The sequence below is a fragment of the Acinetobacter sp. SK-43 genome (assembly GCF_015351505.1).
GTDB lineage: Bacteria > Pseudomonadota > Gammaproteobacteria > Pseudomonadales > Moraxellaceae > Acinetobacter > Acinetobacter junii.
Window position 1 is genome coordinate 1 of record NZ_JADKPY010000022.1, and the last position, 57,671, is coordinate 57,671.

The window sequence follows — 57,671 nt, forward strand, 5'->3', positions numbered from 1 at the left end:
ACCTCTTTGCGCTGATGGTAGTGTGGCGTTTGCCATGTGAGAGTAAGTCATCGCCAGCTTTTAAATTAATACACCCCCTCCGCTATTGCAGAGGGGGTGTTTTTTATTACTTAGAATTTTATTTCTAACAGTAATATAGCCTCATTACTCGAGAAAAAAGCTTGGCGGGTACTTCTGTGGCTTAATCAATTGTGAATCCAAGTCTTAACAAGGAGAGCATCATATAAGCGGTATAGAATCTTTCTAGGGCTATGCCAAAAAACGGCTCATCAAGTTTAATGGAATTGATAAAAAGATGTTTTATTTGCATCTTAAAGAAACAAAGTATCGCTTCAATCATCGTCATGGATTTAGAGACTGCAAATAAAACTGTGTAAACGCTTAAACTAAGCCCCAACTATTTATTCATGAAATTCAATTAGACATAAAATACCCTTTAATCCAGACATAGTCTGAGTTAAAGGGTTATTATAATTTAAATAAAAAGTTTCGAGTTAGAATTCAATACCACTTGGGGTGTTTAATTTAGTAGTGATAGTGCCATTGCTATTTAATGATTCTCCTTCATAAGTGGTATTGTTGAAAATATGTTTAAATTTCAAAATTGTTCCATTTAAAGATTTCTTAAAGGTAAAAATGTCATTGCCTTCAAAATAAACACTACCAGTGAAGCTTTGAGTATTTGCAGCTGGCTCTTCATTTTCTATTCGATTACCAGAAATTGCCGATACACTTGGAATATTTAGAATTTTTACGCCTGATGACTTAATTCGATAGGTTGCAAGAGCCGTGGCATCTCCAGGTATCGAGTTAATCTTAAACGAAACAGGTTCGATATCAGGTGTATTGGGATTGTCATTGATTAAAACATCGAAACTAGAGTTATTTTGTAATACAAAGAGATCACCATCTAGACTTGTAGGATCTTTATAAATGCTTAATGCACCATAAGTTTTTTCTTCGTCACCTTCGGTTGCTGGAGGAATAGTAACATTATATTGACCTTCTCCATTCATCGAAACAATACGTAATTGTTTCGATTGAGTTAACCCCCAAGTTTGTTGGTAAGGGTAACCAAACACTCCAGCTGTCCATACATCATTAAAAGCTTTATCTTGATTTTGGTTATTAAAGATTAAAAAAAATGTTTCACCAGTAAACTTTTTAATTTGATCAGGAGCGATTTTTAAGTTTTCTAGCTGATCTTTGCTAATTTTGAAATCCCAATCACTATATTTGTTTGGTGCAATTACATTAAGCGCAGCCTTAATTTTATCTTCGCCCTCTAAAGCGTAGCAAGATGTATTTTCATAAATTTGATTACCTTCGCCACCAAAGCAATTTGCGTAATAGGTAAAATAATTATTGACTGTTCCTGCAGCTTTAGTTTCATCAAAAAGCTTTTTAATATCGACAGTGAGTTGTAAGGGACCTTGTGCAAAGGTATCAAATGCATGGTCAATATAGCCTTTAGGTGTATTGGCATCCGTAGCATCATAATTACCAAATAAATATGAACCTTCTTTTTTAAGATTATCTAAAGCAGCCTTTGCTTGCTCTGATTCTGACACAGGAGGGGGAGTTTGGCCACCTGGTGGGTTGGTACTCTCTGTTTTTGAATAATAGCCATCATTGCCACCACATGCTGCCAATAAAGCAGTAAGCGTGATTGCTAGTGTTCCCTTAATTACTTTCATGAATTTCCCCAATTATTCGAAATAAAATGTAGTGTTGAATTTCTTTCAAGAGTTTATAATAGGAATCGACTTGTTGAAAATGAGATGTAGGTCACTTTAATTGAAAATATCTAATTCTCATTGTAAGTTGCTATTGAAATACTTGAGTCAATTCTCAATAATCCCTTGAATTTTAATAAACCCTAACGATTTTGTTAATGTACATTAAAAAACAAGGGGATTTAATTTTCAAGTTAAAAAGAACATTATCATTAAATTTTTAATAAATTAATTGAGCATCAAAACTTGATTTCTCGGTTGGTTAATTCAAAAAGATTTTCTAGCTGATCGTAAATCAAGGATGGATTCAATCATCCAGCAAATCCATTTGCTTGGCTAACTGATATAAATTATTAGAGCGATTACCAGTACGACAAAACATTAAAATGGGTTTAGGGAGTTCATTATAGTGATTGGCAAAGGTACGCACATCGAGTTCAGTTATTTGACCCGCAACCACAGGTTGGTAAACATAATCCAATCCTGCACTTCGCGCTGCTTCTTCAATTTGAGCACTGGTGGGTTGTTCAGAGCCACCCTCTAAATCTGGGCGATTATTAATAATCGATTTGAAGCCTTTTTCAACGACTTGCACTATATGCTCAGGACCAATTTGACCTGCAAAACCTACATTTTCTGACATCTTGTCACTCCAAAAATAAACAAAACATTTTATGCTCTATCATAGCATTAAGCTTGATCTTGAGTTTAAATGTCTATAGTAAATACATGATGATAAGCAAAAGATAACGCAATGGAGCGCGCATGCACACCTATACAGTTGAGCCGTTGTATGTTCCTAGTGGTGATGAAACGATTGCTGCTGATTTTTATCTACCGAAATCCAACATAAAACCAGCCGTTATTATTATGGCGCATGGTTTTGCTGGATTACGTCAGTTTAAATTAATTCAGTATGCGCAGCGTTTTGCACAAGCGGGTTATGCTGTTATTTTATTTGATTATCGTTATTGGGGGGGGAGTACTGGGAAACCTCGAGAGTTGATCTCTTTAAGTGCTCAATTAGATGATTGGAAAACCATAGTTCAGTATGCATCAAATTGTAAATATATTGATAGTAGACGTATTATCTTGTGGGGAACCTCATTAAGCGGCGGTTATGCTTTAAGTTTAGCGACAGACCTAAAAAACATTCAGGCAATCATGGTTCAAGTTCCGTATGTTGATGGTGCTGAAACAGCGAAACTTTATCCTTTGCAACGCTATCCTGAAGCATTAAAGCGATCAAGTCAGGATTATATGGGCTCAAAAATGGGGCTTGCACCCAAAACACTGCCTGTTGTTGATCAATACAAGCTTTGTTTTTTACCTACATCTGATAGCTACTTTGGATATCATTCAATAGTGAATCCTGATTATTATTGGAGTGGTGAAGTTCCAGCACGTGTATTTTTTAATTTAATGCGCTATCGCCCAATCCAATTTGTACGAAAAATTAATATTCCTGTTTTATTCATTGCTGCCAAAAATGACACTTTAATTCCAATTCAGTCTAGTCGTGAAGCAGCGACCAATATTGCGCCATTTGTCACGTATCATGAGTGGGATATTAAACATTTTGATATTTATCATGGTTCATGGTTTGAAAAAGCAGTCACAACCCAATTAGAATTTTTGCATCAACATATTGGAGTGATGTAAATGATTATAGTCTGTAGTTCATGTGGTGCAAAAAATCGTGTACCAGAAGAGAAATTAATTACGCATCCAAGTTGTGGTAAATGCCATCAGCCATTATTACCACAACAACCTATTGAATTGAATGAACAAAATTTCAGTAATTTTATTTCTAATACTGATTTACCTGTATTGATTGATTTGTGGGCAGAATGGTGTGGCCCATGCAAAATGATGGCTCCACATTTTGCTCAAGTTGCAACCCAAAATCCATATGTGATTTTTGCAAAGATTGATACAGAAGCAAATCCAAGATTGAGTGCAGCATTTAACGTACGTAGTATTCCAACCCTAGTGCTGATGAACAAAACAACTGAAATTGCTCGAGTGAGCGGAGCATTACGTGCACCTGAACTTCAGCAATGGCTAGAGCAACATTTGAAGTAACATCAAGAGATATTTGATATGATTGAGCGTTTGAACCATCCTGAAGGCACGCTTTCTTTGCAAACGATTGCAATGCCTGCTGATACTAACTGGAGTGGTGATGTTTTTGGTGGATGGATTGTATCTCAAATGGATTTGGCTGGTGCAATTCACGTCGAGCGCTTCAGTAAAGGTCGTTGTGCAACGATTGCAATTAATCAGATGACTTTTTTAGTCCCTGTGAAAGTCGGAAATGTGATTAGTTGCTATACAAAAATCTTGAAAGTTGGTAATACTTCGGTTCAAGTGCAAATTGAAGTATGGAACAGTCATGATGATTCGCGTGAACCAGTGCGAATTACTGAAGGGGTGTTTACCTTTGTTGCGGTCGATGTAAAGGGTAATAAACGTCAAATTTCAGAAGAAGTTAGACAGAAATTTACAGCAACGCTATCGGTTTAAGCGTATTTGCTTGATACGATTAGGGAGTTATCTCGTTAGGATTCAAGCATGGCTGAAGAGCTCATTTTGCAACAAGGCGATAAAGCCGAACAATATCAAAGTATTATCCCTCAGATTAAAGCAATTGTTGAGGGTGAACCTGACCTGATCGCTAATCTTGCAAATATTTGTGCTGCACTGAATCAGCAATTTGGTTGGTTATGGGTTGGTTTTTATTTGGTTAAGCAAAATGAATTGGTGTTAGGTCCATTTCAGGGACCAATTGCCTGTACTCGTATAGCGAAAGGTCGTGGTGTATGTGGTACAGCATGGCAACAACAAGTTATTATCGTTCCTGATGTTGAGTTGTTTCCAGGACATATTGCATGTAGCTCAGCGTCTAAATCAGAAATGGTATTGCCGATTATGCAAAATAAGGAATGTGTTGGTGTACTAGATATTGATAGTGATGAACTCAATCAGTTTGATGAAGTCGATGCTAAATATCTGCAGCAACTTATTTCTATTATTGAAACATCAATTTCTCATTCATAAAGGTATAACCCAAATTTATTTGGGTTATACCTTTATAGCTAGAACATGGTATTAATGTTTTTACTTTGCTCTGGGATGTTTTGAATCACATCCCAATGCTCGATAATTTTCCCATTTTCAACACGGAAAATATCAATAATCGCTCGTCCCCGATCTGTATCATTTTCAGTTGAATGAACATGTAGAACAACTAGGTTTTTTTCAGCAATCGCTTTTTTAATTACATTTTTTGCTGCTGGATTATTGCTAAATTTCTCCGTAAAGAAGTTTACAAAAGGTGCTTTGCCATCGGGAACATTCGGATTATGTTGAATATATTGGTCGCCAATATAGCGATCAGCATGTGCTTTAACTTGGTGTTTCAAAAAAACACCTTCATAAAAGTCCACGACAATTTTCTTATTTTGTTCTGATAGCTCATCGGAGAGAGTTTGGTTCGAGCTGTTAAGATGAGTCGTATTGGATGGAATAGAAGAACAAGCAGTAATGATAGTCGTCAAAAATATGATGGGAATAAAGTAAATTTTTTCATAATATCAAGCCCAAGAAACAAAACGGTATTTGTATCTTGGGCTGAGTAACAATCTAAAAGAAGTTTAGATCAGTTATTATTTTTTACGTTTGGGTAACCAAGCCCAAAGCATTTGGCATTGGATCGGTTCATTTGCTGAATCATCAATGACTGTAACAGGAATCAGTAGCTCGCCTTTTTCATTATTTGCAATGAACTTTTGTTGATCAGCCGATAATGTTGCAGTTGCAGTTAAACCGCCTTGTGCGACTTTTAAATAATCTACATGTAAAGATTTGATCAATAAAATGCGATCATCAGGTACATGTAAACCTGTTAAAAATCCAGTTGCTGTCTCAGCTAATAAAGCCATAGCTGCGGCGTGTACACCCTTAATATGATTTTGCATATTACGTTGGTTTTCAATGCGAACAGTCACATGATCTTTATCTACTTCTAAATAGCGTATGTTCGCTGTTCCTACCATCGGAACAACATGGCCAAATGCTTTGCTCCATAAGGTACTACGGATACCTTTAGGGAATTTAGAAGTGGTTTTAACTAACGTATAAAGACGGTTATCTTTTGCCATAGCGAGCCTATTGCTTAGTCTTTGAAATTATTAAATTGCAGTGGCAGACCAAATTGTTGTTCACGTAAAAAATTCATGACTTGTTGCAACGTATCACGTTTTTTATCAGTGACGCGGATTTTGTCTCCTTGGATAGAAGATTGCGCTTTGATACCACTTTCTTTAATGGCTTTATTAATTTTTTTTGCAGTATCTGAGTCAAGTCCATCTTTGAGTTTGATCACTTGTACTACATGTTTACCTGATGCAGTGGCTTTTTGTGGATCAAGCGCTTGTACATCAACCTTACGTTTATAGAAATGATTTTCAAGCATGGTATAGACTTGTTCACATTGGAAATCACTTTCAGTCGAGATTTTAATCTCTTTATTTTTCTCATTTAACTCGATCGAAACGTCTTGTCCGCGAAAGTCAAAACGTGTACCAATCTCTTTTTGCGTGTTTTGTACCGCATGATTGACTTCAAATAACTCTAATTCAGAAACAATATCAAAAGAAGGCATGGTTAGACCTTTACAAAGGGAAAGAATATTTGAGATGCTAAGGGTGTTTTCTTCATTTGCCAAGTGTTGTTTACATCAAAGGAGTGCGCAATGATCCGTAAACAAGAAATTACAACATTTGAGTTCCCAGAGGGCGCGATCATTTGGGATGTCCGAGATACCAAAGCGTATTCAGAGGCTCATGTCAAAGGGGCAGTAAATCGTCCTATTGCTGAATTAACTGCGGATAGTTTGACTCAAGTTGCAGCGGATCAGCCGATTTACATTTTATGTGGTGGTGGCAGTAAAGCACCGCGAGCAGCTGAGCTTTTAGAAGGTCTAGACAGTTCACGTGAATACGTCATTTTGATGGGAGGTACTCGTGCAGCACGTGATGCTGGCTTACCTCTTGTAGAAGGTGTATAAATGAAAAAAGTTTGCCAAAATACATTTGTGTTTTGGCAAACTCATAAAAATAAATCAAAGTTTCTATTTGAAAGATAAAAACTACATTTGCTTCGAATAATATGGTTTCCTCACTTTTACTTTTTTTTGGAAACGTAACGGATTCAATTTACTTAGTAAAGATTGTGGAGCGGGACAAAGCTCACCCAACACTAATGCAGCTAAAATCTCACTGCATAATGGTGCAAATAAAAATCCTTTAGAACCTAAACCTGCAAAAGTATAAATTTCAGTGTTTGATTCCATTTTCCCAACTAAAGGGAAATAGTCTGAACTCTGCGCCCGAATAGAAGCACGACCATGCCATATGTCGATGGATGGAAGTTGTTCAGCATATTGTGGGAAGACACTGTGGATAAGTTCGTAATTATGCACATGGTCTTCAGCAAGAACATCACTATCGTCACGGTTAGGATAGAAGGATGCACCTAAAATCAATTGAGAGTCATCTAACTGCATACAATAACCACCATAGCTATAAGCCTGATTCAAGGCCAAAGGCTGTACGGCGTTATCCACCCAACTGACTTGCCCTCGAATAGGCTTCAATACAGGATAATTTTCAAATAAGGTAGCACTTTGTTTTGCACAACACACGACGACGTGATCTGCTACCGAAATTAAGTCCTGATCTTGCCAAATTTCTGTTTGCGTTGATTTTGATTTAAGACGAGAAACTTTGGCTTTTTTTATGCTGATATTTGAATGTTTTAAAATCTCATCACGCAATACATGAGGAGAAACTGCGCCAGCTTGCTGCAATATCAAACTTGGATAGTGGGTTTCGAGTGTTTGATTAGGGGAAGAATGAGCTGTCCCGAAAACTGATTCAGGATATTGTTGTTCTAGTCCAAGTAGCTCATCGGCATTTTTTATTGCGATCTGTTCTACTTGGATTGCACGGAATGCTTTAAATCGTGAATAAAAGTTTAAAGCATGCTGCCAGCTTAGAGTCATTAAATGTTCATGGGCTTGATCAATTGGACACAGCTTAGGATTGAGTAACGCAAGAGGATTACCAGAAGCACCTGAAAGTGGTTCATTTTGCTCGTAAATCATTACTTGATGTCCACGCTGAGCAAATGCCCATGCGGTGGTCAAACCTGCTATTCCAGCACCGATAATGGCGATTTGTCGCTGCTTTAGTTGCGTTGTTTCAGGTAATGCTGCTGGAAGCTCTTGGAGTAGCTCAGCCTCTGGATTTTCCTGATCTGGGCAGTCTAGCCAAATGGCTTTTAACATTTCTCGTTTGTGACCAAAGCCTCTAGGTCGGCTGATTTGGATCCCGTGTTGTTTTAGTCCGCGTTTAAGAACACCTGCAACGCTGAAGGATGCAAAGGTCGTTCCGTACTCGGATAAGCGCACAATATGATTTAATACATTTTCTTGCCACATATCAGGGTTACATGAAGGCGCAAACCCATCGAGAAACCAAGCATTGACTGATTGTGTTTTTGGGATACTTGGGAAAATGTCCTGCGCATCACCGAGCCATAGATCGATGCTAAATCGCTCTTCGGGAAAACTCAGGCGATGACAACCTGCAATCGGTAATGGGTATTGTTGTACTAGTTTATCTGCAAGAGGTTTAAGCTCATCCCAAACACTAAGCGCACGTATGAGATCAGCTTTACTGAGAGGGAATTTTTCAACACTGATGACATGTAAATGACTGTGATTATCAGGGCGAACACTTTGCCAAAGTTGCCAAAGGGTAAGAATATTGAGTCCTGTACCAAAACCCGTTTCACCTACACAGAAATACTGAAAGTCACAGAGTTCTGATAACCGTGTACTAAGATCATTTCCATTTAAAAACACATGGCGTGTTTCGAGTAAACCGTTATCTTTAGAAAAATACACGTCGCCAAATTGTTTAGATATGGGAACTTCGATACCATCAACAAGTTCCCAATCTAATTCAGCTGTTTGAAGTTTTAATGTTTGTAACATGAAGATTGATATTTACCACTGACGACGACGTTTGGTGTAGACATAACTTGCGATAAAGAAACCTAAAATTACCCCGACAGCAATCGTCATAGCGCCATATAAAAACATCTGAGCACTGCGTTCACTTTGCAGAACTTGGACTTGTACAGTCAAGTTATCATTTTTTAATTGCAATTCTTGGTTTTGAGACAGAGCTTGCAGATTTGCATGTTCAAGTTGTTTCAAGCGTGTTGCTTGATCTTGAATCATGGCTTTGACTTTTGCATCTTGTTGTTGTTTGGCTTTTGCAATTTGTTCCGCAGTCAACGGCTTTGGAGCAGTAGCCGTTGTTGTATTCTTTGTGGAGCCACCTGTTGTTGCTGTTGCAGGTTTAGGTTGTACAGTTGCAGGTGTAGTAACGGGTGTTGTAGGCGCAGCCGCTGTTGGTGCTGGTGGCGTTGTTGGTTCAACAGCCCAAGTCGTTGAACTGAGTAAACATAAAGCGAAAAAGCTTCTCACTGAAACTTGCATGATTTACCCTTTTGGAAAAGCTTTGTTGAACAATTTCACTTCGATATCAGCATATATCCCTTCTTTTAAGAACGGTTCATCTTGGATCCATGCATCGAGAGCTTCACGACTATCAAATTCGACAATAATCGTGCTACCTAAGAATCCTGCTTGAGGATTGTTTGGGTCTTTAGGATGAGCGCCCGCTGCGATCAGACGACCTTCATCATCTAATTTTTGTAAGCGTTCTAAATGTTGAGGTCGAGTTGCTAAACGTTTTTCTAGAGTACCTTCACGATCAGTACAAGTCAGCACAAAATAGGGCATAGCTGTAGCTCAATAACTTTAAATTTAGTCTGTGGTTTTAAAATGCTTTCTTAAGCAAAACAGTATAACAGCAAGGTAACTGATAGAAACGATAATATCGCCAAATGCGGTGAATTCGCCCCAATATTTGCCTTGCATAAAGATAAAACCGAAGAAAAAATGTAGTGAGGCTAATAAGAAGAATTGCCCACACCAAGCCCAGTTTAAACGCATCCAACCTTGAGGACTTAACTCAAGTAACGAACCTAATAATTTTTGGATAATTGGCATCCGTTCTTTATTGAATAAAGGTGTGACTAAGAACCCGATACCTATTCCAATATTGATGATGACAGCTTTCATTTTAATGTAAGTTACATCACTGAAAATTAAAGTGATTCCTCCAAAAATAATGGACATCACCACAATAAACCATTGCATTTTTTCCAGTTTGAATTTTTGGAAAAAGAACAAACAGCCATAAACCACTAAGGTTGAAATAAGAAGCGCGCATGTTGCAACAAGAATATGATTTTGATCAGTATTTCCTGCGCTACCCACCAATTGGAGAAGGGGATGTTGACTATCCTTAGGATCGGTCGTTTTATAAAAGTAGAAGAAGATAATCAGCGGAAGGTAGTCGAGCAACGCTTTCATGTTACAGTACGATGTTGAAATAGGTCAGATAGCATAATACAAACCATGTTCGGTGTCGATTTACATACTCATACTCACATTTCTGATGGTACGTTCTCTCCTGAGCAACTGGTACAGGCTGCTGTCGATTTGAAAATCCATATGTTGGCTGTAACTGACCATGACACTATGGATGGTTTAAGCTCTGCACGAAAGTATGCTCAAGATCATGATATTCAGATTATTTCTGGTGTTGAAATATCGAGTCAGTGGTCAAGACCAAACACGAAAAAAAGCTATGGTGTGCATATCGTGGCGCTGAATATGCAAGATGAAACACCGATCCAAGCTATGCTTGAAAATCAGAAAAAAGTCCGTGCTGAACGAGCTAAGGTCATCTGTGACTTATTAGAGAAATGTATTGATTTTGATATTTATCCAGATGTAATTGCGAAGGTTGATGGGCAAGCAGATCGTGTGACCCGAACACATATCGCTAAAACATTGGTAGAGAAAAATATCGTTAGTCGTCCACAGCAGGCATTTGACCGTTTCCTAAAAGAAGGAAAAAAGGCTTTCGTGAAATTTGAAGGATTAGGCTTAAAAGATACCATCGATGTGATACATGCGAGTCAGGGTTTTGCTGTATTGGCTCACCCAACGCGCTATGATTTATCTGCGACGAATATCAGATATTTAATTGAATTATTTGCCGAGGCGGGAGGAGATGCAGTTGAATTACCTCCAAGTATAGAACCGGCTTCGACACGTCAAATGGTTGATCGAATGATTCAGCAGTTTGATTTAGCCGTTTCGATAGGCAGTGATTTTCATGGAGAAAATATGCCGTGGATTAAACTGGGTAATACACCACGAGTAAAAGAGGGGCAGATTGGAATTTGGGATCGTTTCCAATAATTCTAACTTACAATAAATTGTGATCATGTGCCTGTATGGGCGGTGGAGTAGGTCTGCCCAGCGTGCTTAACAGTTCAATTTCAATTGAACGCACCATCGCATCTAAAGGTAAGTCATTGCTTTGCGTTCCAAAAGGTTCTTCAATTTCTGTGCTCAGCGCATCGAGTCCCAAAAAGGTATAAGCCAAAATTCCGACTAAGAGTGGTGTGACTAAACCAAGTAAAGAACCTAAGCTAAATGGCAGCATAAAACAGAAAAAATAAACAGTTCTGTTCAATAAGACCGAATAAGCAAAAGGAATAGGGGTATTGGCAATACGATCACAACCCGTTTGCATCTCACTTAAAGCTGCGACATGACGGTTCATTTGTGTATAAATCACATCAGAAATTTCACCGTCTTTCAGCGCTTGCAGTAATTCCCATTGAATAAGGCTTAGTGTGTATTGCGGAGCATTATGTTGTTGGTAAAGCTGATTCAAAGCTTGCTGACTCAAACCGCTAGTTTCGGTGAGTTCGGTTGGGTTGGCTGTTTGGTGGCGTAATCGATCACGCAGTACATTCGCAAAAACAATCACATTTTGAATGATCCTTTCACGTCTGGCTTGTGCCAACACACGACAATCTCGATCAAAATGACGTGAAGTCGCAATTAGAACACCCCAAAGTTTACGAGCTTCCCACCAACGGTCATAACATGCCGTATTTTTGAAACCTAAGAAAATCGACAGTACAACGCCGATCAACGTAAAACCAACCAATGGAATTTCAGGAAAACGATATAGGTCAATATATTCAACTCCGCCAATAATTGCAGAGATCAACATGACAAAACCTAAAGAGGGTAAAATTTTGGGTAAAATCGTCCCGCGCCATGAGAATAAAACTTTAAAAATGCTAGGCTGGTCGCGGACAATCATGTTATTTGAATCATTAATTTTATCTGTTGATGTTCATGTTAGATGGGCGCTTTGTCAAGATCAGATTGCTTGATTTTAATAGGGTTGAGTAGTTGTTGTTCAGTAAAAGAAAAATAGCCATCAGGTGAAATAATAAAGTGATCAATCAAATGAATTTCAACCAATTTACAAGCTTGTTTGAGTTGTTGAGTAAAGTAGATGTCTTCATTTGAAGGTTGGGCTATTCCGTAGGGATGGTTGTGTGCAACGACGATTTGACAGGCTTGTTGTTGAATTGCGTAGCGTAGGGTCTGATTCAATGAAACGCTACATGAATGCTGCGAACCGTAAAATAGTTTTTTGAAATGAAGCTTCCTCAGTTCTGCATCTAAACACAGAACAGCAAACACTTCTTGTTTTTCACCTAGAAGTTCATAACGTAAATAATCCAAAACCAAAGAAGAATGATCTAAACATAGTCGTTGTTGATGAAAATAGTTATTCAAATAACGTCGTCCTAATTCTTTGACTGCCATGAGTTGCGCATATTTGGTTGACGCGATGCCATTAAATTGGGACAAGTCTTCTAATGAAGCATCAAAAATTGGGTTCAATCCTCCAAAATGCTGAATCAGGATACGAGAAAGTTCAACAGCTGAGTGTTGTTTTGAGCCAGAGCGGAGAAAAATCGCTAGTAGTTCAGCATCCGATAAACTTTGAGGTCCTTGCGAGAGTAAACGTTCTCTTGGTCGTTCTTGTTCGGGCCATGCTTTAATGGATTGTTTTATGGATTGATTCATTTTTATTCACATAATTTTTTTATGATGATAATTTTTCCAAGTGCATCACTTGGGTATGGCGATATTTAATGATATTGTGAGCGCCACTGCAACAGAAAGGTACACTGTTTGTGAGCTTCGATCTAAGTGTAATTCCACATAAAAACATTATATTAGCGGTTACGGGTGGTATTGCTGCCTATAAAAGTGCCATTTTAGTACGCCGTTTAAAAGATTTTGGTTTCGATGTCCGCGTGGTCATGACACATGGCGCACAAGCATTTATCACACCTTTAACATTTCAAGCCTTGTCAGGTAATCCTGTACATACTGAGCTACTCAACCCTGAAGCAGAAGCAGGTATGGGACACATCGAGTTGGCGCGATGGGCTGACTTGGTGTTAGTCGCTCCTGCAAGTTGTGACACGATTGCAAAATTTGCCAATGGTTTGGCAGATGATTTGCTCAGTACATTATATTTAGCGACGAAAGCCCCTGTCTGGGTTGCACCTGCTATGAACCAGCAAATGTGGGCAGCAAAAGCAACGCAACGCAATCTACAAACTCTGGTTGAAGATGGTGTGCATGTCATTATGCCTGATGCTGGTGAACAAGCTTGTGGAGATGTTGGTCTAGGTCGTATGCCTGAACCTGAGGATTTAGCCAAACAAGTAGCCGCTTATTTTCATAAAGCGCAACGTGCAATTGCTGAGAAATTTGGTTTACTCGCTGGCAAGCGTGTCACTATCACTGCGGGTCCAACGCGTGAAGCAATTGATCCTGTCCGTTATATTTCTAATCACAGCACAGGAAAAATGGGCTTTTCTTTGGCAGCAGCATGTTATGCGGCTGGTGCAAAAGTCACTTTAGTTGCAGGTCCTGTCAGTTTAGATACACCAAATGGTGTTGATAGAATTAATGTGAAATCTGCTATGCAAATGCTTGATGTTAGTATGAATCAGCTAAAAGAAGGTTGTGATATTTTTATTGCAACTGCCGCTGTTGCTGATTATCGAGTTGCTGAAGTTGCGGAACATAAAATTAAAAAGTCTGGAGATGAACTTGCAGTTTCATTGGTTAAGAATCCAGATATTGTAGCGACCATTGCACAGCAACAACAACGTCCATTTATGGTGGGCTTTGCTGCTGAGACGCAAAATGTTGAAGAATATGCTGCAGGTAAATTGGTTGCTAAAAAACTAGACATGATCGCATGTAATGATGTGTCTCGACCTGATATTGGTTTCGCTTCTGATGAAAATGCAATGACAGTATTTTTCGCTCGGTCATACCATATGGAAAAGCGTGAGTTAGAGAAAGCGTCAAAGCAAGAGATTTCGCAACAATTGGTAGAAGCAATACATGATGCTTTACTACAGAAGTCGTAAATAAAACCATTTTACTTTTAATTAAAATGCAACGAAATCGTTGCATTTTTTATGTATTCTAAACTTACGTCGTCATCTGACCTACATGCACAACTGTGTGCGATGTCAGTCTGTACGTGAACTCAATTATAGCCACAGTTTTGATAGGACATCCTGATGATTAAAAAAACTTTAGCCACTGCACTTATGTTGTCATGTTTTAGTTTGAGTAGCCCAGTTTTTGCTGGTGGTTTATCTGATGATATGAAAGTACTCGGTAAAAACTATAAAGCATTCAATCAGGCTGAAAATCCACAGGCGGCAACAGCTGCTTTAAATAATATGCGTGCAGCAGCAGTCCATTCAAAACAGTATAAGTTGGCCTCACATTCAGCTGAAAAAGTTCCGACTTCAACAGCGTTATTTGAGCAAATTATTGTGGAAATTGATAAAGCAAAAGTACTTGTTCAAGCAGGTAAGTTAGACGAAGCAAAAAAACAAGCGAAGAAAATTGCAGATTTACGTGATCAAGGTCATAAGCATTATATGCATTAATTTATTGGGATTTAGATCAATAACTCTAAGCATGTATTGTTAAGTCGAGCCAGTAGTTTAGTGATAAAACTGTACGTATTAAACGTGCAGTTTTTTTATGCGCATTCATTTATATTGAATGAGAACATAAACTGAGCATGATTCGGATTTTCATCAAATTTCTAAATTGATACAGTGAAACGATGAATGATGAGAGCTAATCCTATGTCCTCACAACAACATTATCAGCGAATTGCAGAAGCGATTGCTTATATACAGAACAATTTTCAAAGGCAGCCGCAGCTTGATGAAATAGCAGCACATATTCATCTTAGCCCGGCACATTTTCAGCGCTTGTTTACTGAGTGGGCGGGTACCAGTCCGAAGAAATTTTTACAATATATCAGTATTGAACATGCAAAGAAGGTTCTGAAGCAACAGCAGGGCAGCGTATTTGATGCAACATTTGCTACAGGATTATCGAGTACCAGTCGACTACATGATCTTTTTATTCAAATAGAAGGTATGACACCTGCTGAGTATAAATATGGTGGGCAGCATTTAACGATTCATTATCAGTTTTCTGAAACACCATTTGGTCAGGTGTTTATTGCATCCACTCAGAAAGGCATTTGTACACTTCGATTTGTAGAAAATACAGCTGAAGCATTAGCACATTTAAAAGAGCAATTTCCTCATGCAATGTATGTTGAACAAGTTGACGCTTTTCAAGAAGCTGCATTGAAGTTTTTTCGGCAGGATTGGGAACAACTCCCGATGATTAAATTACATCTCAAGGGCACACCCTTTCAATTAAAAGTTTGGCAGAGCTTACTCAAAATTCCAATGGGGCAACTTTCGACTTATGGACAACTTGCCCAGATGATCGATCATCCCAAAGCAGCTCGTGCTGTTGGAACAGCAATTGGTCATAACCCGATTGCATTTTTAATCCCTTGCCATCGCGTGATTCAGTCGACTGGCGCTATCGGTGGATATGAGTGGGGAACAGTTCGTAAAACAGCTATTATTGGTTGGGAGGGTTCGCAGACTCATGCAATTATTTGATATTGAAGCAGATCCAACAGTGAACTATTTACCCTACGAGGGGACTGTTCATTATTACGGTAAAGTTTTAAGTCGTTTAGAAGCAGATCACTATTTCGAAATGCTTATGAAGAATATTGCATGGGAAAACGATCAGGCGATTATTTTTGGTCGAAAAATTATAACTAAAAGAAAAGTCGCTTGGTATGGTGATCGAGGCTTCGAATATACGTATTCCAACATTAATAAATATGCTTTGCCTTGGACTATAGAACTGATTGAGTTAAAAGCCTTAGTCGAAAAATTAACAGGTGAAACATTCAATTCTTGCTTGCTCAATCTTTACCACTCTGGAGAAGAGGGAATGGCTTGGCACAGTGATGATGAAATCGATCTTATCAAAAATGGTGCAATTGCTTCTTTAAGCTTTGGAGCGGAACGTAAATTTGCGTTTAAACATAAACAAACCAAAGAAAAAGTTGATGTGTTTTTAGAACATGGCAGTTTATTAGTCATGAAAGATATGACACAGACATATTGGTTACATCGTTTACCGCCAACCAAAAAAATATTTACACCACGGATTAATCTTACCTTTAGAACGATTGTTGAGTAATAAAAAAAGGACTGATATTCAGTCCTTTTTTACAGCTATCGCAATAACGATTATGCTTGACCTTGAGCATCTGCATCCGCTTGTAAGCGTTGCATGTTTGCTTCAAATTCTGCATCAAAGTTAATTGGTGTAAGTAACAATTGTGGGAAGCTACCCTTAGTTACTAAATCATTTACCGATTCACGTAAGAACGGGAACAAGATATTTGGGCAGTAAGCACCTAAGATATATGGAAGACGGTCTTCTTCAACATTATCAACCAAGAAGATACCTGATTGAGTTACATCAACGATAAACGCCGTTTCATTTTCATTTGTTGCTTGAACTACAACTTTTAATGATACTTCGTAATGATTTGGGTCAATTTTTTCTGCAGCAGAAGATAAATTGATATTGAGTTCTGGTTGCCATTGTTTTGTAAATACTTGCGCGCCAGGAACCTCAAAAGAAATATCTTTAGTATAAATACGTTCTAATGCAAGTTGTGGTTGAACTTGTTCTTCGCTCATTGTTTTTCCTTAAAGTTAAGCTAATAATTGGTCGAGTTTACCTTCACGCTCTAAAGCATAAAGTTGATCAAAACCGCCAATGAATTGGTCTTTGATAAAAATTTGAGGCACTGTACGGTGGTTAGTACGTTGCATTAACTCAATACGAACTTCAGGTGCTTCATTTGAAAGATTAATTTCTTTAAAAGCAACGCCTTTACGCTCAAGTAATTGTTTTGCACGTACACAGTATGGGCAAGACAGCGTTGAGTAAATTGTGACGTTTGGAGTTGTCATCTTATTGCTCCTTAAGCTTTGGTTTTACTTTTAACTAAGGGTAAGCCTTGAGCTTTCCAGTTGCTGATACCACCATCTAGACGATAGCTATCTGCATGCGCAACTTTTTGCAATGCTGCACCCGCAACTTGACCTAAGTTACAGATAAATACCAATGGACGATCACTTGCTTTTAATTCATCTACATGACTTGTGATTTGGCTATATGGAATGTTACGGCTACCGCTGATGTGACCATCACGGAAATCTTTCGCATCACGAAGGTCAATCAGCATGGCATTTTTTGCTTTAACCAAAATACCGAGTGATTGCGGTGAAATTTTACGACCATTACGTTGTCCTTCTAAAACAAAGAACAACACGATCAATACGCCGAGCGCACCAAATAAGAAGGGGTGATTCCCCATAAACTCTAACCAGCGTTCCACAAGTCACCTAAAGTTAAAATCAAAATTGATCCTGAGTATAACGTATCTCTATGGTGATCAAAATCCTTAGTTCAAGGGGGAATGATCGAGAAAAGTTAACTTTTTTGTTGAGCTTCTTGAATTTCATCAATGAGGCGTAAATAACTTTCAAGACGGCGCTGTAAGATTTCACCTTGATCAACTGCTTGTTTCAATGCACAATTTTTCTCATGCGTATGGGTGCAATTACGGAATTGGCAGAGACCAAGATGTGATTCAATTTCAGGAAAACCTGTGCGAACTTTTTCTAAATTTAGATGCCATAGTCCGAACTCACGAATCCCAGGAGAATCAATCAATGCGCCGTTTGATCCAAATTTAATCAGGCGTGTTGAAGTCGTGGTGTGTTGACCAAGGGCTGAGTTTTCAGAGATTACATTGGTTTTCTGTGCTGCATTTGGGACGATGGTATTGATCAATGAGCTTTTACCAACACCTGATTGCCCAACAAAAGCCACAGTTTCCTTGTCCAAGCGTTGAGCAAGTTCAGTCAAATCACCTTGTGATTGGCAGATCATGGTTTCATAACCCAAGGTTTCATATTCACTGAGTAAATTTAGAATAGGATCATTTTCAGTGAGTAAGTCTGATTTGTTGAGTACCAATAATGCAGGAATATTGGCATCAGCACAGGCAACCAAATAACGATCAATCAATGTTGGTGCAGGTTCTGGCAATGGTGCAAATACAATCACAATCAGACTAATGTTTGCTGCCACAGGCTTAACCTTATGATATCGGTCAGGGCGAGTCAGTAGAGATTGTCTAGGATAGATCGCAGTAATGATTCCTAAACCTGTATTTGGATCTGCTTGCCATTTGACGCGATCACCAGTGACCAATAATTCGAGATTGGTACGAGTATGGCAACGCCAAACACTATCCAATTCAATTGGTTTCCAGAATGGTTCAGGCTCACCATCTTGAACTTCTGGTTTTTCTGGATGTTGATCAGGTACAGATAGTGCTTGTACTTCGAGTTGACGACCATAATGCTGAACAACTAGCCCATCCAAATCTTGTGATGTGTCAATGTCGTCTTGACGAGATTTGTGCTGTTTCTCAATACGACGTTGCTGTTGTTCGGTTAAGCGACGTTTACGAATTAAAGCCATTCATGTCCCAAAAAATCCATACATTTAAGACCGCAAAAATAGCATGAAGCCACTATAGAATTACAGCCAAGAAGTAATTAATTTGCTACTATTGATGTTTTTAAGCACTTTAGAATCACGATCTATGAGCAGCACCCCAGATACACGATTAATTTGGATCGACCTAGAAATGACAGGTCTGGATACTGATAACGATAAGATTATTGAAATCGCAACAATTATTACTGATGATAATCTTAATATTCTTGCTGAAGGTCCTGTTTTAGCGGTTCATCAATCAGATTTGATTCTAAACGCAATGGATGAATGGAATACCAAGCAACATGGTCAATCAGGTTTAATTGAACGTGTACGCCGTAGCAAATTGTCTGCGCAAGATGCAGAACAGCAAACACTTGAGTTCTTAAAAAAATGGGTGAATCCAAAATCATCACCAATGTGTGGTAACTCAATTTGCCAAGATCGCCGTTTCTTACACCGCCTGATGCCTGAACTTGAACAGTTCTTCCATTATCGTAATTTAGACGTATCTTCAGTCAAAGAGTTGGCGAAACGCTGGAGACCTGAAATTATGAGTGGCTTAAAGAAAAATGCTTCGCATTTGGCGATGGACGATATTCGTGACTCAATTGCTGAATTAAAATATTACCGTGAATATTTTTTTATTATGAATAAATAACTCATGGCTTATCTTTTATAAGGATGCCATTGAAATATAAAAGGAGCTTCGGCTCCTTTTTTTAATGAATGTAAAAAAATATTGGGCAGAATAAAGAAATCGCTTAAACTTGTGCTTTTATTGCTAACTATAAAAAGAGCGTATACATGCAAAGTAATAATCCAATTTTAACTCGTGTTGAAACCTATAGTGACTTGGCTGAACCCATGACCATTCAAGGAGCGATTCAAAAATCGGTTCTTTTGACTGTGATCGCAGCGGTTCTCGGAATGGCTCTATTTTTCTATTGTGCATTCACAGCAAATCTTTCGATTGCATATGCAGCGGCAATCGTCGGGGCAATTGGCAGTTTTGTTCTAGCTTTGATTACAACATTTAAATCCAATACAGCACCTGCTTTAGCAATTCCTTATGCTTTATTTGAAGGTGCATTTTTAGGTGGTATTTCTTTTATTTTCCAACTGAAATTTCCAGGTGTTCCGTTACAAGCTTTACTTGCAACATTTGTGACCACATTAGTTCTATTTGGTTTATATAAATTCCAAATCATTCGTGCAACTGAGAAATTCAAAGCAGTGGTGATCTCAGCATCTATTGCGATTGCTTTGGTATTTGTCGTTCAGATCATCATGAGTTTAGCATTTAGCTCAAGTATTCCTTATATCTTTGAAAGTAACTGGTTAGGTATCGGTTTTGCAGCTTTTGTTGCGGTAATTGCTTCACTGAACTTAATTTTAGATTTTGATTTAATTGAAAGTGCAGCAGCACAACGTGCTCCGAAAGCATTTGAATGGTTGTGTGCAATTGCACTGTTAGCAACTTTGGTATGGATGTATTACTCATTTATGCGTTTGTTGAGTCTGATCCAAGGTGATGACTAACGAATTATTATCTTAAAAAGAAAATCGCCTTCATCTGAGGGCGATTTTTTTTATGCAAGATTGTAAAAAAGGTGGATTATGCAATTCCGAAAAATCAGGAATGTTGGCATGATGTGGTGAAAATTTTTCGAGTGAGAATAAGATGTCACAAGGACTTTTAGCTGGTAAGCGTTTTTTAATTGCTGGTATTGCAAGTAAATTATCAATTGCTTTCGGTATTGCGACAGCATTACACCGTGAAGGCGCAGAGTTAGCATTTACTTATCCAAATGAAAAGCTAAAAAAACGTGTTGATGACTTTGCAGCACAGTTTGGTTCAACCCTCGTTTTCCCTTGTGATGTGGCGATTGATGCAGAAATTGACAATACTTTTGTCGAGTTGGCAAAACACTGGGATGGTTTAGACGGTGTTGTGCATTCGATTGGTTTTGCACCTGCACATACGCTAGATGGTGACTTTACCGACGTGACAGATCGTGAGGGTTTTAAAATTGCACATGACATTAGCGCGTATAGCTTTGTTGCGATGGCTCGTGCTGCAAAACCTTTATTACAAGCACGTCAAGGTTGTTTATTAACTTTGACTTATCAAGGTTCTGAGCGTGTGATGCCAAACTACAACGTGATGGGGATGGCTAAAGCATCTTTAGAAGCGGGTGTTCGTTATTTAGCACTAAGCTTGGGTAAAGAAGGGATTCGTGTGAATGCGATCTCTGCGGGTCCAATCCGTACATTGGCCGCGTCTGGTATTAAGTCTTTCCGTAAAATGTTAGATGCTAATGAAAAGATTGCTCCGCTACAACGTAATGTAACGATTGAAGAAGTGGGTAATGCTGCGTTGTTCCTTTGCTCGCCGTTGGCTTCTGGTATTACGGGTGAAATCTTATATGTTGATGGTGGTTTCAATACTGTCGGTATGAGCCAGTCAATGATGGATGATGAATAATAGATTTATCTAAATCATACGATAAAGCCGCTTTATAGCGGCTTTATTTTTTTAAGATGGAGATAAAGCTATATTAATCGCTGTGATTTATACTATCTATGCTGTAATCATTTTAAACCCTAAACATAATATGCTACATGTTATGAATCACTCGTGAAAAGTTAGTTTTTGTTGACAAAGCAGCTAAAATAGCTAATATTAATTATATAGCACCTGCGGTTAAGCTTGGTTTATTTGTTAACAACCTTGCCTCACCCGCAGGTTTTTTTTATATCAGAACTAAACAAAATAATTTTATGGACATAAAGGTTGCAGTACTAGTAGACGCGTCATTCTTTTTGAAACGCCTAAATTTTTTCAAACGCCGCTATTTCCCTTCCGAGCCTGAGTTGACGCCTAAACAAGTTGTACAAGTTTTAAATTGCTGTATCAAGAGACATCTCAATGACGGTAACTCAAGTATCTATCAACATTTGTATCGTGTATTTTACTACGACTCACCACCATTAAATATAAAAGTACATTATCCTCTTGTTAATTCAGGAGAAACGAATCCTCGAGTTTTAGATTTTTCTAAACAACCAGAAACAATTCATCGAAATGAAATTCTCACAGAAGTTAAAAAGCAGAGGAAATTTGCTCTGCGTTTAGGGACAATCAAACATGATAAGCAATGGAAGTTAACGGATGATGCTCTCAACAACCTTTTGAAAGGCATATGTAAATTTGAAGATCTCACAAATAATGACTTTTATTACAGCATGCGTCAAAAAGGTGTAGATATTAAACTTGGTGTAGATATAGCCAGTATTGCACAGGAAAGACTTGTAGATAAGATTGTTCTTTTTGCTGGAGATAGTGACTTTGTTCCAGCTGCAAAATTGGCTCGTATAAATGGTATAGACTTTGTGTTAGATCCGCTCCGAAACAATATCGATCCTAGTTTGCATGAACATATAGATGGTTTAGTTTCTTATGATCTAGTCTCTATATTAAAAGATATTTTAGGTAAATCCCCTAGTATAATACCTGAATGGTGGTCTGAAGGCACGAGACCAAAGAAAGCTAAGGGACAACGCCGTAACCAATAGTAAAGCTCTCAGCTCATTAGAAATGAGCCAAAAACTTTAAGCAAGTAAGCAAGTAAGCAAGTAAACAATAACAACTCGTGTGCTATTGTTTTGGTAGTTCTTTAACAGGACTCCCACCCATGGCTTGCATTAACGTCACATAGGCATTGTATTGATTCTGCTTGGTTTCCACTAAGCTGAGTCGTGCATTGCGTGTGGTCTCTTGAGCATCAAGTAAATTCTTTAAGGCGATTGCACCATTGCGATAACGCACTTCGGTAAGTCGCTCAGTTTTATTAGCTAACTCTATATTACGTTGCTGTAACTGTACTTGCTGATTCAGTTGAGTTCGATTCGATAATGCATTTTCTACATCAGCGAAAGCTTGGTATAGCGTTTGGCGATATTGAATAATCGCTTTTTCATATTCCAGATCACTAATCGCAATATCTTTCTTCATATCATTATATTGAAGAAAGGGTAGGCTTAAACTCGCACCTAAAGTGAGTGCAGGATTCTTCAAAAGTTGTGTCAGCGATGTACTCGAAGCACCTAAATTACCTGTGAGATTAATCGAAGGGTAGTAGCTGGCTTTGGTTGCATCCTTATTCGATAGTGTTTTACGTAGACGTAATTCTGAAGCTTGTAAATCTGGGCGACGCGACAAAATATCCGCAGGTAGCCCCACAGCGATATTCGGCAGAGCATTTCTTGGGAGCTGTTTCGGTTCTTGAATACTCAGTTGCTGTACAGGCATATGTAGCAATACTGCAATGGCTGTACGTGTTTCTACACGTTGTTGTTCAATCTGACTCAAACTGGCTTTTTGGCTTTGAACCGATTGTTCTGCTTGAGTTAAATCTAAACCTGAAACCGCACCTGCTTTGTATTGTGATTGCACCAATTCATAAATTTTCTGTGTAGAGGCTAAATTCTGTTGGATGGTGTTATATCGCTCATTTAAATAACCCAATTGCCAATATAGTTTGGCTGTGGTGGCAACTAAACTTTGCGCAGTTGCTTGTAAGTCCTGTGCGCTTGCAAGAGCTTCCCAACGACTCGCTTCTGTTTGATTGGCAAGTTTACCAAATAAATCTAACTCATAACTGACACCCACACTGGTTGATAAACCACGATCCGTGCCATTTCCGGAGCGTAGATCATAGTTATGACCTGTTGATACACTTGAACTGGTACGAATACCTTGTTGGTTTTCAGCTAAGCCAGCTTGTAAGCGAGCTTGCTTCAGTGTGATACCAGCAACAATAAGATCACTATTTTTGGCGAGAACTTGGTCAACCAACTGATTGAGCTGAGCGTCATTAAAGAGAGTCCACCATTGATCGCTAAGATTTACATTTTTGTTCTTTTGCACATCATATTGGAACTGTTGAGGAACCTGTACCGATGGCGAGTTGTATGGTGTTTTAACAACAGCAGAGCAGCCAGCTAAAGAACCTGTGAGTGCCAGTGCTAATCCTAATTTTTTAAAATGAAAAGACATACTCAAATTCCTTATTCTCTTGCTAGTGCTGCAACTGGATCGAGTTGCGCCGCATTTCGTGCCGGTAAGAAACCAAAAATGATACCAATCAGACTCGAACATACAAAGGCTGCAATAATGGATGTCGTTGAATAGCTCATCTCAATAATGCCTTTGGCAAAGTGTCCGATAATTTGTCCAATTCCAAGTGAAAGCAATACTCCTAGCACGCCCCCCAGTAAGCAGACCAAAATCGCTTCGATCAAGAACTGCTGCAAAATATCACTTTGTCGAGCACCCACCGCCATTCGGACACCAATTTCTTGGGTACGTTCGGTGACTGAAACCAACATAATATTCATGACCCCAATACCACCCACGACCAGTGAAATGACAGCAATTGCTGAAATTAAAAGAGTCATAGTCGCTGTGGTTTGCTCGATCGTTTCACGAATACTATCGGAGTTTTGGGTAAACACATCTTGAGCACCATGACGTTGTTCAAGTAAGGTCAGGATTGCATTTTCAGCAGCACTACTTGGGTATTCATCCTTGATTCGCACGATGATGCTGCGAACGTTCGATTGTCCAAGCATTCGGCTCATTACCGTTGAATACGGAAGATATACATTCAAGCTGTCGGAACTACCCATGAAACCTTGTTGCGCATCAATGACACCAATCACTCGACTCGGTACACTGCCCAATAAGATCACTTGACCGACTGGATTAGTACCATCAGAGAAAAAGGTTTTCTCAGTATTCGTATCAATGACCACATCCTGTGCGCGTTGGGTCACACTGCCTTTATCAAAAGGTTGTCCCGATTTAAAAGTCATACCGCGCACATAGAAGAAATCCGAACTTACACCATTGACGGTTGCAGAGGCTTCAGTTTCTTTAAAACGTAAGGTCACACTTGTATTAACAGAAGGACTGACTCCATCAACATAAGGTTGTTCTGAAAGTGCATCTGCGTCCGCAGGTACAAGTGTTTTGGTTTGTGAGGCTCGTGAGTTGTCACCAAATCCTCGTCCTTGATACACCGTAATGGTATTCGTACCGAGACTACTAATATTTTCAAGAATTTGCTTCTGAGACCCATTACCCAATGCAACCACTGAAACTACAGATGCAATTCCGATAATAATCCCGAGCATGGTCAAAAAGGTACGCATTCGATGGGCATTCATCGCTAGCAATGCCATACGGAACGCTTCACCTAAGCGATCAAAGAAAGATCGCCAAGCTGAAGTTTTCTTTTGCGGTGAGCGTTGTAGTGTCTGACGTTCTAAATCAGGATCATCATTTTCAGGTGTATTAGCACGATCTGAAATAATATTACCATCACTGATTTCAATAATACGGGTCGCGTTTTTTGCTACATTGAGATCATGTGTAACTAAGATGATGGTATGACCTTTAGCATTGAGTTCACGCAAAATACGCATGACTTCAATACCGCTATTCTTATCCAATGCTCCTGTTGGCTCATCGGCAAGAATCACGTCACCGCCGTTCATTAATGCACGTGCGATCGAAACGCGTTGCTGTTGACCACCTGAAAGTTGACTTGGACGATGATGTAGACGCTCCTCTAAGCCAAGTTCAGAGAGCAATTCAGCCGAACGTTCCTGACGAAGATGACTATCGACACCTGCATAAATTGCAGGGACTTCAACGTTACCAGATGCACTCAAATCACCGAGTAAGTGATAACGCTGGAAAATAAAACCAAAATATTCTCGGCGTAATTGGGCAAGTTCATCAGGTTCAAGTTGACGTGTTTCACGTCCGTTGACCAAATAACTACCTGAACTAGGTTTGTCCAAACACCCTAAAATATTCATGAGTGTGGATTTACCTGATCCAGATTGCCCAACGATGGCAACCAATTCACCCGCATAAATTTTTAAATCAATGCCTTTGAGGATTTGGACTGTACCTTCACCTGCAGGGAATTCCCGAGTCAGGTTGCTGACTTCAAGTAGCGGCTGTGACGAATGCGTTTGATTTTGAGTCATATTACATTCTCATTGCACGTTGGTTACTGCGTTTTGCTGCTTCATTTGAGTTGTCAGAAGCATCTGCAATCACAACTTGGTCACCTTGTTTGAGTCCTTTCAATACTTGCGCCGTTACACGGTTATTGAGACCGATCAACACTTGTTGTGGTTGAGCGCTACCATCAGCCTGTAAAACACGAACCATTCCTGTTGATGCTTTTCCTTGAGCAATTAGATTCTGTTCTTCAGCTGTTAACTCCAAACGTTTTGGACGCTGAACTTCTTTATTGGTATTACTCTCAGTTTTATCGACTGGGGTCTTGGCAGTATTTTTCGTATTAGATCGTTTTGCTTGAATCGCAGCTGCTGGGATTGTTAATGTATTTTTAGCTTCAGCCAACACAATATAGACTTGAGCAGTCATATCAATGCGCAGTTTGCCATCTTCATTAGGTACGTCAAAAAGCGCGTTGTAATAGACCGCAGAGCTTGATGAAGAAGAGTTCGTGCTCGTAGTTTCGGTATTGATTGAATCTGGAGCAGGTTCTACTTGACGCAAAGTCGCATAATGTTTTTTCTCGCTATTTCCTAAGGTGGTGAAATAAACGGTTTGACCTTTCTCAACTTTCATCACATCGGCTTCTGAAATCTGAGCTTTAATGGTCATCGTGTCGAGAGTTGCAAGTTTTACAATGGTTGGAGCCGTTTGATTCGCATTTACCGTTTGACCTTCTTCAGTCACGATTGCCACGATAGTTCCATTCATAGGTGCAACAATACGGGTATATCCGAGGTCTTCTTTCGCTGTTGCTAGAGTTAAGCGAGATTGTTCAATTTGAGCATTAATCGCAGCTATTTGTGCCTGAGCTGTTTTATAGTTTGCTAATGCTGTTTCAAGTTCTGCACGTGATGTTGCATCTTGGCTATACATCGCTTGTTGGCGTTTGTATTCAGCTTCAACTTTTGCCAAATTTGCTTGTTGAACGGCAAGCTGGGCTTGTTGATTTTTAATACTTGCTTCAGCCGTTTTTAAATCATTTTCTTGACGAATCGAATCAATCTGAGCAATCAACTGACCTTGTTTAACTTGATCACCCAATTGCACGTACATTTTTTTCACTTGACCTGAAACCTGTGCACCAACACTCACCATTTTGGTGGCTTCCAATACACCAGTGGCTAAAACGGAATCTTCAATATCACCACGCGAAACTTCAGCACTAATATATTGTGGAACTTCAGCTTTAGGTTTAAAGAACATCCAACCTAGTGCTGCTATGATCAATACACCGAGAGCGATGAATATTATTTTGCGAAGTTGAATTTTTTTAGAGCTTGTTTTTGGCATGGTCACGAGGTCAAAATGAAGAAAATAAACTTAGTATAAAAGTGAAATAAGGATAAAGCGTGGATATTTTTAATCTAGAATGAGAATTATTTACTATTTGGCTGTGATGCTATGTCGTGGAAATGTCATATATTATTTGAATACCATGTGCAGCACTCATGGCAAGAGCGATTCCACCTGTTTTGGGTAAAGCATAATCACGAGGATTAATACGAATCAGAGAGGGCGCAAATCGTTCACTGAAATAGCGTACTGTTGGAATAGCTGTACCTGCACCAATCTCTATAACAAGTGGTTGTTTATATTGATTTATAAAGGATTCTAAACGGTTCCGTTGCTGTGTTTGTCGCTGAGCGATCCACTCATAGTCATCAAACATTAAGATATTAGGACGTGCCAAACCGCCACAATGTTTGCAGTGAGGGAGGTCATCTAACCATTGGCAATTCACATGGTCGATTTCAGGCGAGATGTCATCTCCTGACCAAATTTCTGAAGTACAACTAGCTAAGCATTGCAAATGATGAATTGAACCATGACATTCATAAATCTGCTTTGGACTAAAGCCTGCCTTTTGAAATTGCCCGTCGACGTTAGAAGTGAATATAAAATAAGGTAGTGCTAATTTCTCTGCCAATTGATTGAGTAATTCAAAACCTATATGGGGTTGAGTCTTACGATAGAGTGCTAAACGATGTCCGTAAAAGCCCCAAGCTAAACATGGATGGTGATGAAAAGCGGCTGGATTGGCGATTTCTGTAAAATCAATTCGTTGTTTGCCTAGTTCAGGATAGGCTTGCCACATACCGTGATTACCACGAAAATCAGGTAGCCCAGAGTCAACACCCATGCCAGCACCTGCGCTGATAATAAGAGCATCAGCACGCGAAAGTATATCTTTGATTTGTTCTTTCTGGATTGTGGTTAAATCCAATGACATAAAGTCATCCTTTTTTATTTATCTTTAAGAAAAGCTTGGAAATAAAGTTGTACCACACAGTTCACTGATTGCTTGTAGCATCAGATGTTCTGAGTTTTCTTTAGACATTCCTTTAATTGCAGCATCAATTGCTAATAAAAGTTCAGGCCATTTTAAAAACTGACGAGGGTTTAAGCGGCGTAATGCTTGCTGATAAAGCGAAACTTTAGTTTTCCAAATCCCTAATTGCAATGCATTCTGTGGCTGCTCAAAAAGTTGCATGAGTAGACGCATTTCTTTGCTGAGTGTCCATAAGATCAAGCTATCTGGTTCGCCAGCAGCAAGAAGATACTGATAGATTTTAACGGATTGAGCTAAATTTCCTGTTAATAATGCATCACTTAAATCATAGGTGGTATAGCGTGATTGATCTTGTAAACACGCATAGAGTTGTTCAATCTGGATTTGTTTGATATCGGGAAAGGTATCTGCAACACGCATCAAACTGTTTTTGGCTGCCAGTAGGTTATGTTCATGATGCTGCATCAGCCATTGCCATGCATCATTATTCAATTGGATTCCGAGTTTATCGGCTTCAATACTTAATATACGTTGTCGGTCTTGTGGATAGGTTGCTGTTAAGGGAACTACAACACCATTTGCTTCAACCACCTGAAAGAAAGCGGACTTTAAACTACTACTATCTTGTTTCGGTAATACGATAAGCAATAAGTTATGTTCATTGTGCTGAATATAACTTTTGAGCTGTTTGAGCCCATTGGCATCGGGTTTGATGTTGCCATGGACTTCAATTGCGAGTTGTTGAGAAAATAATGACAGGCTATTCAATGCATTAAAGACATTTTTCCAATCATTCACACTGCTAATATCATAGCGTTGACGTTCAACTTCTTGTTGTTGCCACGCTTTACGAAATGTATCGAGTAGATTTTGTTCTAGCAAAGGTTCTTGCCCATGGATGATCCATGCACCACGGGCTTCATTTACACGTTTTAAAGCTTGAACATAATCTAGTTTCATAAATCGCGATTACGACTGTGCTTTCGGTAAACGATTTGCTGCAATCTGACGCGTAATCTGTTGAGCCACATCATCAATTACAATCTTATTTAAATAAGATTCTTGTTGATTGTCTGTATTGACCGTTGCGACATCATATTGATAACTACGTGATGCAGTTAATGTGCGAGGTTCAGTAATTTTATTGCCTTGACGATCTTCAATTTGGAAAGTCACTGTTAGACGAAGCAAGACTTCAGTTAATTTTCCATTCAATAATTGACGGCGAGGCGTGTAGTCTAAAATGCGCAGTACATAAGCATCGTTAGCATTGCTCAGTTGTACACCTGTTGCACTCAAGTAAATGCTCAGACGATTTTCAAGCTCATCGGTATTGTCAGGTAAAACAAGATTTAATTTGTTATATACCAAAGGCGTTGCCGTTGGATTACTTCCTTTCAAATGGAAACCGCAACTGGCTAAGCCTGCACTTAGGCCTAATGTTAAAACAATCGCAGCGAAACGTTGAGCTATATGCATGCTTTGTCCTTATGATCTTCCAGCAAATATGGAAGATTTAATCTTGATAATTTGACCACATTTTAGAATCAAAGCCCGTTGAATGACAGCGGGCTTTGATGAGGTTTTGTTTCGATAAAGTTCACTCTCCCACTAGGAGAGGGAGTTTAAGCAGAAAATTAAACCACTAAATTCACAAGTTTATTTGGTACAACAATTTCTTTCTTGGTCGGTCCAGTTAAGAATTGTTGAACTTCTGGTAAAGCTTTTGCTAAAGCCAATAAATCATCTTTTGAAATATCGACAGCGACATCTAACTTACCACGGAGTTTACCATTCACTTGTACAACAATCGTTTGTGTATTACGTGTTAATGCTGATTCATCCACTTGCGGGAAGACAGCAGTTGTTAAGTCGATACCAAACTGAGTCAATAAAGTTTGACTGAGATGCGGTGCAAATGGAGCAAGCAAGGTTAACAATGTAGTAATTGCTTCGCGTGCTACAGCAGCATCATTATCATCTTTTGCTTCAAACTTGTTAGTTGCATTCAGCAACTCCATCAATGCTGCAATCGCTGTGTTGAACGCATGGCGACGCTCAATGTCATCACCCACTTTTTGGATCGTTTCATGCGTTTTGCGACGTAAATCTTGGGCATCTTTAGACAAGTTCGCAGTATCAATCGTCGTTGTTTGGTTGCCTGTTTCCAGGAAACCAGCAGCTAAACGCCATACGCGTTTTAAGAAGCGGTTCGCACCTTCGACACCTGCATCTGACCATTCTAAAGATTGATCTGGCGGTGCAGCAAACATCATGAATACACGTGCCGTGTCTGCACCGTACTGATCAATAATTGCCTGTGGGTCGATCCCGTTGTTTTTCGACTTAGACATTTTCTCTTGTCCGCCGATGATAACTTCTTGACCATCACCTGAGTATTTCGCAGAAAGAATACGACCTTTCTCATCACGTTCTAATTCGATGTCAGCAGGATTAAACCAAGTCTTCTTACCATTTTCAGCTTCACGATAGAAGGTATCAGCTAACACCATGCCTTGAGTAAGCAAGTTGGTAAATGGTTCGTTACCTTGTACTACACCCTCATCACGCATTAATTTGTGGAAGAAGCGTGCATAAAGTAAATGCAGAATTGCATGCTCAACACCACCGATGTATTGGTTTACAGGGAGCCAGTTTTGAGCAGCTTCTGGTTTTACCATACCACCTGTAAAGTCAGGAGATGCATAGCGCGCATAGTACCAAGATGATTCTACGAAAGTATCCAAGGTATCTGTTTCACGGCGTGCATCGCCACCACAGCAAGGACATTTGGTTTCATAGAATTCAGGCATTTTATTTAATGGGTTACCAGAACCATCTGGAACCACATCAGTTGGTAATACCACTGGCAATTGATCTTCTGGCACTGGGACTTGACCACAAGTGTTACAGTTAATCATTGGAATTGGACAACCCCAGTAACGTTGACGAGATACACCCCAGTCACGTAAACGGAATTGAACCTTAGCATTTGCTAAGTTCTGTGGTTCTAATTTTGCAAGGAAAGCATCAAACGCGGCTTGGAAATCTAAACCGTCGAACTCGCCTGAATTTACGAGTTTACCTTCTTTAGAGCCATACCATTCTTGCCATTCAGTTGCAGAGTAATCTGCATCATCAGTACGTTTAGCATCGATCACTTGTTTGATTGGTAAATTAAACTTGTTGGCAAATTCAAAATCACGTTCGTCGTGTGCTGGCACAGCCATCACAGCACCCGAACCGTATGACATTAATACGTAGTTTGCGATCCAGACAGGAAGCTCATCACCAGTTACAGGATGTTTTACGAATAAACCTGTTGCCATGCCTTTCTTTTCGGCAGTGGCTAAATCAGCTTCAGCCACTGATCCCATGCGACATTCTTCGATAAATGCAGCCAATTCAGGATTGTTTTCTGCTGCTTTAAGCGCAAGAGGGTGCTCTGCTGCAACAGCAACATAAGTCACACCCATTAAGGTATCAGCACGCGTTGTGTAAACGGTTAAGCCATCTGCATAAATTTCTGTATTTGCAGAAGGGAAAGTAATTTCCATTCCCGTAGAGCGGCCGATCCAATTGCGTTGCATGGTCAACACTTGTTGTGGCCAACCATCTTGCAAGGTGTCTAAATCATCTAATAATTCTTGTGCATAGTCTGTGATGCGGAAGTAATACATTGGAATATCACGTTTTTCTACCAATGCACCAGAACGCCATCCACGACCATTTTCAACTTGTTCGTTTGCTAAAACAGTTTGGTCAACTGGGTCCCAGTTTACTGTTGAGAGCTTACGATAAATCAAACCCTTTTTATAAAGCTGAACAAATAACCATTGTTCCCAGTGATAGTATTCTGGTGTACAGGTTGCAAATTCACGATCCCAGTCCACAGACAAACCCAATTTTTTTAATTGGTCACGCATATATGCGATATTTTCAAATGTCCATTTTGCTGGTGCAACTTGATGAGCGATCGCTGCATTTTCAGCAGGTAAACCAAACGCATCCCAACCCATTGGTTGTAATACCGTTTCGCCTTTTAGACGGTAAAAACGGCTGATCACGTCACCAATGGTGTAGTTACGCACATGCCCCATATGCAGTTTGCCACTTGGGTAAGGGAACATCGACAGGATATAGCGATGTTTGCCCTCTACAGTGTCTGCAACTTTAAAAACTTTGCGATTGTCCCAGTCTTGTTGAACTTGAGGCTCAATGGCACTTGCTTGATATTCGGAGTCAATGTGAGAAGTCGTCATAGGGATATGCGATACAACAAAAATTAAAGTTAAGATTGCCGCACAGCATAGCGCAAAATAGGGGCGAATGTCAGTTTTTAGAGCAAGATTTTATCTTCTGGATATTGAGTATCAGTGGTTCTATTTCAGTGCTTTTATCGATTTGATGTTCTTGAGTTGGTTAATTTCTGCGTGTTCTGTTGATCAGCTACTTCACTTTTTCGTTTGGTGCACTAAATATTACTATGACTAGATGAAAGATGTTTTTCATAGGGAAATAAGATTAGTCGTTTTATAGACGAATTAAGGTGATGTCTTATTTCATCACCTTAATCGAATTTTATTTTTTAAAGTTTTGGCTGAACTTTTACACCTGAATTCGAAGATACACTTGGTGCTTCTACTGTTGGAACAGGCTTAGAATTATCGGTAGGCATATTCGTAGTTGATGAATTGTTTTGTTGATTTGTATCGCTTTGCGGCGTTTGAGTAGGTTCTGTTGTTGTACTAGTTGGATTGCTGGAACTGTAGTTGTGGCTACCATAGGTTGTGACTTTATCTAAACGTTTTGCACCTTTTGGAGGTGGAGTGGCTGTGTAATGAGTGGAGCCACTAGCGTCGACCCATTTGTAATATTGCTGTGCATGGTTTTGACTAGAACTTAGAAGCATAACTGTCGCTGCTAAAGTGTATAAGCTTGTTTTTAAATGATTTGATGTCATATTTGATCTCCCTAAGAGAATTTTGTCTACATTCGATCAAAGTGCTTTTATGCGTGAATAACAATGCCTATTTTTACTGAAAAAGAAAATAGTTATTTGATAAATGGAGTGGTGCTACATTCAAAAAATGCGTGAATAGTGCTTAAAAAAGCAACAGCTAAAAAATATTCTTAAAAAACCTTTTCTTTGTTATTGACTTTGTATATGAAAGCAACAAAAATGCATGCTTTAGTTTTATATGCGTTTATTTGATCACCCTTCGGATAAATGTCATGGCTTGCAATGGACATTCTTTCTAGCCGAGAGAATGATTTTTTGAAATATGTTTATCCCAACATATTTTGATTCGAGATGTAATAACAGCTTATACGGCTGATGAGTCAGAAAATTTTTCCTATTGCAGCAAAAACGAGTAGAATACGCACACTTATAAAAAGTGCATAAAGTTAATGAATGAACACAGTTTATGTCTCCCATAAATTGTGCAAACACTAGGGTGAATCACGTTGGAACTTTTATCTGGTGGTGAAATGCTCGTTCGTGCGCTTGCGGACGAAGGCGTAGAGCATGTTTTTGGTTATCCAGGCGGCGCAGTTTTACATATCTATGACGCGCTATTTCAACAAGACAAAATTAATCATTACCTTGTACGTCATGAGCAAGCTGCTGGTCATATGGCAGATGCATACTCACGCGTAACGGGTAAAACAGGTGTGGTGCTCGTCACTTCAGGACCTGGTGCAACAAACACAGTTACTCCAATTGCAACGGCATATATGGACTCAATCCCAATGGTGATTTTGTCTGGTCAAGTTGCGACTCATTTAATTGGGGAAGATGCATTCCAAGAAACAGATATGGTTGGTATTTCTCGTCCAATCGTAAAACATAGTTTCCAAGTGCGTCATGCTAGTGAAATTCCAGCAATTATCAAAAAAGCATTCTATATCGCTTCATCTGGCCGTCCAGGTCCAGTTGTGGTTGATATTCCTAAAGATGCGACCAATCCAGCAGAGAAATTTGCTTACGAATATCCAGAAAAAGTGAAAATGCGCTCTTATCAACCGCCTTCACGTGGACATTCAGGTCAGATTCGTAAAGCAATTGATGAATTAATTACTGCTAAACGCCCAGTTATTTATACTGGTGGTGGTGTTGTTCAAGGTAATGCTTCTGAATTATTAACAGAACTTGCGCATTTACTTGGCTACCCTGTAACAAATACTTTAATGGGTTTAGGTGCTTTCCCTGGCGATGATCCACAATTTGTGGGTATGTTGGGTATGCATGGAACTTATGAAGCAAATATGACGATGCACAATGCAGATGTCATTTTGGCAATTGGTGCGCGTTTTGATGACCGTGTGACCAACAACCCAGCTAAGTTCTGTCAAAATGCTAAAGTCATTCATATTGATATTGACCCAGCAACAATTTCGAAGACGATTATGGCGCATATCCCGATTGTGGGTGCTGTTGAGCCTGTCCTTCAAGAAATGTTGGCTCAGTTGAAACAAATGAATGTGTCAAAGCCAAACCCAGAAGCTATTGCTGAATGGTGGTCACAAATCAATGAGTGGCGCAAAGTCCACGGTTTGAAATATGAAACACCAACTGATGGTTCAATGAAACCACAGCAAGTGGTTAAAGCTTTGTGCAAAGTTACAAATGGTGAAGCGATTATCACGTCTGACGTGGGTCAACATCAAATGTTTGGTGCTTTGTATTATACATATAAGCGTCCACGTCAATGGATCAACTCTGGTGGTTTAGGTACCATGGGTGTTGGTTTACCATATGCGATGGCAGCTAAGCTTGCTTTCCCAGATCAGCAAGTGGTTTGTATTACTGGTGAAGCATCGATTCAGATGTGTATCCAAGAGTTATCAACATGTAAGCAGTATGGCTTAAATGTGAAAATTCTTTGCTTAAATAACCAAGCTCTAGGCATGGTTAAACAATGGCAAGATATGAACTACGAAGGACGTCATTCAAGTTCATACGTTGACTCATTACCTGACTTTGCCAAGTTAATGGAAGCTTACGGTCACGTTGGTATTCAAATTGACCACGCAGATGAGCTTGAATCTAAGCTTGCAGAAGCGATGGCGATTAATGATAAATGTGTGTTCATTAATGTCATGGTTGACCGTACTGAGCATGTGTATCCAATGCTTATTGCAGGCCAGTCGATGAAAGATATGTGGTTAGGTAAAGGGGAGCGCACGGCATGAGACACATTATCTCTGTACTTGTAGAAAATGAAGCAGGCGCGCTTTCTCGTTTGGTCGGCTTATTCTCTCAACGTGGTTACAACATTGAGACTTTAAACGTTGCTCCAACTGAAGATGAAACTTTATCTCGTTTGACGCTGACAACTTATGGTGATGATCACAAAATCGAGCAGATCACAAAACAACTGAATAAATTAGTTGAAGTGGTTAAGGTGGTTGATTTGTCAGAAGGCGCACATATTGAGCGCGAGCTTATGTTAATTAAAGTGAAAGCTTTAGGTGCAGCTCGTGCGGAAATTAAGCGTACAGCTGATATTTTCCGTGCTCAAATCGTTGACGTAACACCGACGACTTATACGATTCAAATTGCTGGTACGACTGATAAGATCGATGGTTTTATTGATGCACTTGCTGAGAATACGATTTTAGAAGTTGTACGTTCTGGTGTGTCAGGCATCGCACGTGGTGAAAAAGTTTTAAGTATTTAACGCTTCCCCAGTTCTGCATATAGAAATGGAAGAATTAGGAAGTTTCAAAGGATCTATCCTTGTATAACAAGGGAAATGACAAAAATTTTAGCGGAGAAAACAGATGCAAATTTTTTACGATAAAGACTGTGATTTATCAATCATCCAAGGCAAGAAAGTTGCAATTATTGGTTATGGTTCACAAGGTCATGCTCACGCACTTAACTTGAAAGACTCTGGCGTAGACGTAACTGTTGGTTTACGTGCTGGTTCGGCATCTTGGAAAAAAGCTGAAAATTCAGGTCTTAAAGTTTCTGAAGTGCCAGCAGCTGTTGCTCAAGCTGACTTAGTTATGATCTTGACTCCAGATGAGTTCCAAGCTCAACTTTATCGTGATGTAATTGAACCAAACATCAAAGAAGGTGCAACTTTAGCATTTGCTCATGGTTTCTCTGTTCTTTATAACCAAGTTGTTCCACGTAAAGATTTAGACGTAATCATGGTTGCTCCAAAAGCACCTGGTCACACTGTACGTTCAGAATTCCAACGTGGTTCAGGTGTTCCTGATCTTATCGCGATTCACCAAGATGCTTCTGGTAATGCTCGTAACGTTGCACTTTCTTATGCTTCAGGCGTAGGTGGTGGTCGTACAGGTATCATCGAAACTTCTTTCCGTGAAGAAACTGAAACTGATTTATTCGGTGAACAAGCAGTTCTTTGTGGTGGTGCTGTTGAATTGGTTAAAATGGGCTTCGAAACTTTAGTTGAAGCTGGTTATGCACCAGAAATGGCTTACTTCGAATGCTTACATGAGCTTAAATTGATCGTTGATTTGATGTTCGAAGGCGGTATTGCTGACATGAACTATTCAGTATCTAACAATGCTGAATACGGTGAATACGTAACTGGTGTTGAAGTCATCAACGAACAGTCACGTGAAGCAATGCGTAATGCATTGAAACGTATCCAATCTGGTGAATATGCGAAAATGTTCATCCAAGAAGGTGCGTTGAACTACCCATCTATGACTGCTCGTCGTCGTCAAAATGCAGCACATGGTATCGAAGTAACGGGTGCTAAATTACGTGCGATGATGCCTTGGATTCAAGCGAACAAAATCGTTGATAAAGAGAAAAACTAATTTTTTAGTTTAATCTTTGAAAAGCCCTTGTTTATACAAGGGCTTTTTTATTACATCACTTAAAGTGCTGTATCTTGTGATGATAGCCTAATCTTGCAGTTTAGGTCGTTGAGTTAATTCTCGCGGCTCGTATGGAATAAGCAGAATTTTTAAGATGTTACTGAGAGTATAAAAAATAAATTACCTGATAAGGAGTGTAGTCACTTATTTGCTTTCAGTATAAAAAACTTCATATTCTTAGTCTTTTTTAATAACAGAGTTATAACAAACAGCATGATAAAAAGGCATACTATATATATGTTTAAAGCATTTATTAAAGGTGAGTGTGTCTTTTATAATTGTTGATTGTTTTTTAAATTGAATGTACGACGGTTCAGCTTTTAGTATCTTATAATCAAAAAATTAACATCAAAATGTTTAGTTCAAATTTAATCTGAAATATGGTTTGAAAATTGCAGTAAAAAAGCAAGAATTTTCATTGGTTTGAAATGAATATGTGTTTTTATTCTATTGATTTTAAAAGCGAAAAAGACTTGAACTTATGCCAGATGATGTTATTGTTAAGGAAAGATTATGAATGCGAAATTTATATCTTTTTTGAGTGTGAAGGATTGTTCGGATTTTGAGCAATTTGCTCAGAAAATAAAAAAAAGTACTGAATAAGCATGGAAGTCCTTTATGGTACACGTTGATTACGATAGTACATTGGTCATCGTTTCCATTCTGGTTGCTATAGCAACTTGCTACGCAGCAGTTTCGATGGAAGAACTTGTTTTCAAACCTGCTTATAAAAAATTTGAAAAAAGTATTTTGATTGCAAGTGGTCTAATCTTAGGATTAGCGATATGGGCAATGCATTTTGTGGGAATGCTGGCTAGCCATTTGCCAGAAGGTTATCACTTTGATCTTAGTTTGACTGCATTGTCTTATTTAGTTGGTGCAGTGGCTTCTATATTTGCTGTGTGGTTAACAACTCGACCTACATTACCTTTTCCACGATTGGTTTTAGGTGCTGTATTTATGGGATTAGGCATTTCAGGAATGCACTACACAGGAATGCTTGCACTCTCATTTACCGATCATCAACTACACTATGATCCACTTTTGGTCATTAGTTCGATCTTGATTGCAATTTTTGGCTCTGCATTAAGTTTTTGGTTTATTTTTAAATATAAGACAGCGACTACCCATCGTACAGTTTTGAAACTGACTATTGCTTTATTGATGGCATTTAGTATTGCGGGAATGCATTATACTGGAATGGCTGCGACATTATTTGATGAACGAGTAGCGATGATCTTAAGTGCTGCTCAAACTGATCAAAGTGTGCTGTTATTTACGATTATTTTTATTACGAGTTTAGTCTTTGTTGCTGGTTTCGCCGTTGCAGTTTTAGAAGCGAGACTAGAGGAGCGCAACCAACAATTAACAAAAATTAATCGCGAGTTAGCCAACCAATCTTCACATGATTCCTTAACTAAACTGCCAAATCGCTTATCCTTAACAGATTATGCTGAAGTAATTTTTAGTCATCATCGTTTAAAAGAACAAAAAGCTGCATTTTTATATATTGATTTAGATCGTTTTAAGTCTGTTAATGATGCTTTTGGACATCACATTGGTGATCAGTTATTAATACAAATGGCTAATCGATTACATCAGAAACTCGGCCAAAATCAAAAACTGTTTAGAATTGGTGGTGATGAGTTTGTTTTAATCTCAGAGCATACTGATGCAAATGAGGCGATAGAGTTAGCAGAAAAAGTTCTACATGCCATTCAAGAAAGTTATTCAATTGCAAATAAAGAGATAAATATTTCAGCCAGTTTGGGCATTGCGATTTATCCTGAACACGGTACGAATGTTCAAGATCTTTTGATCAATGCAGATGTTGCGATGTTGGCATCTAAAGATCAAGGACGTAATACCTTTACTATTTTCCATTCTGCAAGTGATCAACAAGATGTGCGTAGTCAATCCAAATTAATTAATGATCTTTATAAAGCTGTTGATGAACAACAGTTTATCTTATTTTATCAACCGAAGTTTACGGTCAATTATGAAATCTGTGGAGTAGAGGCTCTGATTCGTTGGAAGCATCCAACTTTGGGATTGTTAACTCCGCAAATGTTTATAGAGGGAGCTGAGAAGACAGGTTTGATCATTCCAATGGGATATTGGGCACTTGAGCAAGCTTGCCAACAGATCCAAAAATGGGAACAGAGTAATAGTCCTTTTTATCCGATCGCAGTCAATCTTTCGGCTTTGCAATTTGAAAATAAAAAACTGTTTTGTGTATTAGAAAAGCTCTTAGATAAATATCAAATTCAACCTGAACATCTCATTTTAGAAATCACAGAATCAACTGCGATACATCATATCGAATCGAGTATTCGTACCTTAGAGCGATTGAGAAAGTTAGGGATTCGAATTGCAATTGATGATTTTGGTACAGGTTATTCGAGTTTTCTTTATTTAAAAGATTTACCAATCGATGAGCTTAAAATTGACCGCGGTTTTTTAATTGATTTACAGCCTAATTCGAAAGAAGAAGCAATCTTAGAAAGTATTATTCACTTGGCTGCGAAACTGGAATTGGTAGTGACTGCAGAAGGGGTTGAAACGCAGGAGCAAGCGGATATTTTGGCACATCTTGGATGCAATCAATTGCAGGGATATCTGTTAGGTCGTCCTGTGAATGTTGAGAATCTAGTATTAAACCGAACTCATAACTTTGCTTAAACGACTGCGTTAAGCAGATTTGATGAGTTGTCAAACATTTAGCATAGACTCAATATTTGACAATCTTATTTGCTTTATTCAGAGCGTGGAATGAGCCAGTTGGTAATGACAGGCCAAACATGTAGAGGTGCTTGGTTTCCTGAAACCAACCCCATATGTCCTCCTGAAACAATCTCGAATTGCTTATCTTGACTGCTGATTAAATCCATTAATGGTTTGACTGCTTCAGCTGTGACGATAATATCAGTATCACCGCCAATCGCTAAAACTGAACAATCGATATCTTTAAAATAAGCGGTTTGCTCACCAAATTGAACCACACCAGTCGAAAGTTCGTTGTCGATCCAAAAGCGCAAAATGATATCGCGCATTACCCCTCCAGGATAGGCGAGCATATTGTCAACAAACGAACTTGAAGTTGCGTGATTAATGACAAACTGTCGATCATTCAAATTTTTCAGTAATTGCCAATAATTTTTAAAATTACCCACGGGATCTGTGAGCTTAAATCCGAGCGTATTTTGCCAACCGTGAATATGAAAATAGCGGCTAGGAATTTGACGGATTCGGAAATTGGTATTGGTTCGCACCCATTGCGCTGGTGTGTTTAACTTTTGATAGAGCTTACCAATATAACCTGATTGATGGGTATTAATCGGTGATGCCAAAATCATTAAATTCTTAATATTTTTATCTTTAAATAATGACGTGTAGCAAAGAGAGATCGCTCCACCTAGGCTCCAGCCATATAATGATAGTTGCTGTTGCCCGCTATGTTCACGAATTTTGTTGATAAAGTCGGGCATAAAGATTTTGATATAGGTACCGAAATTGTATTTGGCTTGTCTACGGCTTGGTGTGCCCCAGTCAATCATATACACATCAAAACCTTGGCTTTGAAAATAACGAATTAAACTACGATGAGGAAACAAATCGAACACTAGGGTATTGGCTGCTAATGGGGGGATAATGACGAGAGGGACACGGTGTTTATTTTCACCTGTTTCTACATCTGCCTTGTAAAACCGTAAACTAATAATTTCACGTTCATAAACGACTTCAAAAGGTGTCTTTCCTGACAATGCCAGTTGATGTTCTCTCAAGAAACGATCCGCCGCATTTGAAAAAACTTGTGCAGCTTGTTTACCCGCACGCGTTTTTAAGATGGATTGGGCTGTTTTAGAGTTAACAAAGGTATCTTTAACTTTAGGCAATTGAGTCATCGTGCAAGAACTCTACGGTTGCAACTGTGTAGCGGCATATTAGAAGAAAAAAAACATTTGCTCACTGACTCATCTGCTTAACTTATTTTTGAAAATGATCAATTTCGAATATTGCATGGTCGTAAATTGCTCAAAAATACTTATTTAGGCAGTTGGGGCGTATACGTAAGTGAGCTTATCAATCTTAATATATGGTATTGCGTATATATGAATATTCATATATAAAGTCACTATCATTAATTCAAAATGTTTTTACTCATTATGTCTACTCAACAACAAATTACGATTTATCACAACCCTGCATGTGGGACATCTCGAAATACACTCGGATTAATTCGCAATACGGGTATTGAACCTATCGTGATTGAATATTTACTGAACCCTCCTTCAAAATCTGAACTTATTCAATTGATTAGTGATGCTGGTTTGTCTGTAAGGGCTGCGATCCGTACGAATGTTGATCCTTATCGTGAACTTGATTTGGATCGTGAGACTTGGACAGATCATGAATTAATCGAATTTATGCTTGAACATCCTATTTTAATTAATCGTCCTTTTGTTGTGACGAGTCAGGGTACTCGTTTATGCAGACCATCGGAGTTGGTACTGGATATTTTACCAGTTGCACAACAAGGTGCTTTTTCCAAAGAGGATGGTGAACAGGTGATTGATGAAAATGGTCAGCGTGTTAATTAAATAATAATTCAGTATTTGAGGTTGGAAATGGATCGAGTGAATTTCTTTAAGTGTTTGTCTGATGAAACACGTCTCAGTATTGTCACTTTAGTGGCGGAAAATAAAGAACTATGTGTTTGTGATTTGACTGAAAAATTAAACTTGAGCCAACCAAAAATTTCGAGACATTTAGCCTTATTAAGGTCATCTGGCTTACTACAAGATCGAAGACAAAGTCAGTGGGTGTATTACAGCATCAATCCAGAACTGCCGATATGGTGCCATGATATTTTGGCTCTTTTAGTCAACGGTTCATCCTCAACTAGTCAGGATTTATCGACTTTATCTCTAAAAAGTTATTGTGAGTAATTTGAATATGAAATTTCTATTTTTATGTACTGGAAATAGTTGCCGTAGCATTTTGTCAGAGGTGTTATTTAATCATCGTGCACCAGCAGGTTGGAAAGCATATAGTGCAGGAAGTAAGCCATCTGGCCAAGTTCATCCTTTGACGATCGAGACTTTAGAAAACTTAAATCTATCAACTGAGGGTTTGTGGAGCAAAACGATTGATGACTGTGAACAATATCAACCTGATGTGGTAATTACCGTATGTGATTCTGCAGCACAAGAAGCTTGTCCTCTTTATTTAGGTGGAGCGATCAAAGCACATTGGGGTTTAGCAGATCCTTCGCATTTAGACTTGCCGAAAGAAGAAAAATTAAAAGCATTCCAAGTGACTGTTGATCATATCAATCGCCGTTTAGATGCTTTATTTGCAATGGATACTGAGAGTATGACTCGTCCAGAGTTAATTGCTGCGATCAATAAAATTTCTGAGATTGAATGAGAACATCATGGCTCAACAAAGGTTATCTTTTCTAGATCGTAATCTTACGCTTTGGATTTTTATTGCCATGGCACTAGGAATAGCCATCGGTGTATTTTTCCCTCAGGCTTCGGTAACGCTCGATAAAATGAGTGTCGACTCGGTCAATATTCCTATCGCGATTGGTTTGATTTTGATGATGTATCCACCTTTGGCAAAAGTGGATTATGCTGCTTTACCAGAAGTGTTCAAAGATAAAAAAACTTTAACTTTATCTTTGGTGCAAAACTGGTTGATTGCTCCAGTATTAATGTTTGTACTCGCAATTGTGTTTTTACATAATTATCCTGAATACATGACTGGGCTGATTTTGATCGGTTTGGCACGTTGTATTGCAATGGTTTTAGTTTGGAATGGTTTAGCCTGTGGTGATAACCAATATGTAGCAGCACTTGTTGCATTTAATAGTATCTTCCAAATTCTATTCTTCAGTACTTATGCGTGGTTATTTCTAACTTTCTTGCCACCGTATTTTGGCATTGCAGGACAAGTCATTAATGTCGACTTCTGGACCATTACGCATGCGGTATTGGTTTATCTTGGGATTCCATTTTTTCTTGGTTTTATGACACGATTGATTCTCGTCCGAGCTAAAGGCTTAAATTGGTATCAAACTGTTTTTTTACCAAAAATTAGTCCTTTGAGTCTGCTTGCTTTACTTTTCACAATTGTCGCGATGTTTAGTTTGAAAGGTAGTGATGTTGTGAGCTTACCTTTGGATGTAATCCGTATTGCAATCCCTCTGACGATTTACTTTGTGGTGATGTTCTTCATTAGCTTCTTTATGAGCAAATGGATGGGCAATGACTATCCTAAAACCACTGCAATTTCGTTTACTGCAGCAGGCAACAATTTTGAATTGGCGTTAGCTGTCGCTATTGCAACATTTGGATTAGCTTCGCCAGTGGCATTCACTACAGTGATCGGTCCTTTGGTTGAAGTTCCTGTATTGATTGCTTTAGTTAGTGTGTCCTTGTGGTTAAGAAAAAAGTATTTTAAATCGGTGTAATGGTGATGAGTCTTCCAAATATTGATATGAGTCTGCTTGATCAGCCTACTTTAGAGAAAGTACAGGCAAAAGCGTTAGACCATGCTCCAAGAATTTTATTGTTGTATGGTTCTAATCGTGAGCGTTCTTACAGTCGCTTAGCTGTGATGGAAGCAGGGAGAATCTTAGAGCAATTTGGTGCTGAGGTTAAAATTTTTCATCCTAAAGGATTGCCTCTGCCAGAAGATGCAGATACTGAACATCCGAAAGTGAAAGAGCTACATGAATTATTGGCTTGGGCTGAAGGTATGGTTTGGTGTTCACCTGAACGCCACGGTTCGATGAGTTCAATCTTTAAGTCTCAAATTGATTGGATTCCTCTCGCGGGCGGTGCGATTCGTGCAACGCAAGGTAAAACGCTTGCTCTGATGCAGGTCAGTGGGGGATCACAGTCATTTAACAGTGTAAATCAAATGCGCATACTTGGTCGTTGGATGCGGATGATTACCATACCGAACCAATCTTCTATTCCAAAAGCATTTTTAGAGTTTGAAGAAGATGGGCGTATGAAACCTTCTGCATATTACGATCGAATTGTTGATGTGATGGAAGAGCTTTATAAATTTACACTTCTTACACGAGGACAAAGCAAGTATTTGACAGATCGTTATTCTGAACGCAAAGAATCTGCTGAAGAGTTGTCTAAACGTGTGAACCAAAGAAGTTTGTAAAATAAACTTTACTCGATGTTTGTGATGTGATGAATTTTTAAAACGAACTGCTCATTTCAATTGAGCGGTTCGTTTTTTTTAAATTTAATGCATTCGTTTATGAGTTAAAACTTTTCTCTCATCCAACCATAAGCTGCTGCAAATGGTAATGCTGTTCTAGCAAGATATGGAACGTGCCATAAACCACCGTGATTAGCATTTTCCATGATGAGATCAAGTGGATGATCCAATACTTTTTTAGGATTGGTTGCACTTTCTGGATTGTTTAAATCATGAACCCATAAGGCTGCCATAATTGCATTGGTGGTTTCAGGGCTAAAAGTCTCAACTTTAAATAAATCAGCACCAGAAAAAGCAGCTTTGAGGATAGGATTCTTTACGACAGAGTGAGTTGTAGTGGATGGAGCAATATTAATCACTGTTTTCTGACCACGAGCTCGTGTAGTAATTGCAAACCATTGCTGTAATCGTTTTGCCAAGGCATAGTTTGGCCCTTGTTCAATCACCATACAATCTGAAATACCATATTGCTGACCATTATCACATTCAATCAACTGATTGAAATTCGGCTTAAAAAAGTTAGATAGCGAAATTTTGTGAATAGATTTAGTCAGAATTTTTTCAGCTACAGGACGCTGTTTTATACGAGATTGAATGGAATTCACCACTGTTTTGGGAATCGCATAAATATCGGTTGGGGTCAGCATAAACATAATACTGCTATCAGGCTTATGTTGGCTCACTTGCTCCATGATACTAATCATTGCCATGGAAACACGTACATGTTTTTCCCCATCTAAATAGGCGATCCCAGCTAAATCTAAGCTTTGTTCAAAGCTATTTAACCAATTTGCAATTTCTGGAGTTTGAGTGAGTAAATTCGCCCCGAGTTGTTGTGTTCCATTTGCGTTTGTGTGTTGTGGAGCGATAAGCGTTGCATTACCTTGTTCTATGACTTTAGTAATTTTTTCCCAAATTTTGGGTTGAGGTAAATCAATAGCAACAATATTGGCGCGCCATTTTGCTAACCAACTTAATGGTCCAGCTTCAGAGCCTGCGCCAAACAACACCATGGTGCGATTAGATAAATCAAACCATTCAGGATGTTGATTGAGTAAGCGTAGAGCTTTGGCATGCGTTGGCTCAATGACCTTTTGCTGCTCCCAAAGATCGATTTGTTGTAGTAAAGCGTCACCTTGTAATTTCTGACCTTGATAAGGGATAAACCACGGTTCTATCGTCGCATCGCCTTTACCTTTCAAGATGAACTGCTCAAAGGGTTGATCCTTAATCTTGATCATTGCATCAGACAAAGTATGACTTTGTTCTGCTCTATTGAAAGTGAATAACTCTTTGGCTTTGTCTAATCCTTTCTGAGCGATGAGAAGGGGATTGTTGACAGATTCAATACCTGTTTTAACTAATTCATGGAAATAAATTGGATAATTTTTTCTCCATTTCTTCTCATTATTTAGTTGTAAAACATAAGGGGAATTTACACTTTGTAGTGCGGCTTTTAGAATTTGTTTTGCTGTGTGAGTGGTGCTTGGAGTTTTTTTTCCTGATCGAATTGGAAATTGTATACCATCATGATTGGGTTCTATTTTCTTGCTCAATGTTGTACTCCATTTCATCTAAAATATTCGGCATCTTTCCGAACATGTTAATAAGTTCAGATATTAAAGGTGATGGCAAAAAGTTTATTAATGAAATTGGAGGCGTATTTGATTGATATTGGACGTAATTTAGTGGGATTTAGGATATAAAAATGCCGAATCTAGGTTGTTCGGCATTCTTTTTAGAGCAAGATTAAATGATATGAATCTTAAGGGTTAGATTGATATTCATTGATCACTTCGAGCGCAGCACGAAATGCCTCTTGCGTCGCTGGAGCGCCACAGTATGGAAGGCTATGCAATAAGACTTCTTGTATCTCTTCAACACTCGCCCCATTGTTTAAAGCACCACGAATATGACCTTTTAGCTCAGTTGGGCTTTTGAGTGCAGTTAAAAATGCAATGGTGACCAATGAGCGGTATTTACGTGGCAATACACCTTCACGTTGCCAAGTTGATCCCCAAGCATGCTCATTAATCCAATCTTGGAGTGGTTGAGTAAAAGGAACAGTGTTGTCTTGAGCACGTTTGACAAAGCTTTCACCCATAACTTCAGTGCGAACTTTTAGTCCATTTTCATAATCTTGTTGTGACATGTTTTGACTCGTATAGAGATAAGAAATTATTGCAGTTATCCATAAATATGCACGTATAGTAACCAGTTTTATATCAATCTTAAAATAGCCCATTTTGAATTGAGTTGTTCTCACTCAATGTTTAAGGGAATTAATATTGAACTTGATTCGTTAATGGAAATACTGTTGAGAAGTTTTTATGTCTCAAAAACAATCGAAGTTGTGGATAAAACAAGACCTATCAACAATCAATAAACAAGTCTTCTAAATCTGCTACAATTGCGCCAATTTTGAATTCTCACTTTTTCAGTTAAGGTACATATTAAGCAATGTGTACATAACTGTGTACATATTGAAGATTTTTCTCATGAGTTTTAAAGATGAATTAGCGGCACAAGTTGCCCAACGACGCACATTTGCGATCATTTCCCACCCCGATGCGGGTAAGACCACCATGACTGAGAAACTGTTGTTATGGGGTAAAGCCATTCAGGTTGCGGGTATGGTCAAAAGCCGTAAGTCAGACCGTTCAGCGACATCTGACTGGATGGAAATGGAAAAAGAACGTGGAATCTCGATTACCACGTCTGTGATGCAGTTCCCTTATAAAAACCATACGATTAACTTACTGGATACACCAGGACACGAAGACTTCTCGGAAGATACATATCGTACTTTGACTGCAGTTGACTCAGCACTCATGGTGATCGATGGTGCGAAAGGTGTCGAAGAACGAACCATTAAATTGATGGAAGTGTGTCGTATGCGCGATACACCGATCATTTCATTTGTGAACAAAATGGACCGCGAAATCCGCGAGCCGTTAGAGTTACTGGATGAAATTGAAAATGTCCTCAATATTCGTTGTGTACCAATTACATGGCCTTTAGGTATGGGACGTGACTTTGCTGGAGTTTACAATTTGCTTGAAAACAAATTGTATGTCTATAAAGCTGGTTTCGGTTCAACCATTACGGACATTGAGGTACGTGATGGTTATGATCATGCAGACATTCGTGAGAAAGTTGGTGAGTTGGCATGGGCTTCTTTCGAGGAATCACTCGAATTGGTTCAAATGGCAAATGAGCCGCTGGATCGTGAATTATTCTTACAAGGTAAACAAACGCCAGTACTTTTTGGTACGGCATTAGGTAACTTTGCTGTTGATCATGTACTTGATGCATTTATTAATTGGGCACCAGAACCTAAAGCGCATCCAACTCAAGAGCGAACTGTAGATGCCAACGAAGAAGGATTTACAGGCTTTGTATTTAAAATCCAAGCCAATATGGATCCGAAACACCGTGACCGTATTGCCTTTATGCGTATTTGTTCAGGTAAGTATGAAAAAGGTTTAAAAATGAATCATGTGCGTATAGGTAAAGATGTACGTATTAGTGATGCATTAACCTTCCTTGCGGGTGAGCGCGAACATCTTGAAGAAGCTTGGCCTGGTGATATTATCGGTTTGCATAACCACGGTACCATCCAGATCGGTGATACCTTTACCAGCGGTGAAAAACTTCATTTCACGGGTATTCCACACTTTGCACCAGAAATGTTCCGCCGTGTTCGTTTACGTGATCCTTTAAAATCTAAGCAATTGCAGAAAGGTTTGAAAGAGTTGTCTGAAGAAGGGGCGACTCAGGTGTTCATGCCACAAATCAGTAACGATCTGATTGTTGGTGCAGTTGGGGTACTACAGTTTGATGTGGTCGCATACCGATTGAAAGAGGAATATAAAGTTGACTGTATTTATGAGCCTGTAAGTGTTCATACCGTGCGTTGGATTCATTGTGATGATGAAAAGATTCTCAATGAATTTAAGAAAAAAGCGCATGATCAATTATCAGTAGATGGTGGTGGTCATTTAACTTATCTTGCACCAAGCCGTGTTAATTTACAGTTAATGCAAGAGCGTTGGCCTGATATCCAGTTCCGTAACACACGTGAACACTAAAAGCCTTTTTAAGTCCCTCTTTAGATAAGAGGGACTTTGTCACAAGTCTTATAGATTTGAGTTTGTGATACTTCTCTCTTTAAAAAGGGAGGAATTAAAAAAATAAAGGGATGAAAGATATGAATATTTTAAAACCATTTCTTGGCGCTAGTTTGATTGTTAGTGTGATGGCTTTAACGGCATGTGATCAACCCCAAAAGAATGAAGCTGAATCAGTAGACAAGACTGAACAACAAACTACAAATTTAGAAAAAGCAGAAGTTTTACCTTATTTAAATATGAAGGAAGCAAAGGCTGAGTATGCATTGCCTTTTTGTGAAAAGAAGAATTGTATTGATCTCGATATTCAAACGATAAAAACGCAAGATGAATGGCTAAATACATGGATTGCAAAGAATCAAGCCAACGTCATCCAGCAACAAATTGAACAAAATCAGAATTTGACATTGCAGCAGGCGATTAATGCCTATGTTAAAAAGTCAGATGAGTGGCAGGAAAAATATTCTAAAAATAAGACCTATGAATTGCGCATGAATACGCGTATTGCTTCACAACGTAATCAGTATGTACTGTTACAGATTGGTGTAGATACTAAACAAGAAGATATTGCGGTCAAAGATCGTTATTACTTTTTTGTCGCTGATCGTAAGTTGCAGAAGAATTTAACCGTCCTCGATGTGATTCAAAAAAATCAGCAAAATGCGATGAATGAGATCGTTCAAACTCATTATCAAAAATGGATTGAAAAGCAGTCTGACGAAGTTAAAAAACAAATCCCTAAAAAATTATATTGGGGTCAATCAGATTGGTTCTTTGATGGCGAGGGGATTGGTTTGCATTACCGAGCGAATCAAATCAGTAAAGATGCGCCACAGCTTGATATTTATTTAACGACAGAACAAAGTAAACAGATGTTACAGCCTGAAATATATCAGCAAATGTTTTAGCAGTTGTTAAATACTCAGCACTGATTTTCGTATAGAAATTGCATGTACTTATGGCGAATTTTGCATAAGTTCGATAGCATTTAAATTCTCTTGTGTCATAACAATGCTTGTAGGTTTTAGATGAAAAAAGTTTTTCAATTTAGCATTCTTGCATGTGCTGTTTTGCTTGCAGCATGTCAACCAAAATCAGAACCTAAAGAGCCAGAAGATAAGCCACAAGATCCAGTTGTGAATCAGACCTCAGAGCCTGTTCTACGTGGTGAAACGGTAAAACTAGCGGTGACTTTGCCTGAATGTAACGGCAACACATGTCCAGATTTTACGGTTGAACGCCTGCAAAGTAATTTTCCATTTATAGACCAATTACTTGATCAAGAAATTTTAGATCAACTCAGCAAAATGTTAGAAATCGTTGATGCAGATCAGGCTTCATCTACAGCGCAAGGCAGTGAGCAAACCAATCATTTAGATGTTCAAGCTCAGCAATATGCAAATGCTTTTATTAAAATCGATGAAGAATTGAAAGCATTAAGTAGTAGCCATCAAATTAGTTTGATGATTAAACCTAAGATTTTGCAGTCCAAAGGCACATTGGCAACTGTAGTTTTGAACAGTAGTAGTTACTTGGGTGGTGCACATGGTTCTACTGCTCAACGTTACTATAATTTTGATTTGAAAAACCAAAAACAAGTTCAGCTCAATGATTTGCTTCTACCTAAGCAAAAAGCAAAACTTGATAAGCTTGCACATGATGCGTTTAAAACATGGGTGATTGATTCAAAACTTGCCAATACAGCTGATGAATATGAACAGGCATGGCCATTCCAAGTAACAGACAATTACTTTTTGGGTGAGCAAGGTTTGATCTTGCAATATGGAGAATATGAAATTGGTCCTTATGTGGTCGGGCTGCCACGTTTGGTGATTCCTTTTGATCAATTACAGGGTGTATTGAAACCTGAGTATTTGCCAAAAGTTGAGACGCCAGCGGCTTCTACTGTCGTCGCAACTGACAAAAGTACGTCTTAATGCAACTTTTCGATACTCATACCCATTTTGATGTTGCCGATTTTGATCATGATCGGCAACAACTGGCTATTCAGGCAAAGCAGGTTGGGGTCGAAGCTTTAGTACTAATTGGTTTTATTGAATCTCGGTTTGATGAACTTATTCAAACTCACCAACAATTAAAAGCTTGGGAAAATGTCCCGCAATCCTATTTAGCTCCAGGCTTACATCCATTTTATATTGAACAGCATCAGTCATCCCATCTACATCGACTCGAACAGGTCTTACAACAATATGACTGTGTTGCGGTCGGGGAAATTGGTTTAGATACTTTTTTAAAAGAACATAAACAACCTGAATTGTTTGCCAAGCAACAAGACTATTTTAATGCTCAACTTGAGTTGGCAACTCGGTATCAAAAACCAGTGTTATTGCATATCCGCAAAGCCCACGCGGAAAGCCTAGCTATTTTAAAAGCACAAAAATTCAAATTAGGTGGTATAGCCCATGCTTTTAGTGGTGGCGTTGAGGAAGCCAAAGCGCTGATCAAACTCGGTTTTAAAATTGGTATAACTGGGCAAATTACTAATCCGAATGCAAAAAAATTACATCAAGTTGTGCAGGCTATAGGCGCTGAACATTTGGTGATTGAAACCGATTGTCCAGATATGACACCACTATGCTGTCAAACCTCTACAGAACAGCGTACTCGAAACACACCTGTGAATTTGCCTTATGTGTTAGAGAGTTTGGCACAAACGCTTGGACTATCGAAAGAAACACTGACACAACAATTGTGGAAAAACTCTTTGGTCGCTCTACATCTGGATTTTTAGAAGAATAAGAAAGCATTCCCAATAATAAGATAACTAAAAGGGAACATAAGCATTTTAAAACAAGGGTACATTAAATAGACAGCTTGATAATAATCAAACTCGCCAATGCTGGGAGGGTAACCTAATGGCCAGATATAGCAAAATCAATAGTTTTAATGCATTAAAAACCATAACTGTTGCTTCCAAATCTTATCAAATTTTTAGTTTGTCTAATGCTGCTCAAACGCTTGGTAACATCGATAGATTACCGAAATCCCTCAAGGTTTTACTGGAAAATTTATTGCGATTTGAAGATCAAAAAAGTGTAAAAGTGGAGCATATGCAAGCTCTAGTAGATTGGCAAAAAACAAAATCTTCAGAGCAAGAAATTCAATATCGTCCAGCGCGTGTACTGATGCAAGATTTTACAGGCGTACCTGCTGTGGTTGACTTAGCCGCGATGCGAGCTGCAATGGCACAAGCAGGCGGTGATCCAAATCGAATTAATCCTTTATCTCCTGTGGATTTGGTAATTGACCACTCCGTGATGGTCGATCATTTTGCAGATGAAAATGCCTTTGCGGAAAATGTTGAAATCGAGATGCAGCGTAACGGTGAGCGTTATCAATTCCTGCGTTGGGGGCAATCTGCATTTAACAATTTCAGCGTCGTCCCACCAGGTACAGGTATCTGTCACCAAGTCAATTTGGAGTATTTGGCTCAAGCGGTTTGGTTAGGTGACGATGATGGTGAGACATTTGCCTTTCCTGATACCTTGGTTGGAACAGACTCTCATACCACGATGATTAATGGCTTAGGTGTTTTGGGATGGGGTGTAGGTGGTATTGAGGCTGAAGCTGCAATGTTAGGACAACCCGTGTCAATGTTAATTCCAGAAGTGATTGGATTTAAATTGACTGGCAAGCTAAATGAAGGAATCACTGCTACAGATTTAGTGCTGACCATTACTCAAATGTTGCGTCAAAAGGGCGTCGTTGGAAAGTTTGTCGAATTTTATGGAGATGGTCTAGCTGATTTACCTTTAGCTGACCGAGCGACGATTGCCAATATGGCACCTGAATATGGTGCAACTTGTGGTTTCTTTCCAATAGACGAGGTCACACTCGGATATTTGGCACTGACAGGTCGTCAACAAGATCGTATTGACTTGGTTGAAGCTTATAGCAAAGAACAAGGTTTATGGAGAAATGCAGGTGATGAACCGATTTTTACAGATACCTTAAGTCTCGATATGAGTACGGTGCAAGCGAGTTTAGCGGGTCCGAAACGACCTCAAGATCGAGTTTTACTTTCAGATGTTCCAAAAACCTTTAATGCGCTGATGGAGCTCACATTAAAGCCTGCCAAAGAAGCAAAAGAAAACTTAGAAAATGAAGGTGGTGGTGGAACTGCGGTTGCATCTAAACAAGCCAATCTACCTCATGACAGTCCAACTTGCACATTGGATGGTCAAAGCTTTCAGTTAAATCATGGTGATGTGGTGATTTCTGCAATTACTTCTTGTACCAATACATCCAATCCAAGCGTGATGCTTGCCGCAGGTTTATTAGCAAAGAAAGCTGTAGAAAAAGGCTTACAGCGTAAACCATGGGTAAAAAGCTCACTTGCACCCGGTTCTAAAGTTGTCACAGATTACTTAGCTGCGGCTGGTTTGACGCCGTATTTGGATCAGCTTGGCTATAATCTAGTGGGTTATGGCTGCACCACATGTATTGGGAACTCTGGGCCATTGCCTGAAGCTGTTGAGGAGGCCATTCAATGTCAGGATTTAAATGTCGCTTCTGTACTTTCTGGCAATCGAAATTTTGAAGGGCGGGTACATCCTTTAGTGAAAACCAATTGGCTTGCATCACCCCCTTTGGTTGTTGCTTATGGTTTAGCAGGAAATATCCGTACCGATCTCACCACTCAACCGATTGGGCAAGGTAACAATGGCGAAGATATTTACTTAAAAGACATTTGGCCTAGTCAGGCAGAAATTGATCAGGTGCTGCAAAAAGTAAACACTGACATGTTCCATAAAGAATATGCAGCAGTATTTGATGGAGATGAAACATGGCAGGCGATTCAAATTCCACAAAGTCAAACCTATGCATGGCAAAGTGACTCGACTTATATTCGCCATCCACCATTCTTCGAAACGATTAGCCAAGCTCCACCAAAAATTACCAATATTGAGCAAGCACGGATTTTGGCTGTACTTGGCGATTCGGTGACGACTGATCACATATCACCAGCGGGGAATATTAAAAAAGACAGTCCAGCTGGACGCTATTTGCAAGAGCAGGGCGTAGATGCAAAAGACTTTAACTCTTATGGTTCACGACGCGGTAATCATGAAGTGATGATGCGAGGTACATTTGCCAATATCCGTATCAAAAATGAAATGCTCGGTGGTGAGGAAGGGGGAAATACGATTTATATCCCAAGCAATGAGAAATTGGCAATTTATGATGCATCGATGCGTTATCAGCAGGATAAAACGCCATTAGTGATTATTGCAGGTAAAGAGTACGGTACAGGTTCATCTCGTGATTGGGCTGCAAAAGGAACTAATCTTCTTGGGATTAAAGCGGTGATAGCCGAAAGTTTTGAGCGTATCCATCGTTCGAATTTAGTTGGTATGGGGGTGTTGCCGTTACAGTTTGTTGATGGGCAGACTCGTCAAACTCTAAATCTGACGGGACGTGAAGTAATTTCTATTCATGGTTTATCTGATGATATTCAACCCCATCAAACTTTAGATGTGAGTGTGATGCGCGAAGATGGTAGCCAAGACCAATTTAAAGTGTTATGTCGTATTGATACCTTAAATGAAGTGGAGTATTTCAAAGCAGGTGGTATTTTGCATTACGTGCTTCGAAATTTAATTGCTGCTTAATTTCAAATGGATTACGAATCAATAAAAAGATGAAAATTAGATTTTCATCTTTTTATTTGAGTTTAAATGTTTTAGCAGTATGGTATCTGAGTTAAATCTCATGGAACGATGGCATTGAATCAGTTACCTAAATATGTGTATTACCTACTCATTGCACAAGCATTCAATCTAATTGCCGCAGTATTGTCGGTTACGGTTTCTGCTATCGTCGGTTTAAAGCTTGCACCTACGCAGGCTTTAGCGACAGTTCCTTATGGTTTGCAATTTTTGGCGATGTTACTAACAACCTTTATTTTTTCATTTCTGATGAAACGATGGGGGCGTCATGTAGTATTTCAGTTTGGTGTACTCTGCTTATTTGCCGCTGGTTTTTGGGGATATCAAGCTTTATTAAAACAAGATTTTTGGCTGCTGTGTCTGACACATTTTTCGCTTGGGCTTTTTCTATCTACAGCGAGTTTTTATCGTTTCGCAGCATCTGATCGTTTGTCATCTGAATTAATCCCCAAAGCGACTGCATTGGTGATTTCAGGTGGTGTAGTGGCAGCTGTAATAGCACCTGTATTAGCCATTCAATTTCAGAAAGTGAAGGGATTGCCAGATTTCACAGCAATTTATTTGATCTTCTGCGGATTGGCTTTGTTGTTATCGCCGATTTTGTATATATGGCATTCAAAACACAAATTACAACAAACTCCACAGCCAAAGGTTGAATCGCTGAATCGAGTAAAAATGTCAAAGCATCTGGTTGTTGCTGCGATTATTAGTGGAGCATTTGCATACTATATTATGAATGTGATGATGATTATGTCGTCTTTGCATTTAAAAGAACATCACTCTTTTCATTACGCATCAATTTCAATCCAGTTGCATGTTTTGGCAATGTTTGTCCCATCATTCTTTGTGTCAAAGCTCATTCAACGTTGGGGAACCCATACGATTATTTATACGGGTTTTATTTTATTAATGTTGTCTGCATTTATACCGATGATGGGGCAAGCAGGTATCTTTATTAATATCGCTTTGATTGTTTTAGGTGTGGGATGGAACTTTGCTTATTCTGGTGCTTCGACATTATTGGCTGGATTGGAAGAACAACAAAAGCATCGTGTTCAAGGAATCAATGAAACGGTGATTGCATTGTTCGCCACTTTCGGTGCTTTTTTACCTGCACCAATCCTCACTAGTCTGGGATGGAATAATGCAAATTTATTGGCGCTTTCACTCACCTTTGTTGTGCTTTTAGTCTTGATTGGTTTGAGTCGTCGACAGCATGCACAAGTATCATCAATGTAGCCTAAATTTGGATAAACACGCTAAAATAGCTGCTTAACTCTTAGCTGTAGAATTTTTTACGATGACTGATCTCCAAAATGATGAATATGACCGCCGTTTCGCTGGTGTGGCTAAAATTTATGGAGAAAGTTCATTTAGTCATTATGAAACTAGTCATATCATGGTGATTGGTATAGGTGGTGTAGGCAGTTGGGCAGTGGAAGCTCTCGCTCGTTCAGGAATTGGTGAGCTAACTTTAGTGGATATGGATGTCGTTGCTGCATCAAATATCAATCGTCAATTGCCTGCGATGACTTCTACTTTAGGACAAGAAAAAATTGAAGTCATGGCAGAGCGTTGCAGACAGATCAATCCACGTATTAAAGTGAATGTAATTGATGACTATTTGACACCTGAGAATGTCAAAGAAGTTCTAGATCCCGTTCCTGATATCATTTTAGATTGTATTGATGATGTCAAAGCCAAGCTGGCGTTAATGCTACATTGTCGTTTTAACAAGATTCCGTTAATCGTGTCTGGTGGAGCTGGTGGTAAGCTTGATCCACTTAAAATACGCGTTGCAGACTTATCGAAAACAGAACAAGATCCAATGCTTGCTAAGTTACGTGCTCAACTTCGTTCAAAAGGTATTTGCAAAAAGCCAAAAGAAAAATTTGGAATAACTTGCGTCTATTCTATTGACAATCCGTTTTCAAGTGCTGATGTCTGTCCTACGTCACTCGGGCAGAGCCCTCATCTTGCGCCTGGACAAAGCGGTGCTTTGTTTAATCCAGGCTCAGGATTGCGCTGTGGCGGTTATGGTTCGGCGGTTGTAGTAACATCGAGTTTTGCAATGGTTGCTGTGGCTGAAGTACTGAAAAAACTCGATAAGATGAGGGCTTAGGAAAGCCCTGAAATTTAAACTTGTGGGTACTGCGGTGCTAAACGGTAATAGCTATAAGTCACGTTAGGGTCTTTATAAACATCATAACTGGTTTGCTTGAAGTCTGAGACCCATTGTGAACCTGTAAAGCCAGCAATATGTCCATAACGATGTTTTTTAGTGCGATGGATAATATAGATATCGCCAGGTTGCGGGTTGTTAAACTCTGGTTTGATTTTTTGATAGCCAATTTGTTGAAGAGTACGTCCCCAATCCGATGCTGCTACAGGATGCTGAACAATTTTTGCTCCTGCGGATTGCAATGCAATTCTAACGAATTTAGCACATTGAGATGAACTTCGATATGATGCTCGTTTGGTGAGCTTTTGAGAAAATTTGTCGACATCAATTGTGTGTATTGATGCTGGTTTTGGCATTTCTCGATAAGGGATGACCAACTGTTGTGCAGGTGGGTGCATCATGCTGTGGTCAACTGAGGGAACATCATAAATCATTGTAAATCTCTACCGCATTTTCAAAACAACTGAACGTGTGCCAGAATCTGTACGCGGCACATAGTAAGCGATAAATCTTAAAAAGACTAAAATGTAATGTAATAATATAACAATTTAAGCTATTGATAATGAACTTAGGAGAAAAACTTAATGAAGATTTTCTTAATTTTAAGTAGTTTATAAAAGTGAAAATTTAAATTTTAATATTTGTAAAATGATGTTTCTTAATGTGATGGAGTTGGTGTTTTTGAGCATCAATCAAACTTGATGCTCTCGAAGATAATCTTCAGTTCTTTGCATTGCTGCTTGAATATTTTGAATCGCATTTTCGATATCAGTTATGGTCTTTGCATTACCACCACTGAGAGATTGGCGCCACTTACGTGCACCAGGAAGATTTTGAAATAATCCTAGAATATGGCGAGTGATAATAGAAAGGGGAGCACCTTCAGCAACACGTTGATGAATATAAGGCATCATTTGTTGCATGATGTCAAAACGATCGGGTGCATCCAAATTCCAAAGTTGTCCCAACTCAGCTAGTAAATAAGGGTTGTGATATGCCTCGCGACCAATCATTACACCATCGACATGTTGTAAGTGTTGTTTGGTTTCTTCAAAAGTTTTGATGCCACCATTGATTTCAATAGTGAGGTGCGGGCGTTCTAGCTTGAGACGATACACGTCCTCGTAACGCAGAGGCGGAACTTCACGGTTTTCTTTGGGTGACAAACCTTGCAAGATCGCAATGCGTGCATGCACGATAAAATGCGTACATCCTGTAGCTGCTACAGTATCGACGAAGTGCAGCATTTCTTCATAAGACTGCATATCATCAATTCCAATACGATGTTTTACCGTGACAGGAATTGAGACGGCTTTTTGCATACTGTGAATGCATTCTGCAACTAGATTTGGTTCTGCCATTAGACAGGCACCAATTTTATTATTTT

The 57,671-nt window shown here is 39.0% G+C and carries 58 protein-coding genes and 1 pseudogene (1 of these 59 running past the window's edge); 31 read left to right on the forward strand and 28 right to left on the reverse strand.

Features of this window, described 5'->3' with window-relative positions; translation table 11 throughout:
* Positions 1-208 precede the first annotated feature (208 nt).
* Positions 209-367 (forward strand): annotated as a pseudogene (locus tag IRT38_RS17695) (IS1595 family transposase); the annotation flags it as partial.
* A gap of 127 nt (positions 368-494) precedes the next feature.
* Here IRT38_RS17695 and IRT38_RS05575 read toward each other — a convergent pair.
* Positions 495-1,697, reverse strand: a complete 1,203-nt coding sequence (locus tag IRT38_RS05575; RefSeq protein ID WP_194597153.1) for a hypothetical protein — start codon at positions 1,695-1,697, stop codon at positions 495-497.
* Between the two features lie 346 nt (positions 1,698-2,043).
* Positions 2,044-2,379: a TIGR01244 family sulfur transferase gene (locus tag IRT38_RS05580; RefSeq protein WP_194597154.1), complete on the reverse strand. Its 336-nt coding sequence runs from the start codon at positions 2,377-2,379 to the stop codon at positions 2,044-2,046.
* A 122-nt stretch (positions 2,380-2,501) separates the two neighbouring features.
* On the opposite strand from IRT38_RS05580, the gene IRT38_RS05585 reads away from it, so the two are divergent.
* Genes IRT38_RS05585 through IRT38_RS05600 form a run of 4 tightly spaced genes read left to right on the forward strand, consistent with a single transcriptional unit; the run spans position 2,502 to position 4,796 of the window.
* The gene (locus tag IRT38_RS05585) at positions 2,502-3,398 is read left to right on the forward strand and encodes an alpha/beta hydrolase (protein ID WP_004906487.1); all 897 of its coding nucleotides are present in this window, start codon (positions 2,502-2,504) and stop codon (positions 3,396-3,398) included.
* Positions 3,399-3,821: a thioredoxin TrxC gene (trxC, locus tag IRT38_RS05590; RefSeq protein WP_194597155.1), complete on the forward strand. Its 423-nt coding sequence runs from the start codon at positions 3,399-3,401 to the stop codon at positions 3,819-3,821.
* Between the two features lie 18 nt (positions 3,822-3,839).
* On the forward strand, positions 3,840-4,262 hold the full coding sequence (locus IRT38_RS05595; RefSeq protein WP_194597156.1) for an acyl-CoA thioesterase: 423 nt from the start codon (positions 3,840-3,842) through the stop codon (positions 4,260-4,262).
* Positions 4,263-4,310: 48 nt separating this feature from the next.
* Positions 4,311-4,796: a GAF domain-containing protein gene (locus IRT38_RS05600; protein WP_194597157.1), complete on the forward strand. Its 486-nt coding sequence runs from the start codon at positions 4,311-4,313 to the stop codon at positions 4,794-4,796.
* A gap of 38 nt (positions 4,797-4,834) precedes the next feature.
* Here the strand turns inward: IRT38_RS05600 and IRT38_RS05605 are convergent, their stop codons facing one another.
* From IRT38_RS05605 to IRT38_RS05615, 3 genes are all read right to left on the reverse strand, one after another.
* Positions 4,835-5,266: an ester cyclase gene (locus IRT38_RS05605; protein ID WP_409514091.1), complete on the reverse strand. Its 432-nt coding sequence runs from the start codon at positions 5,264-5,266 to the stop codon at positions 4,835-4,837.
* Between the two features lie 138 nt (positions 5,267-5,404).
* Positions 5,405-5,899, reverse strand: a complete 495-nt coding sequence (locus IRT38_RS05610) for a DUF4442 domain-containing protein (protein WP_004960952.1) — start codon at positions 5,897-5,899, stop codon at positions 5,405-5,407.
* A 14-nt stretch (positions 5,900-5,913) separates the two neighbouring features.
* Complete coding sequence (locus tag IRT38_RS05615; protein WP_004637859.1) at positions 5,914-6,402, reverse strand: YajQ family cyclic di-GMP-binding protein; 489 nt, start codon at positions 6,400-6,402, stop codon at positions 5,914-5,916.
* A gap of 90 nt (positions 6,403-6,492) precedes the next feature.
* Here IRT38_RS05615 and IRT38_RS05620 point away from each other — a divergent pair, with 90 nt between their 5' ends.
* Positions 6,493-6,807 (forward strand): rhodanese-like domain-containing protein, encoded by a 315-nt coding sequence (locus IRT38_RS05620; RefSeq protein ID WP_194597158.1) that lies wholly within the window; start codon positions 6,493-6,495, stop codon positions 6,805-6,807.
* An 81-nt stretch (positions 6,808-6,888) separates the two neighbouring features.
* Here IRT38_RS05620 and mnmC read toward each other — a convergent pair whose 3' ends face one another.
* The 4 genes from mnmC to IRT38_RS05640 are packed head-to-tail and all read right to left on the reverse strand — an operon-like array spanning position 6,889 to position 10,251.
* Entirely contained in the window at positions 6,889-8,799 is a 1,911-nt protein-coding gene (gene mnmC, locus IRT38_RS05625) for an FAD-dependent 5-carboxymethylaminomethyl-2-thiouridine(34) oxidoreductase MnmC (protein ID WP_194597159.1), read from the reverse strand.
* A 12-nt stretch (positions 8,800-8,811) separates the two neighbouring features.
* Entirely contained in the window at positions 8,812-9,309 is a 498-nt protein-coding gene (locus tag IRT38_RS05630) for a hypothetical protein (protein ID WP_194597160.1), read from the reverse strand.
* 3 nt (positions 9,310-9,312) lie between these two features.
* Positions 9,313-9,615, reverse strand: coding sequence for a YciI family protein (locus IRT38_RS05635; protein ID WP_004906511.1), 303 nt, complete (start codon positions 9,613-9,615; stop codon positions 9,313-9,315).
* A 24-nt stretch (positions 9,616-9,639) separates the two neighbouring features.
* Entirely contained in the window at positions 9,640-10,251 is a 612-nt protein-coding gene (locus IRT38_RS05640) for a septation protein IspZ (protein WP_004906514.1), read from the reverse strand.
* A 45-nt stretch (positions 10,252-10,296) separates the two neighbouring features.
* Between IRT38_RS05640 and IRT38_RS05645 the strand changes: the two genes are divergently transcribed.
* Complete coding sequence (locus IRT38_RS05645) at positions 10,297-11,148, forward strand: PHP domain-containing protein (protein ID WP_042893224.1); 852 nt, start codon at positions 10,297-10,299, stop codon at positions 11,146-11,148.
* A 7-nt stretch (positions 11,149-11,155) separates the two neighbouring features.
* Here IRT38_RS05645 and IRT38_RS05650 read toward each other — a convergent pair whose 3' ends face one another.
* The gene (locus IRT38_RS05650) at positions 11,156-12,067 is read right to left on the reverse strand and encodes a bestrophin family protein (RefSeq protein ID WP_004906518.1); all 912 of its coding nucleotides are present in this window, start codon (positions 12,065-12,067) and stop codon (positions 11,156-11,158) included.
* A gap of 38 nt (positions 12,068-12,105) precedes the next feature.
* On the reverse strand, positions 12,106-12,846 hold the full coding sequence (gene radC, locus IRT38_RS05655; RefSeq protein WP_004960941.1) for a RadC family protein: 741 nt from the start codon (positions 12,844-12,846) through the stop codon (positions 12,106-12,108).
* A gap of 110 nt (positions 12,847-12,956) precedes the next feature.
* Here radC and coaBC point away from each other — a divergent pair, with 110 nt between their 5' ends.
* From coaBC to IRT38_RS05675, 4 genes are all read left to right on the forward strand, one after another.
* On the forward strand, positions 12,957-14,213 hold the full coding sequence (coaBC, locus tag IRT38_RS05660; RefSeq protein WP_194597161.1) for a bifunctional phosphopantothenoylcysteine decarboxylase/phosphopantothenate--cysteine ligase CoaBC: 1,257 nt from the start codon (positions 12,957-12,959) through the stop codon (positions 14,211-14,213).
* 156 nt (positions 14,214-14,369) lie between these two features.
* On the forward strand, positions 14,370-14,747 hold the full coding sequence (locus IRT38_RS05665; protein WP_004906523.1) for a cytochrome b562: 378 nt from the start codon (positions 14,370-14,372) through the stop codon (positions 14,745-14,747).
* A gap of 204 nt (positions 14,748-14,951) precedes the next feature.
* Positions 14,952-15,794, forward strand: a complete 843-nt coding sequence (locus tag IRT38_RS05670) for a methylated-DNA--[protein]-cysteine S-methyltransferase (protein ID WP_194597162.1) — start codon at positions 14,952-14,954, stop codon at positions 15,792-15,794.
* On the forward strand, positions 15,781-16,389 hold the full coding sequence (locus IRT38_RS05675) for an alpha-ketoglutarate-dependent dioxygenase AlkB family protein (protein WP_194597163.1): 609 nt from the start codon (positions 15,781-15,783) through the stop codon (positions 16,387-16,389). The genes IRT38_RS05670 and IRT38_RS05675 overlap by 14 nt, the downstream gene beginning before the upstream one ends.
* Before the next feature lie 50 nt (positions 16,390-16,439).
* Here IRT38_RS05675 and secB read toward each other — a convergent pair whose 3' ends face one another.
* The 4 genes from secB to rsgA form a co-directional block, all read right to left on the reverse strand.
* Positions 16,440-16,898, reverse strand: coding sequence for a protein-export chaperone SecB (gene secB / locus IRT38_RS05680; protein ID WP_004906530.1), 459 nt, complete (start codon positions 16,896-16,898; stop codon positions 16,440-16,442).
* A 15-nt stretch (positions 16,899-16,913) separates the two neighbouring features.
* Positions 16,914-17,174 carry a glutaredoxin 3 gene (gene grxC / locus IRT38_RS05685; RefSeq protein ID WP_004774456.1) on the reverse strand — a complete coding sequence of 87 codons (261 nt, stop codon included), beginning with the start codon at positions 17,172-17,174 and terminating at the stop codon, positions 16,914-16,916.
* Between the two features lie 11 nt (positions 17,175-17,185).
* Positions 17,186-17,602 carry a rhodanese-like domain-containing protein gene (locus IRT38_RS05690; protein ID WP_004955555.1) on the reverse strand — a complete coding sequence of 139 codons (417 nt, stop codon included), beginning with the start codon at positions 17,600-17,602 and terminating at the stop codon, positions 17,186-17,188.
* 95 nt (positions 17,603-17,697) lie between these two features.
* On the reverse strand, positions 17,698-18,756 hold the full coding sequence (gene rsgA, locus IRT38_RS05695) for a ribosome small subunit-dependent GTPase A (RefSeq protein WP_194597164.1): 1,059 nt from the start codon (positions 18,754-18,756) through the stop codon (positions 17,698-17,700).
* 124 nt (positions 18,757-18,880) lie between these two features.
* Here rsgA and orn point away from each other — a divergent pair, with 124 nt between their 5' ends.
* From orn to IRT38_RS05715, 4 genes are all read left to right on the forward strand, one after another.
* The gene (gene orn / locus IRT38_RS05700; RefSeq protein WP_005403665.1) at positions 18,881-19,435 is read left to right on the forward strand and encodes an oligoribonuclease; all 555 of its coding nucleotides are present in this window, start codon (positions 18,881-18,883) and stop codon (positions 19,433-19,435) included.
* Between the two features lie 146 nt (positions 19,436-19,581).
* Complete coding sequence (locus tag IRT38_RS05705; RefSeq protein WP_004906538.1) at positions 19,582-20,316, forward strand: Bax inhibitor-1/YccA family protein; 735 nt, start codon at positions 19,582-19,584, stop codon at positions 20,314-20,316.
* Positions 20,317-20,458: 142 nt separating this feature from the next.
* Positions 20,459-21,262 carry an enoyl-ACP reductase gene (locus IRT38_RS05710; protein ID WP_194597165.1) on the forward strand — a complete coding sequence of 268 codons (804 nt, stop codon included), beginning with the start codon at positions 20,459-20,461 and terminating at the stop codon, positions 21,260-21,262.
* Positions 21,263-21,651: 389 nt separating this feature from the next.
* A complete protein-coding gene (locus IRT38_RS05715) occupies positions 21,652-22,353 on the forward strand; it encodes an NYN domain-containing protein (protein ID WP_171293840.1) in 702 nt (233 codons plus the stop codon).
* Positions 22,354-22,435: 82 nt separating this feature from the next.
* Here the strand turns inward: IRT38_RS05715 and IRT38_RS05720 are convergent, their stop codons facing one another.
* The 8 genes from IRT38_RS05720 to IRT38_RS05755 all read right to left on the reverse strand — a co-directional run bounded on the left by IRT38_RS05720 (position 22,436) and on the right by IRT38_RS05755 (position 33,132).
* Positions 22,436-23,836, reverse strand: coding sequence for an efflux transporter outer membrane subunit (locus IRT38_RS05720; RefSeq protein WP_194597166.1), 1,401 nt, complete (start codon positions 23,834-23,836; stop codon positions 22,436-22,438).
* An 11-nt stretch (positions 23,837-23,847) separates the two neighbouring features.
* Positions 23,848-25,839, reverse strand: coding sequence for a MacB family efflux pump subunit (locus tag IRT38_RS05725; RefSeq protein WP_194597167.1), 1,992 nt, complete (start codon positions 25,837-25,839; stop codon positions 23,848-23,850).
* Position 25,840: 1 nt separating this feature from the next.
* Positions 25,841-27,169 carry an efflux RND transporter periplasmic adaptor subunit gene (locus IRT38_RS05730; protein ID WP_194597168.1) on the reverse strand — a complete coding sequence of 443 codons (1,329 nt, stop codon included), beginning with the start codon at positions 27,167-27,169 and terminating at the stop codon, positions 25,841-25,843.
* A gap of 109 nt (positions 27,170-27,278) precedes the next feature.
* Positions 27,279-28,109, reverse strand: a complete 831-nt coding sequence (locus tag IRT38_RS05735) for an SIR2 family NAD-dependent protein deacylase (RefSeq protein ID WP_194597169.1) — start codon at positions 28,107-28,109, stop codon at positions 27,279-27,281.
* 24 nt (positions 28,110-28,133) lie between these two features.
* On the reverse strand, positions 28,134-29,129 hold the full coding sequence (gene holA, locus IRT38_RS05740; RefSeq protein WP_004955573.1) for a DNA polymerase III subunit delta: 996 nt from the start codon (positions 29,127-29,129) through the stop codon (positions 28,134-28,136).
* A 9-nt stretch (positions 29,130-29,138) separates the two neighbouring features.
* Positions 29,139-29,648: an LPS assembly lipoprotein LptE gene (gene lptE / locus IRT38_RS05745; RefSeq protein ID WP_194597170.1), complete on the reverse strand. Its 510-nt coding sequence runs from the start codon at positions 29,646-29,648 to the stop codon at positions 29,139-29,141.
* A 158-nt stretch (positions 29,649-29,806) separates the two neighbouring features.
* Positions 29,807-32,431, reverse strand: a complete 2,625-nt coding sequence (gene leuS / locus IRT38_RS05750) for a leucine--tRNA ligase (protein ID WP_194597171.1) — start codon at positions 32,429-32,431, stop codon at positions 29,807-29,809.
* 326 nt (positions 32,432-32,757) lie between these two features.
* Positions 32,758-33,132, reverse strand: a complete 375-nt coding sequence (locus tag IRT38_RS05755; RefSeq protein WP_194597172.1) for a DUF4124 domain-containing protein — start codon at positions 33,130-33,132, stop codon at positions 32,758-32,760.
* Positions 33,133-33,638: 506 nt separating this feature from the next.
* Between IRT38_RS05755 and IRT38_RS05760 the strand changes: the two genes are divergently transcribed.
* The 4 genes from IRT38_RS05760 (at position 33,639) to IRT38_RS05775 (ending at position 39,716) form a co-directional block, all read left to right on the forward strand.
* Positions 33,639-35,366, forward strand: a complete 1,728-nt coding sequence (locus IRT38_RS05760; RefSeq protein WP_004906563.1) for an acetolactate synthase 3 large subunit — start codon at positions 33,639-33,641, stop codon at positions 35,364-35,366.
* Positions 35,363-35,854, forward strand: a complete 492-nt coding sequence (gene ilvN, locus IRT38_RS05765) for an acetolactate synthase small subunit (RefSeq protein WP_004760770.1) — start codon at positions 35,363-35,365, stop codon at positions 35,852-35,854. The genes IRT38_RS05760 and ilvN overlap by 4 nt, the downstream gene beginning before the upstream one ends.
* Positions 35,855-35,957: 103 nt before the next feature.
* Positions 35,958-36,974: a ketol-acid reductoisomerase gene (gene ilvC, locus IRT38_RS05770; protein WP_004906565.1), complete on the forward strand. Its 1,017-nt coding sequence runs from the start codon at positions 35,958-35,960 to the stop codon at positions 36,972-36,974.
* A 678-nt stretch (positions 36,975-37,652) separates the two neighbouring features.
* Positions 37,653-39,716 carry a putative bifunctional diguanylate cyclase/phosphodiesterase gene (locus tag IRT38_RS05775; protein ID WP_194597173.1) on the forward strand — a complete coding sequence of 688 codons (2,064 nt, stop codon included), beginning with the start codon at positions 37,653-37,655 and terminating at the stop codon, positions 39,714-39,716.
* Between the two features lie 74 nt (positions 39,717-39,790).
* On the opposite strand, the gene IRT38_RS05780 is transcribed toward IRT38_RS05775, so the two are convergent.
* On the reverse strand, positions 39,791-40,939 hold the full coding sequence (locus tag IRT38_RS05780) for an alpha/beta fold hydrolase (protein WP_194597174.1): 1,149 nt from the start codon (positions 40,937-40,939) through the stop codon (positions 39,791-39,793).
* Positions 40,940-41,200: 261 nt separating this feature from the next.
* Between IRT38_RS05780 and arsC the strand changes: the two genes are divergently transcribed.
* The 5 genes from arsC to arsH are packed head-to-tail and all read left to right on the forward strand — an operon-like array spanning position 41,201 to position 44,222.
* Positions 41,201-41,635 carry an arsenate reductase (glutaredoxin) gene (gene arsC, locus IRT38_RS05785; protein ID WP_020899787.1) on the forward strand — a complete coding sequence of 145 codons (435 nt, stop codon included), beginning with the start codon at positions 41,201-41,203 and terminating at the stop codon, positions 41,633-41,635.
* A gap of 27 nt (positions 41,636-41,662) precedes the next feature.
* A complete protein-coding gene (locus tag IRT38_RS05790; protein WP_004906573.1) occupies positions 41,663-41,983 on the forward strand; it encodes a metalloregulator ArsR/SmtB family transcription factor in 321 nt (106 codons plus the stop codon).
* A 7-nt stretch (positions 41,984-41,990) separates the two neighbouring features.
* Positions 41,991-42,464 (forward strand): arsenate reductase ArsC, encoded by a 474-nt coding sequence (locus IRT38_RS05795; protein ID WP_004955597.1) that lies wholly within the window; start codon positions 41,991-41,993, stop codon positions 42,462-42,464.
* A 7-nt stretch (positions 42,465-42,471) separates the two neighbouring features.
* Positions 42,472-43,512: an ACR3 family arsenite efflux transporter gene (gene arsB, locus IRT38_RS05800; RefSeq protein WP_194597175.1), complete on the forward strand. Its 1,041-nt coding sequence runs from the start codon at positions 42,472-42,474 to the stop codon at positions 43,510-43,512.
* 5 nt (positions 43,513-43,517) lie between these two features.
* Positions 43,518-44,222, forward strand: coding sequence for an arsenical resistance protein ArsH (arsH, locus tag IRT38_RS05805; protein WP_035336037.1), 705 nt, complete (start codon positions 43,518-43,520; stop codon positions 44,220-44,222).
* Between the two features lie 104 nt (positions 44,223-44,326).
* On the opposite strand, the gene IRT38_RS05810 is transcribed toward arsH, so the two are convergent.
* Entirely contained in the window at positions 44,327-45,856 is a 1,530-nt protein-coding gene (locus IRT38_RS05810) for a hypothetical protein (RefSeq protein ID WP_409514089.1), read from the reverse strand.
* Between the two features lie 191 nt (positions 45,857-46,047).
* The gene (locus tag IRT38_RS05815) at positions 46,048-46,434 is read right to left on the reverse strand and encodes a carboxymuconolactone decarboxylase family protein (protein WP_004955605.1); all 387 of its coding nucleotides are present in this window, start codon (positions 46,432-46,434) and stop codon (positions 46,048-46,050) included.
* 346 nt (positions 46,435-46,780) lie between these two features.
* On the opposite strand from IRT38_RS05815, the gene IRT38_RS05820 reads away from it, so the two are divergent.
* The 7 genes from IRT38_RS05820 (at position 46,781) to IRT38_RS05850 (ending at position 56,224) form a co-directional block, all read left to right on the forward strand.
* Complete coding sequence (locus IRT38_RS05820) at positions 46,781-48,373, forward strand: peptide chain release factor 3 (RefSeq protein ID WP_004906585.1); 1,593 nt, start codon at positions 46,781-46,783, stop codon at positions 48,371-48,373.
* A 119-nt stretch (positions 48,374-48,492) separates the two neighbouring features.
* On the forward strand, positions 48,493-49,320 hold the full coding sequence (locus IRT38_RS05825; protein ID WP_194597177.1) for a hypothetical protein: 828 nt from the start codon (positions 48,493-48,495) through the stop codon (positions 49,318-49,320).
* Positions 49,321-49,440: 120 nt separating this feature from the next.
* A complete protein-coding gene (locus IRT38_RS05830; protein WP_004955609.1) occupies positions 49,441-50,349 on the forward strand; it encodes an RsiV family protein in 909 nt (302 codons plus the stop codon).
* Positions 50,349-51,164, forward strand: coding sequence for a TatD family hydrolase (locus IRT38_RS05835; RefSeq protein WP_194597178.1), 816 nt, complete (start codon positions 50,349-50,351; stop codon positions 51,162-51,164). Before IRT38_RS05830 ends, IRT38_RS05835 begins: the two co-directional genes overlap by 1 nt.
* 124 nt (positions 51,165-51,288) lie before the next feature.
* Complete coding sequence (acnA, locus tag IRT38_RS05840; RefSeq protein WP_194597179.1) at positions 51,289-54,045, forward strand: aconitate hydratase AcnA; 2,757 nt, start codon at positions 51,289-51,291, stop codon at positions 54,043-54,045.
* A 108-nt stretch (positions 54,046-54,153) separates the two neighbouring features.
* Complete coding sequence (locus IRT38_RS05845) at positions 54,154-55,341, forward strand: MFS transporter (RefSeq protein WP_194597180.1); 1,188 nt, start codon at positions 54,154-54,156, stop codon at positions 55,339-55,341.
* Between the two features lie 61 nt (positions 55,342-55,402).
* Complete coding sequence (locus tag IRT38_RS05850; RefSeq protein ID WP_039047730.1) at positions 55,403-56,224, forward strand: ThiF family adenylyltransferase; 822 nt, start codon at positions 55,403-55,405, stop codon at positions 56,222-56,224.
* 14 nt (positions 56,225-56,238) lie between these two features.
* Here IRT38_RS05850 and IRT38_RS05855 read toward each other — a convergent pair whose 3' ends face one another.
* Positions 56,239-56,718 (reverse strand): CHAP domain-containing protein, encoded by a 480-nt coding sequence (locus IRT38_RS05855; RefSeq protein WP_004777868.1) that lies wholly within the window; start codon positions 56,716-56,718, stop codon positions 56,239-56,241.
* Positions 56,719-56,976: 258 nt separating this feature from the next.
* Positions 56,977-57,671, reverse strand: partial view of a tRNA dihydrouridine(20/20a) synthase DusA gene (gene dusA / locus IRT38_RS05860; protein WP_409514090.1) — the 3' portion only. It continues 322 nt past the right edge of the window; only the last 695 of its 1,017 coding nucleotides appear in the window; the start codon falls outside the window, past its right edge — the gene reads right to left on this strand; it ends in the stop codon at positions 56,977-56,979.

Coding starts and splice junctions, on each gene's coding strand:
- rsgA (WP_194597164.1), bottom strand. CDS start 18,756: ATGGCTTTAATTCGTAAACGTCGCTTAACCGAACAACAGCAACGTCGT.
- IRT38_RS05820 (WP_004906585.1), top strand. CDS start 46,781: ATGAGTTTTAAAGATGAATTAGCGGCACAAGTTGCCCAACGACGCACA.
- IRT38_RS05580 (WP_194597154.1), bottom strand. CDS start 2,379: ATGTCAGAAAATGTAGGTTTTGCAGGTCAAATTGGTCCTGAGCATATA.
- IRT38_RS05705 (WP_004906538.1), top strand. CDS start 19,582: ATGCAAAGTAATAATCCAATTTTAACTCGTGTTGAAACCTATAGTGAC.
- IRT38_RS05830 (WP_004955609.1), top strand. CDS start 49,441: ATGAAAAAAGTTTTTCAATTTAGCATTCTTGCATGTGCTGTTTTGCTT.
- IRT38_RS05635 (WP_004906511.1), bottom strand. CDS start 9,615: ATGCCCTATTTTGTGCTGACTTGTACTGATCGTGAAGGTACTCTAGAA.
- holA (WP_004955573.1), bottom strand. CDS start 29,129: ATGAAACTAGATTATGTTCAAGCTTTAAAACGTGTAAATGAAGCCCGT.
- IRT38_RS05675 (WP_194597163.1), top strand. CDS start 15,781: ATGCAATTATTTGATATTGAAGCAGATCCAACAGTGAACTATTTACCC.
- lptE (WP_194597170.1), bottom strand. CDS start 29,648: ATGCATATAGCTCAACGTTTCGCTGCGATTGTTTTAACATTAGGCCTA.
- radC (WP_004960941.1), bottom strand. CDS start 12,846: ATGAATCAATCCATAAAACAATCCATTAAAGCATGGCCCGAACAAGAA.
- IRT38_RS05825 (WP_194597177.1), top strand. CDS start 48,493: ATGAATATTTTAAAACCATTTCTTGGCGCTAGTTTGATTGTTAGTGTG.
- arsC (WP_020899787.1), top strand. CDS start 41,201: ATGTCTACTCAACAACAAATTACGATTTATCACAACCCTGCATGTGGG.
- IRT38_RS05620 (WP_194597158.1), top strand. CDS start 6,493: ATGATCCGTAAACAAGAAATTACAACATTTGAGTTCCCAGAGGGCGCG.
- ilvN (WP_004760770.1), top strand. CDS start 35,363: ATGAGACACATTATCTCTGTACTTGTAGAAAATGAAGCAGGCGCGCTT.
- IRT38_RS05730 (WP_194597168.1), bottom strand. CDS start 27,169: ATGCCAAAAACAAGCTCTAAAAAAATTCAACTTCGCAAAATAATATTC.
- IRT38_RS05790 (WP_004906573.1), top strand. CDS start 41,663: ATGGATCGAGTGAATTTCTTTAAGTGTTTGTCTGATGAAACACGTCTC.
- IRT38_RS05725 (WP_194597167.1), bottom strand. CDS start 25,839: ATGACTCAAAATCAAACGCATTCGTCACAGCCGCTACTTGAAGTCAGC.
- IRT38_RS05735 (WP_194597169.1), bottom strand. CDS start 28,109: ATGTCATTGGATTTAACCACAATCCAGAAAGAACAAATCAAAGATATA.
- IRT38_RS05665 (WP_004906523.1), top strand. CDS start 14,370: ATGATTAAAAAAACTTTAGCCACTGCACTTATGTTGTCATGTTTTAGT.
- IRT38_RS05845 (WP_194597180.1), top strand. CDS start 54,154: ATGGCATTGAATCAGTTACCTAAATATGTGTATTACCTACTCATTGCA.
- IRT38_RS05780 (WP_194597174.1), bottom strand. CDS start 40,939: ATGACTCAATTGCCTAAAGTTAAAGATACCTTTGTTAACTCTAAAACA.
- IRT38_RS05645 (WP_042893224.1), top strand. CDS start 10,297: ATGTTCGGTGTCGATTTACATACTCATACTCACATTTCTGATGGTACG.
- IRT38_RS05640 (WP_004906514.1), bottom strand. CDS start 10,251: ATGAAAGCGTTGCTCGACTACCTTCCGCTGATTATCTTCTTCTACTTT.
- IRT38_RS05595 (WP_194597156.1), top strand. CDS start 3,840: ATGATTGAGCGTTTGAACCATCCTGAAGGCACGCTTTCTTTGCAAACG.
- leuS (WP_194597171.1), bottom strand. CDS start 32,431: ATGACGACTTCTCACATTGACTCCGAATATCAAGCAAGTGCCATTGAG.
- IRT38_RS05650 (WP_004906518.1), bottom strand. CDS start 12,067: ATGATTGTCCGCGACCAGCCTAGCATTTTTAAAGTTTTATTCTCATGG.
- IRT38_RS05855 (WP_004777868.1), bottom strand. CDS start 56,718: ATGATTTATGATGTTCCCTCAGTTGACCACAGCATGATGCACCCACCT.
- IRT38_RS05835 (WP_194597178.1), top strand. CDS start 50,349: ATGCAACTTTTCGATACTCATACCCATTTTGATGTTGCCGATTTTGAT.
- IRT38_RS05755 (WP_194597172.1), bottom strand. CDS start 33,132: ATGACATCAAATCATTTAAAAACAAGCTTATACACTTTAGCAGCGACA.
- IRT38_RS05795 (WP_004955597.1), top strand. CDS start 41,991: ATGAAATTTCTATTTTTATGTACTGGAAATAGTTGCCGTAGCATTTTG.
- IRT38_RS05775 (WP_194597173.1), top strand. CDS start 37,653: ATGGTACACGTTGATTACGATAGTACATTGGTCATCGTTTCCATTCTG.
- IRT38_RS05815 (WP_004955605.1), bottom strand. CDS start 46,434: ATGTCACAACAAGATTATGAAAATGGACTAAAAGTTCGCACTGAAGTT.
- ilvC (WP_004906565.1), top strand. CDS start 35,958: ATGCAAATTTTTTACGATAAAGACTGTGATTTATCAATCATCCAAGGC.
- IRT38_RS05710 (WP_194597165.1), top strand. CDS start 20,459: ATGTCACAAGGACTTTTAGCTGGTAAGCGTTTTTTAATTGCTGGTATT.
- IRT38_RS05810 (WP_409514089.1), bottom strand. CDS start 45,856: ATGAAATGGAGTACAACATTGAGCAAGAAAATAGAACCCAATCATGAT.
- acnA (WP_194597179.1), top strand. CDS start 51,289: ATGGCCAGATATAGCAAAATCAATAGTTTTAATGCATTAAAAACCATA.
- IRT38_RS05585 (WP_004906487.1), top strand. CDS start 2,502: ATGCACACCTATACAGTTGAGCCGTTGTATGTTCCTAGTGGTGATGAA.
- IRT38_RS05630 (WP_194597160.1), bottom strand. CDS start 9,309: ATGCAAGTTTCAGTGAGAAGCTTTTTCGCTTTATGTTTACTCAGTTCA.
- IRT38_RS05615 (WP_004637859.1), bottom strand. CDS start 6,402: ATGCCTTCTTTTGATATTGTTTCTGAATTAGAGTTATTTGAAGTCAAT.
- IRT38_RS05575 (WP_194597153.1), bottom strand. CDS start 1,697: ATGAAAGTAATTAAGGGAACACTAGCAATCACGCTTACTGCTTTATTG.
- IRT38_RS05600 (WP_194597157.1), top strand. CDS start 4,311: ATGGCTGAAGAGCTCATTTTGCAACAAGGCGATAAAGCCGAACAATAT.
- mnmC (WP_194597159.1), bottom strand. CDS start 8,799: ATGTTACAAACATTAAAACTTCAAACAGCTGAATTAGATTGGGAACTT.
- secB (WP_004906530.1), bottom strand. CDS start 16,898: ATGAGCGAAGAACAAGTTCAACCACAACTTGCATTAGAACGTATTTAT.
- IRT38_RS05670 (WP_194597162.1), top strand. CDS start 14,952: ATGTCCTCACAACAACATTATCAGCGAATTGCAGAAGCGATTGCTTAT.
- IRT38_RS05610 (WP_004960952.1), bottom strand. CDS start 5,899: ATGGCAAAAGATAACCGTCTTTATACGTTAGTTAAAACCACTTCTAAA.
- grxC (WP_004774456.1), bottom strand. CDS start 17,174: ATGACAACTCCAAACGTCACAATTTACTCAACGCTGTCTTGCCCATAC.
- trxC (WP_194597155.1), top strand. CDS start 3,399: ATGATTATAGTCTGTAGTTCATGTGGTGCAAAAAATCGTGTACCAGAA.
- orn (WP_005403665.1), top strand. CDS start 18,881: ATGAGCAGCACCCCAGATACACGATTAATTTGGATCGACCTAGAAATG.
- IRT38_RS05850 (WP_039047730.1), top strand. CDS start 55,403: ATGACTGATCTCCAAAATGATGAATATGACCGCCGTTTCGCTGGTGTG.
- arsB (WP_194597175.1), top strand. CDS start 42,472: ATGGCTCAACAAAGGTTATCTTTTCTAGATCGTAATCTTACGCTTTGG.
- arsH (WP_035336037.1), top strand. CDS start 43,518: ATGAGTCTTCCAAATATTGATATGAGTCTGCTTGATCAGCCTACTTTA.
- IRT38_RS05720 (WP_194597166.1), bottom strand. CDS start 23,836: ATGTCTTTTCATTTTAAAAAATTAGGATTAGCACTGGCACTCACAGGT.